The sequence below is a fragment of the Sorangium sp. So ce834 genome, assembly GCF_051521425.1.
GTDB classification, from domain to species: Bacteria; Myxococcota_A; Polyangia; order Polyangiales; family Polyangiaceae; genus Sorangium; species Sorangium cellulosum_D.
In genome coordinates this window covers 11278490-11327500 of sequence record NZ_CP150351.1, presented here as the reverse complement: position 1 = coordinate 11327500, position 49011 = coordinate 11278490, and the positions used below count along the sequence as shown (strand labels likewise).

General features: G+C 73.1%; 34 protein-coding genes, 2 tRNA genes and 2 rRNA genes (2 of these 38 only partly in view). 23 read left to right on the top strand and 15 right to left on the bottom strand.

Annotation, left to right across the window (positions count from 1 at the left end):
• A 23S ribosomal RNA gene (locus WMF20_RS41675) occupies positions 1-84 on the top strand (it extends 2923 nt beyond the left edge of the window).
• A gap of 136 nt (positions 85-220) precedes the next feature.
• A 5S ribosomal RNA gene (gene rrf / locus WMF20_RS41670) occupies positions 221-337 on the top strand.
• 599 nt (positions 338-936) lie between these two features.
• On the opposite strand, the gene WMF20_RS41665 is transcribed toward rrf, so the two are convergent.
• The 7 genes from WMF20_RS41665 to leuS all read right to left on the bottom strand — a co-directional run bounded on the left by WMF20_RS41665 (position 937) and on the right by leuS (position 11182).
• Entirely contained in the window at positions 937-1764 is an 828-nt protein-coding gene (locus tag WMF20_RS41665) for a hypothetical protein (RefSeq protein WP_129579478.1), read from the bottom strand.
• A gap of 63 nt (positions 1765-1827) precedes the next feature.
• The gene (locus WMF20_RS41660; RefSeq protein WP_437607231.1) at positions 1828-4491 is read right to left on the bottom strand and encodes an MGH1-like glycoside hydrolase domain-containing protein; all 2664 of its coding nucleotides are present in this window, start codon (positions 4489-4491) and stop codon (positions 1828-1830) included.
• 61 nt (positions 4492-4552) lie between these two features.
• Positions 4553-5080 (bottom strand): peptidylprolyl isomerase, encoded by a 528-nt coding sequence (locus WMF20_RS41655; protein WP_437607230.1) that lies wholly within the window; start codon positions 5078-5080, stop codon positions 4553-4555.
• Positions 5081-5143: 63 nt separating this feature from the next.
• Positions 5144-6520, bottom strand: a complete 1377-nt coding sequence (locus WMF20_RS41650) for a hypothetical protein (RefSeq protein ID WP_437607229.1) — start codon at positions 6518-6520, stop codon at positions 5144-5146.
• Positions 6520-7134 carry a penicillin-binding protein activator LpoB gene (locus WMF20_RS41645; RefSeq protein ID WP_129579474.1) on the bottom strand — a complete coding sequence of 205 codons (615 nt, stop codon included), beginning with the start codon at positions 7132-7134 and terminating at the stop codon, positions 6520-6522. Before WMF20_RS41645 ends, WMF20_RS41650 begins: the two co-directional genes overlap by 1 nt.
• 62 nt (positions 7135-7196) lie before the next feature.
• On the bottom strand, positions 7197-8288 hold the full coding sequence (locus WMF20_RS41640) for a trypsin-like serine protease (protein ID WP_437607228.1): 1092 nt from the start codon (positions 8286-8288) through the stop codon (positions 7197-7199).
• Between the two features lie 329 nt (positions 8289-8617).
• Positions 8618-11182: a leucine--tRNA ligase gene (gene leuS / locus WMF20_RS41635; protein WP_437607227.1), complete on the bottom strand. Its 2565-nt coding sequence runs from the start codon at positions 11180-11182 to the stop codon at positions 8618-8620.
• 622 nt (positions 11183-11804) lie between these two features.
• Between leuS and WMF20_RS41630 the strand changes: the two genes are divergently transcribed.
• Positions 11805-13037 (top strand): hypothetical protein, encoded by a 1233-nt coding sequence (locus tag WMF20_RS41630; protein WP_437607226.1) that lies wholly within the window; start codon positions 11805-11807, stop codon positions 13035-13037.
• 79 nt (positions 13038-13116) lie between these two features.
• The gene (locus tag WMF20_RS41625; RefSeq protein WP_437607225.1) at positions 13117-14574 is read left to right on the top strand and encodes a UDP-N-acetylmuramoyl-tripeptide--D-alanyl-D-alanine ligase; all 1458 of its coding nucleotides are present in this window, start codon (positions 13117-13119) and stop codon (positions 14572-14574) included.
• A gap of 38 nt (positions 14575-14612) precedes the next feature.
• Here the strand turns inward: WMF20_RS41625 and WMF20_RS41620 are convergent, their stop codons facing one another.
• Positions 14613-15233 carry a peptide deformylase gene (locus tag WMF20_RS41620; RefSeq protein WP_129579469.1) on the bottom strand — a complete coding sequence of 207 codons (621 nt, stop codon included), beginning with the start codon at positions 15231-15233 and terminating at the stop codon, positions 14613-14615.
• A gap of 127 nt (positions 15234-15360) precedes the next feature.
• Between WMF20_RS41620 and WMF20_RS41615 the strand changes: the two genes are divergently transcribed.
• The 11 genes from WMF20_RS41615 (at position 15361) to rpsI (ending at position 28426) form a co-directional block, all read left to right on the top strand.
• Positions 15361-17820, top strand: coding sequence for an MMPL family transporter (locus tag WMF20_RS41615; protein ID WP_437607224.1), 2460 nt, complete (start codon positions 15361-15363; stop codon positions 17818-17820).
• Between the two features lie 10 nt (positions 17821-17830).
• Entirely contained in the window at positions 17831-19237 is a 1407-nt protein-coding gene (locus WMF20_RS41610) for a hypothetical protein (protein ID WP_437607223.1), read from the top strand.
• On the top strand, positions 19234-20595 hold the full coding sequence (locus tag WMF20_RS41605) for a hypothetical protein (protein WP_129579466.1): 1362 nt from the start codon (positions 19234-19236) through the stop codon (positions 20593-20595). Before WMF20_RS41610 ends, WMF20_RS41605 begins: the two co-directional genes overlap by 4 nt.
• A gap of 418 nt (positions 20596-21013) precedes the next feature.
• Positions 21014-21433 (top strand): RNA recognition motif domain-containing protein, encoded by a 420-nt coding sequence (locus tag WMF20_RS41600; RefSeq protein ID WP_129579465.1) that lies wholly within the window; start codon positions 21014-21016, stop codon positions 21431-21433.
• A gap of 100 nt (positions 21434-21533) precedes the next feature.
• Entirely contained in the window at positions 21534-22808 is a 1275-nt protein-coding gene (locus WMF20_RS41595; protein WP_437607222.1) for an MFS transporter, read from the top strand.
• A gap of 58 nt (positions 22809-22866) precedes the next feature.
• Entirely contained in the window at positions 22867-24702 is a 1836-nt protein-coding gene (glmS, locus tag WMF20_RS41590; protein ID WP_437607221.1) for a glutamine--fructose-6-phosphate transaminase (isomerizing), read from the top strand.
• A 105-nt stretch (positions 24703-24807) separates the two neighbouring features.
• Complete coding sequence (locus WMF20_RS41585; RefSeq protein WP_437607220.1) at positions 24808-26589, top strand: ATP-binding protein; 1782 nt, start codon at positions 24808-24810, stop codon at positions 26587-26589.
• Between the two features lie 107 nt (positions 26590-26696).
• A tRNA-Ser gene (locus WMF20_RS41580) sits at positions 26697-26783 on the top strand.
• 105 nt (positions 26784-26888) lie between these two features.
• A tRNA-Ser gene (locus tag WMF20_RS41575) sits at positions 26889-26976 on the top strand.
• A 599-nt stretch (positions 26977-27575) separates the two neighbouring features.
• Positions 27576-28025 (top strand): 50S ribosomal protein L13, encoded by a 450-nt coding sequence (rplM, locus tag WMF20_RS41570; RefSeq protein ID WP_020740461.1) that lies wholly within the window; start codon positions 27576-27578, stop codon positions 28023-28025.
• An 8-nt stretch (positions 28026-28033) separates the two neighbouring features.
• Positions 28034-28426: a 30S ribosomal protein S9 gene (rpsI, locus tag WMF20_RS41565; RefSeq protein WP_020740460.1), complete on the top strand. Its 393-nt coding sequence runs from the start codon at positions 28034-28036 to the stop codon at positions 28424-28426.
• A 312-nt stretch (positions 28427-28738) separates the two neighbouring features.
• Here the strand turns inward: rpsI and WMF20_RS41560 are convergent, their stop codons facing one another.
• Positions 28739-30883, bottom strand: a complete 2145-nt coding sequence (locus tag WMF20_RS41560) for a peptidoglycan DD-metalloendopeptidase family protein (RefSeq protein WP_437607219.1) — start codon at positions 30881-30883, stop codon at positions 28739-28741.
• Positions 30884-31000: 117 nt separating this feature from the next.
• Here WMF20_RS41560 and WMF20_RS41555 point away from each other — a divergent pair, with 117 nt between their 5' ends.
• Both WMF20_RS41555 and WMF20_RS41550 read left to right on the top strand, forming a co-directional pair.
• Positions 31001-31873, top strand: coding sequence for a tetratricopeptide repeat protein (locus tag WMF20_RS41555; RefSeq protein WP_437607218.1), 873 nt, complete (start codon positions 31001-31003; stop codon positions 31871-31873).
• A gap of 3 nt (positions 31874-31876) precedes the next feature.
• Positions 31877-33133, top strand: a complete 1257-nt coding sequence (locus tag WMF20_RS41550; protein WP_437607217.1) for a DUF2062 domain-containing protein — start codon at positions 31877-31879, stop codon at positions 33131-33133.
• Positions 33134-34195: 1062 nt separating this feature from the next.
• Here the strand turns inward: WMF20_RS41550 and WMF20_RS41545 are convergent.
• On the bottom strand, positions 34196-34648 hold the full coding sequence (locus tag WMF20_RS41545; protein ID WP_129579458.1) for a DNA-binding protein: 453 nt from the start codon (positions 34646-34648) through the stop codon (positions 34196-34198).
• Between the two features lie 877 nt (positions 34649-35525).
• On the opposite strand from WMF20_RS41545, the gene WMF20_RS41540 reads away from it, so the two are divergent.
• The 4 genes from WMF20_RS41540 to WMF20_RS41525 all read left to right on the top strand — a co-directional run bounded on the left by WMF20_RS41540 (position 35526) and on the right by WMF20_RS41525 (position 42494).
• The gene (locus tag WMF20_RS41540; RefSeq protein WP_437607216.1) at positions 35526-35777 is read left to right on the top strand and encodes a hypothetical protein; all 252 of its coding nucleotides are present in this window, start codon (positions 35526-35528) and stop codon (positions 35775-35777) included.
• Positions 35778-36863: 1086 nt separating this feature from the next.
• Positions 36864-39098 carry an excinuclease ABC subunit UvrC gene (gene uvrC, locus WMF20_RS41535; RefSeq protein WP_437607215.1) on the top strand — a complete coding sequence of 745 codons (2235 nt, stop codon included), beginning with the start codon at positions 36864-36866 and terminating at the stop codon, positions 39096-39098.
• Positions 39099-39368: 270 nt separating this feature from the next.
• Positions 39369-40685 carry a serine/threonine-protein kinase gene (locus WMF20_RS41530; RefSeq protein ID WP_437607214.1) on the top strand — a complete coding sequence of 439 codons (1317 nt, stop codon included), beginning with the start codon at positions 39369-39371 and terminating at the stop codon, positions 40683-40685.
• Positions 40686-40757: 72 nt separating this feature from the next.
• Positions 40758-42494: a VanW family protein gene (locus WMF20_RS41525; protein WP_437607213.1), complete on the top strand. Its 1737-nt coding sequence runs from the start codon at positions 40758-40760 to the stop codon at positions 42492-42494.
• 66 nt (positions 42495-42560) lie between these two features.
• On the opposite strand, the gene WMF20_RS41520 is transcribed toward WMF20_RS41525, so the two are convergent.
• On the bottom strand, positions 42561-43583 hold the full coding sequence (locus WMF20_RS41520) for a tryptophan--tRNA ligase (RefSeq protein WP_129579454.1): 1023 nt from the start codon (positions 43581-43583) through the stop codon (positions 42561-42563).
• Between the two features lie 144 nt (positions 43584-43727).
• The gene (locus WMF20_RS41515; RefSeq protein WP_437607212.1) at positions 43728-44258 is read right to left on the bottom strand and encodes a putative signal transducing protein; all 531 of its coding nucleotides are present in this window, start codon (positions 44256-44258) and stop codon (positions 43728-43730) included.
• A 179-nt stretch (positions 44259-44437) separates the two neighbouring features.
• Between WMF20_RS41515 and coaBC the strand changes: the two genes are divergently transcribed.
• Entirely contained in the window at positions 44438-45751 is a 1314-nt protein-coding gene (coaBC, locus tag WMF20_RS41510; protein WP_437607211.1) for a bifunctional phosphopantothenoylcysteine decarboxylase/phosphopantothenate--cysteine ligase CoaBC, read from the top strand.
• Positions 45748-46476, top strand: a complete 729-nt coding sequence (locus tag WMF20_RS41505) for a CPBP family intramembrane glutamic endopeptidase (RefSeq protein ID WP_437607210.1) — start codon at positions 45748-45750, stop codon at positions 46474-46476. The genes coaBC and WMF20_RS41505 overlap by 4 nt, the downstream gene beginning before the upstream one ends.
• A gap of 28 nt (positions 46477-46504) precedes the next feature.
• On the opposite strand, the gene WMF20_RS41500 is transcribed toward WMF20_RS41505, so the two are convergent.
• The 3 genes from WMF20_RS41500 to WMF20_RS41490 form a co-directional block, all read right to left on the bottom strand.
• Positions 46505-47254 (bottom strand): YebC/PmpR family DNA-binding transcriptional regulator, encoded by a 750-nt coding sequence (locus WMF20_RS41500; protein ID WP_437607209.1) that lies wholly within the window; start codon positions 47252-47254, stop codon positions 46505-46507.
• Positions 47255-47551: 297 nt separating this feature from the next.
• Entirely contained in the window at positions 47552-48766 is a 1215-nt protein-coding gene (locus WMF20_RS41495; RefSeq protein WP_129579449.1) for an ammonium transporter, read from the bottom strand.
• 145 nt (positions 48767-48911) lie between these two features.
• Positions 48912-49011 carry the final stretch of a universal stress protein gene (locus tag WMF20_RS41490; protein WP_437607208.1) on the bottom strand. The gene runs 350 nt beyond the window's last position, so 100 of the gene's 450 nt are visible here — the last part of the coding sequence; the start codon falls outside the window, past its right edge — the gene reads right to left on this strand; it ends in the stop codon at positions 48912-48914.

Genomic DNA, 49011 nt, shown 5'->3' with positions numbered 1-49011 from the left:
AGACCACGAGGTTGATAGGCCGGGTGTGGAAGCCGAGCAATCGGCGGAGCTAACCGGTACTAATAGGTCGTGCGGCTTGACCATACTTCTAAGGCAAACATCGAAGCATCGCGCCCGGAGTTCGGGTGACGAGCAGCGTGACACAGCTGGCCCTGCGTAAAAGAGTAGAGCGCCGCGAAAGCGGGCTCCGCAGGGTTCCGATTGGACGCACCCACAAGTTTCCGGTGGTGATATCGAGAAGGTCACACCCGATCCCATACCGAACTCGGAAGTTAAGCTTCTTGGAGCCGATGGTACTGCCAGGGCAACCTGGTGGGAGAGTAGGACGCCGCCGGGATTTTCTTCGAACCTGCGCATGGTGCGAGCCATGCGCAGGTTTTTTTTTGTTCTGGGTCCTGCTGGGCCTCGGGAGCTGCCGGCGGACGCGGCAACGGGGCCGATCTCGGCTTCCGGGGAGCGTGTCGGCGGCGGCGGAGCCGGGCGGGGGAAGGGCGTTCTGAGCAGCCCGGCCCCCAGCGGGGGTGCTCGCCGGGCGGCGCTGCGAGAGCCGAACTCGCCTGGGACGTTTCATCCCCGGCGCGCTGCGCACGCCGGAGATGAAACGTCAGTCGGGCTCAGACACCGGCTCTCGCAGCGCCGCCCGGCGAGCACCCCCGCTGGGGGCCTACCGTCCGTCAGAACGGCGATGGTGGTGGGGATCGACGGACCCGCGCTGATGCTGAGCTCGTCCGCTGAGGGCTGAGCTCGGTCGCTGGATAGCCGTTCGTCCAGGAGAGCTGTTTCGGCGGCGCAGCAGGCCCCACAGTTTCGCCGCACGATCGGAGATCGTGCTGGTGGTCGTGGACGTCCGACCGGCATGTCGACAGCGGTGCGCTTCGCGGGCTCGGTCCAGACAGCGACGGGGCAGCGGCGGTACCGCTGCCGTCGCGGGCGTGGTCAGTGGGGGCGCTCGGCTGCGCGCCTCGGGCCGTAGCTGCGCAGAAGAATGAGCCCCGCAAGGACGACCAGGGCGGCGATCTGGAGCTGAAACGGGATCTGCTGGACCCACTCCTCCTCATCGATGCCGATCGTGGCCAGCACCAGGCCGAGCAGGCCGCCCACGGCCTCGCCAGCCCGGCTGACCGTCGTCGCTGGGCCGCTCGCCACCGCCTCGTGCGAGAGGGCATGCAAGAGAAGGCCCGCGACGGCAGAGAGCAGCCAGGGCTCGACCGCCTCAAAGTGCTCCACATCGACGAGCCGCGTCGCGAAGGCGCCAACCACCGTGGCGAGCGCAATGCCCGCGAGCGCCGCGCTCATGGCGCCCTTGCCGCCTGTACCAGCCCTCACCTCGAGGACCTGGATCGCCACCACCATGGCGAGCGGCACCGTGTGCGCCGCCAGCGCGAGCACGACAGGCAGCGTCAACTGACCTACCCGCGAGAGCGACGCCACCGCCGCACCCTCGCCGAACTGATGCGCCAGCACCGCGGCATACCCCATCGCAAGCGCCGTCGTGGGCGTCCGGTGAGCGCCCGCCTCGCCGATCACGAGGCGCTCGAGCATGGCCGGCGCCAGGAAGCCCGCCACCGCCGCGATCGACGCAGGCCAGCCAATCTCGCCGAGCGCCTCCGGCAAGAGATGCAGCAACGCTATCGACGCCGCCCCCACCAGGGCGAACGTCCGGAGCGCAGACATCGCGCCCTCGCTGCGGTGACGGAAGAGCGCCGCAATGCCGCCCAGCATGACGGCCAGCGCGAGGAGCGAGACGCCGAACGCCAGCGACACAGGCGCCCTCCTAGCACGGATCGACCACGAAACGGCGCCGAGCCGTGCATCTTGTGTGGAGCGCTACGAATAGGGGAGGTCGTGGCGGCCCGCGCGGAGGATCAGATCGCCGACGAGGGCGGTCCAGCCGGTCTGGTGCGAGGCGCCGAGCCCGGCGCCGGTGTCGCCGTGGAAGTACTCGAAGAAGAAGAGACGATCCCGGAACTGCGGGTCGTGCTGGAAGAGCGCGTGCTCGCCGTGGACCGGGCGGCGACCCTCGCGATCGCGCTCGAAGATCGCGATCAGACGCCGCTCTAGCTCGTGCGCGCCGTCGCGGAGCGTGCGAGGGCCGTGGCTGCCGATCGAAGGGATCGTGAGCACGTCGCCGAAGCCGTGATCGAGCCGGAGCAGCGAGCGGTAGAGCAGATAGCCGAGCGGGAACCAGATCGGGCCGCGCCAGTTGGAGTTGCCTCCCTTCATGCGCGTGATCGACTCGCCGGGCTCGTAACCGACCGTGTACTGCGCATGGCAGGGCTCCAGCCCGAGCGAGACGGGCGCGGCCGCGTGCTCCTTCGAGAGCGAGCGCGGGCCGAACGGCGAGAGGAACTTGTCCTCGTCGAACAGGTGCGCGAGCACCCGCTCGAGGCGCCCCGGCGTCACCGCAGAGAGCACCTGCCGGCCGTCCGGGCGCACCGTGATCGCCTCGGCCAGCGCGGGGTTCTTGCGGAGGAACCACTCGGTCCGGCGCCGGAAGTTCGCGAGCTTGCCGTAGATCTCCGGCGTGATCACGTGCACGGCGCAGAGCGGGATGAGGCCCACGGCCGACCGGATCTTCACGTGCCGCGGCTTCCCGCCGACGGTCAGGATGTCGAAGTAGAAGCCTTCCTCCTCGGACCAGAGCGGCAGCCTGCCGCCCTGCGCGTGGTGGAGCGCGTGCGCGATCCGCAGGAAATGCTCGAAGAACTTGCTGGCAAGATCCTCGTACGCGGAGTTGTCGAGCGCGAGCTCGAGCGCGATGCGCATGAGGTCGAGGCAGTACATCGCCATCCACGCGGTGGCGTCCGCCTGCTCCAGGCGCATCCCGGGCGCGAGCCGCTCGCTGCGATCGAAGAGGGAGATGTTGTCGAGGCCGAGGAACCCGCCCTCGAACACGTTGTGCCCCTCGGCGTCACGCTTGTTGACCCACCAGGCGAAGTTGATGAGGAGCTTGTGGAACACCCGCTCCAGGAACACACGGTCGCCCTCGCCCCGCTGCTTCCGCTCGATCTTGTAGAGCTGGTAGGTCGCCCAGGCGTGCACCGGCGGGTTCAAGTCCGAGAACTCCCACTCGTACGCGGGCAGCTGGCCGTTCGGGTGCTGGTACCACTCCTTGACCATCAGCTTCAGCTGGGCCTTCGCGAGGTCGATGTCGAGCGAGGCCAGCGCGATCGCGTGGAAGGCGAGATCCCAGGCCGCGAACCAGGGGTACTCCCACTTGTCCGGCATCGAGATGACGTCGGCGACCGAGACGTGACGCCACTGGCCGTTGCGGCCCGAGAGCCGCTCGGGCGGCGGCGCATCGACGTCGCCGCGGAGCCAGGTGTCGACGTCGTAGTGATAGAACTGCATCGTCCAGAAGAGCCCCGCCGCCGCCTGCCGCTGGATGGCGCGGCGATCCTCGGACAGATGAGGGCCCTGGACGGCGAGATAGTACTCGTCCGCCTCCCGGCGGCGCGCCTCCACGAGCTCGTCCACGAACTCGAACGGCCGCTCCACCGGGTCCGGAGCGAGCCGGAGCAGGATCCGCCTGCGCTCGCCGGCCGGCACCTCGAGGCGGTGCCAGCTCGCGGCCTTGGTGCCGCGCAGCTCGGGGTTCACCCGCGACGCGTCGCCGTGGATGACCCGGTGATGGAACGCGTCCTTCACGTAGGGCGTCCGCGAGGGGGCGCCGTAGAGCCGCTCGAGGTTCGTCTCGTTGTTGGTGAAGAGCAGCTCGGGGCTGCCCTCGATGTAGAGGTGATGCGCGCCGTGCTCGGGGTGCGCCGCGCGCAGCATCACGTGGCCAGGGCCGCTCTGCATGGCCCGGATCTCCGGGACCGGACCGGGAGGGTCGCTCCACGACCAGGTGTTGCGGAACCAGAGGTGCGGCAGCACGTGGATCGGCGCGGGCTCCGGGCCGCGGTTCACCACCGTGATGACCATGAAGATGTCGCTCGGGCTCCGCTTCGCGTACTCGACGATGACATCGAAGTAGCGATCGCCGTCGAAGGCGCCGAGATCGGGGAGATCGACCTCGCCCTCCGAGAGGCCCCGCTCGCGCGCGGCAGCGACGAGCGCTCCGTACGGGAACTCGCGCTGCGGGTACCGGTAGAGGTAACGCAGGTAGCTGGAGGTCGGCGTCGCGTCCTCGTAGTAGTAGATCTCCTTGACGTCCTCGCCGTGGTTGCCTTCGGGCCCCGTCAGGCCGAAGGCCCGCTCCTTCAGGATCGGATCCTTCTCGTTCCAGACGGCGACGGCGAGGCACAGGATCTGGTGGCGATCGCAGATGCCGCCGAGGCCGTCCTCGTTCCAGCGATAGGCGCGGCTCCGGGCGTGCTCGTGCGGGAAATGCGCCCAGGCGTCCCCGTTCGCGCTGTAGTCCTCGCGCACCGTCCCCCAGGCGCGCTCCGACAGGTAAGGGCCCCAGTGCTTCCAGCGCAAGACGCGCTCGCGCTCCTCTTCGAGGCGGCGGTGCTCGGCGGTCAGCGCGGCGCGGGCGGTCCTCGTCATGCACGCCACGGTAGGCGACCCGGACGGAGGCGTCGAGCCCACGGCCTCCGCGCGAGCGGCGCTACTCGGTGCGCTTGATGATGTGGAACCCGAACGGGGTCTCGACGACCTCGCTCACCTCGCCGACCTTCAGGGCAAAGGCGACGTCGGCGAAGCCCTTCACCATCACGCCGCGCTCGAACACCCCGAGGTCGCCGCCGCGCTCCTTGGCGCCAGGCTCGTCGCTGTACTCGGCGACCACGTCCTCGAAGGCCGCCCCGCCACGGATCTTGAGGAGCGCCTCCTGGGCGCGCGCGCGCGCCTCGTCGCGCGTGCGGCGTACGCCCTCGGGCCTGCTCTTCGAGCCGTCGTGCATGACGAGGATGTGCCGCGCGCCGATCTGCTTCGGCTGGCTCGCCACGATCGCCCGCTCCCGCTCGAGCGCCGCGTCCTCCTCGGCCGCCCGGATCGGCGCGGAGACCGCGAGGCCGCCGCCGACCCAGGACGGCGAGGTGGCCAGCGTCCCGCAGGCGGTCGCGCCGAGGAGCGCGAGGGGAGAGCACGCCGAGAGCGCGCGGACCAGCACGGCGCGGAGAGCAAGGCTACGCATCGGCGCGGAGACTGCCGCGGGAGGGATGCGCCGGCAACCCTTCCGGGCCGCGCCCGGGGCCGCTCAGCGCAGCACCATCACCGGGACGAAGGCCCACCCGCCCGCGGCAACGCTCACCCGGGCGCGCCGCACCTCGCCCCGGGCGCTCACGACGACCTCGTGCGTGCCCGCGGGGACGCGGGTGCGCGCGATCGCGATGCGCGCGGGGAGCGTGGACCAGCCGCGCGTGTCCGGCGTGTCGAGGGCGGTCAGCGTCGCGCTCGTGAGCAGGCCGACGAGCAGGCCCAGCGGCCCGGAGTCCTCCGCGGCCGCCTCGGTGGCGCCCTGGGCCGCCTCGCCCGCGGCGACGCGGGCGAGCGTCCGCGTGATGGCCGACAGGATGATCGTGCCCTCGCTCGTCTTCCAGGCCGAGCGCACCTGCGCCTCGATGTCGAGGGCTTGCTCCAGCGGCTGGGAGCGCCCATCCAGCTTCAGGGTCGGGATCGCGTAGCCGCCCTTGCCCCGGGCGAGCGTCGGGTAGTTGACCCACGTCACGAGCCCCTTCGCCGCGAGCTCGTTGGCCCGCGCGCGATCGGTCGGGCTGATGTCGTCGGCGACGAGCGTGAGCGCGAGCCCGATCGGCAAGCGCTGCGGCATCTTCTGCGGCACGCGCCCGAAGCCGACGACGACCACGAGCTCCGCCTCGCCGGCCTCGTCGAGCGGCGGCGGCGGCTCCACGCCCTCGATCAGGGCGGCGATGCGGGGCGTCCTCGGCTCGCCGCGCGTGAGCGCGCGCAGCGGGGCGCGGAGCGACGGATACGGCCCGTGGCGGAGCGCGTCGTCGTAGTAGAGGAGCGCCTCGTCGAGCTGACCGCTCTTCTCGAAGGCGAAGCCGGCGAGGTAGCTCCCGAGGCCGATGAGCGCCGTCTCGCCCTCGTGATCGCGCAGGTACTTCTGCATCACGACGAGGCGGCGGGCCTCGACCCTGGCCCCGCTGAGGTCGCGCTGGGCCAGGTAGTTCATCATGTTGATGGTGTTGATGAGCAGCTTCTCGTGCGCAGGCGCCTTGTACGGGCCCGCGTCGTCCGAGAAGAGATACTTGCCGAGCTCGGCGGCGGCCCCGCGCGACATGTCGAGCAGGTCGATCGACTTGTCCGCCGCCCCGAGATCGCGCGCGGACAGCTCGTAGCGGTCCATGCCGAGGAGGATGTTGCCGCGGTCGAGCAGGAGGAGCGCGTTGTCGCCCGTGAGCGCCGGAAGCTCGGCCGCGCTCTCGACCTCCATCTGCTCGTTCAGCGCGGCCACCGCCTCCGCGGGCGCCCCGCGGTCGAGCGCGGCGAGCGCGGTGCGCACGCGATCTTCGTGGCCGGCGCAGGCGGCCTGTCCGACGCCGAGGAGCAGCGCGAGAGGCAGAAGGACCGCGCGCCCGCGCCCCCGGAGGCTCGCGTGCCGCCAGCGCATCACTCCTGGATGAGCGCCTTGGTGAAGGCGGCTTTGTTCTGCCAGGCCACCGCGCTCGTGGCGACCTCGATGAGCTGCATGAACATGAAGTACTGGACGCGGCGCTCGTCCTCGGTGCGCTCGTCGGAGGTGAAGACCTTGCCGGTGATGTAGTACTTCGCGCCGAGCTGGCGGTTGTACTCGGCGATGTGGTCCGGATCGAACCCGCCGCCGTGCTGCTTCTCGATCTCGGCGATCATCTGCTGCTGGCGCTCGACGCTCACCACGGTGACGAGGCCCGTGTTGACCATGTACGTCTCGATGTCCGACAGGAGCGCCTGGAGCTGGCTGTCGATGTGCTCGCTCGTCTGGTTCGACAGCGGGTAGATGGCGAGCGTGGGCCGCGAGCCCTCCTGCGCCCACGCCTTCGCGATGGGAGAGGCCATCAGCGACTTCAGGTTCTCGTGGAGGAGCTGCTCGATGTCGCGCTTGTCGATCCCCGTGCTCATCGCGGCGTCGTCGAGCCCCTCGACCTGGTTGCCGCGCACGTAGGTCGGCCCGCAGCCGAGGGACGTCGAGGCGAGCGCGAGCGCCGCGAGGAGCGCGGCCGGACGGATGATGGGCGAGCTGGGCATGGACACTCCGCAGGGTCTGGACGGGCGCATCCTAGCAGGCGAGGTGTGCGTCGGAGCGTCGATCAGGCGGAAATCGTGCTCCGCCGCGCGGCGCGCGCCGGCGCAGCCGCCGTCCCGGCGCGCTTCAGCGCGAGCAGCGCGACGAGCGCGAAGAGCGCGCGCGCGGAGCCGGCCCCGCCCCCGGCGACGGGGCCGTGGGCGCACGAGAGCCAGCGCTCGTCGAGCGGCCGACGCGACGGCGAACGCTCCGCCGAGCCGTGCGCCGTGGCCCACCAGGGAGCGCTGTAATCGCCGGCGTCGGCGGCGCGCGCCGCCTCGGCGACGAGCCAGTCGCGATGGGCGATCAGCCCTCCGTAGATGGGGTCGGAGCAGCCGGACGGCCCGCGCGAGGTCACGCCGATGATCCGCCCGGCGCCGTCGAGCGCGGGTCCGCCCGAGTCGCCGCTGCAGATGCCGCTCTCGCCGCGCCACTCGCTGCCCGTGACGCGCTCCTGCGTCCCGCACCCGTAGCCGACGCACTCGACGTGGAGCCCGTCGCGGCGCCGGCGCGCGCCGCCGTCGCGCGCCCTGCCCTCCGTGTCGCCGAAGCCGATCGCCGAGTAGACCTCGCTCTCCTCGGGCGGCCGGTCGAGGCGGGGCGCGAGGGGCGTGACGTCGCTGCTCGGGACCGGCGAGGCGAGGACGATGAGCGCGAGATCGCGGCCGCACACGGCGTTGCCGTCGGGCGGGCTGAGCACCGCGCGCGCGGCGAGCCACGGCGCGCCGCCGGCCCACATGGCCCGGCCGAGGGTGGCGTAGACCTGCGAGGCGTCGACCGGCTCACCGAACGCCGCCGTCCTGCAGGAGATGAGCTTCGGCGCCTCGGCGATGCAGTGCTGCGCCGTGAGCACCAGGTCGGGCGCGATCAGGGTGCTCGAGCAGGTCCGCGCGACGCGGCCCTTCCGATCCGTGATGATCAGCCCGGCGACCGCGCGATCTCCCGTGTCGGGATAGCCTCCCTTGATCTCCAGCGCAGCCTCGTCCGCGTCCTCCCCGCGCGCGGGAGGCTCGCCCGCGTCGCCCGCGCAGCCGGCCAGCGCGGCGGCGGCGAGGAGGTATCCAGCTCGGGTACACCACGCGGTGCTGTTCCGGCACACGGCCAGCCGCCGTTGCACGGCACCTGCCAGCCTGGGCTGTGCATGGGCCGCGTTCCTCGAGGCAGGAGAGGATTGCTTCCGAGGAAGCTCACGCGCCCGCCGAGCTGCGCCGCGCTGTGGTGGGCGCTGCGGCCGGCGCGCCGATCGGGCTCACGTGGATCCGAGCGCCCGACCTCGGCGCCGGCAGGGAGCCAGAGGCTCCGCGATCGATCCTCTCGTGAAGGGACGATGGGCGAGCGCGGAGCGTCGGGATCCGCGAAGAGCCGCCTCGCGCCGCCCGCTGGGAGCGTCCGTTCGCGACGTCGCAGCAGCGCCGGCGCTCGTTCTCCCAGGGCGGCGCCGGAGCGTCAGCCGACGACGATGTTCACGATCTTCCCGGCCACGTAGATGAACTTCTTCACCTGCTTGCCGGCGGCGAGGGCGGCCACGCTCTCCAGGCCGAACGCGGCGGAGCGGGCCTCCTCCTCGGAGGCCGCCTTCGCCAGCATCACCCGGCCGCGGACCTTGCCGTTCACCTGCACCGGGATCTCGAGGACGTCATCGATGCAGAGCGCCTCGTCGTACGTCGGCCAGGGCTCGTAGGCGAGCGAGCGCTGATGCCCCGTGAGCCGCCACAGCTCCTCCGCGAGGTGCGGCGCGAACGGCGAGACGAGGAGGATCAGCCGGAGCACCGCCTCGCGCGGCGGCGAGGGCAGCGAGCTCAGGTGGTTCACGAAGACCATCATCGCGGAGATGGCGGTGTTGAACGCCATGGCCTCGACGTCACCGGTCACCTTCTTGATGGTCCTGTGGAGCTGCCGGCTCGTCGCGTCGTCCATCACGTCCGAGAGCGGCCGCGTGCACGTCGCGAAGACGCGATCCCGGAACCGGACCACCCCCTGGATCTGGGCCGATTGCCAGGGCTTCACGGCCTCGAGCGGGCCCATGAACATCTCGTAGAGCCGCAGCACGTCGGCGCCGTAGGCCCGCACGATGTCGTCGGGGTTGATCACGTTGCCCCGCGACTTCGACATCTTCTCGTTGTCCTCGCCGAGGATCATGCCCTGATGGACGAGCTTCATGAACGGCTCGGGGTGCTTCACGTGGCCGAGGTCGAACAGCACCTTGTGCCAGAAGCGCGCGTAGAGGAGGTGCAGCACGCCGTGCTCCGCGCCGCCGACGTAGAGGTCGACCGGCATCCACGCGTCGTACGCCGCCTGCGAGAACGGCTCGGCGTCGTTCTGCGGGTCGAGGAAGCGCAGGTAGTACCAGCACGACCCCGCCCACTGCGGCATCGTGTTCGTCTCGCGCGCGTACCACGCGCCGTCCTTCTGGAAGAACCGCCAGTCCACCGCGCGCGCCAGCGGACCGGCCGGATCGTCGCCAGGCCGGAAGTCGGCGAGCGGCGGCAGCTCGAGCGGCAGGCTGGCCTCGTCCACCGCGATCGGCTGGTCGTAGCGGATCGTGTGCGCGTCGCCCTTCCTGGGATCTCCGCCGGGATCGGCGAGCTCGACGGGGAAGTAGATGGGAATCGGCTCGCCCCAGTAGCGCTGGCGCGAGAAGACCCAGTCGCGCAGCTTGTAGTTCACCTCGCGCTTGCCGCGGCCGAGCGCCTCGAGGCGCTCGATGACCGCGCGCTTGCACTCCTCCGTCGTGAGCCCGTCGAACTCGCCGCTCCGGACCGCGACGCCCGGGTCGACGTAGGCGGCCTCGATCTGATCGTGCAGGGCGCCGTCGGGGCTCACCACCTCGACGATGGGCAGCCCGTACGCGCGGGCGAAGGCGAAGTCGCGCTCGTCGTGCCCGGGCACGGCCATCACGGCGCCGGTGCCGTAGCCGCCGAGCACGTAGTCCGCGACCCAGATCGGCACCTCGGCGCCCGTGATCGGATGCACGGCGAACAGGCCCGTGTCGACGCCGGTCTTCTCCTTCGCGGCCCCGGCGAGGCGCTCGCGATCGCTCTTGCTGGACGCCGCGGCGACGTACGCGCGCACGGCCTCGCGGCGCGGCTCGGACGTGCTGCCCTCGGTCGAGGTGAGCCAGCTGGTGAGCGGGTGCTCGGGCGCGAGCACGACGTAGGTGACGCCCATCAGCGTGTCGGGGCGGGTCGTGAACACGCTCACCGAGCCCTGGCTCCACGCCTTGACCTCGAACGTGATCAGGGCGCCCTCCGAGCGGCCGATCCAGGCGCGCTGCATCGCGACCGTCCCCTCGGGCCAGTCGAGCAGGCGGAGATCCTCCGCCAGGCGGTCGGCGTAGGCGGTGATGCGGAGCATCCATTGGCGGAGCGGCGTCTTGTAGACCGGGTGGTTGCCGCGCTCGCTCTTGCCGTCGATCACCTCCTCGTTCGCGAGGACGGTGCCGAGCGCCGGGCACCAGTTGACGCTCACCTCGTCCTGGTACGCGAGGCCCTTCTTGAAGAGCTGGAGGAAGATCCACTGCGTCCAGCGCACGTAGCGTGGATCGGTCGTGGCGAGCTCTCGCGACCAGTCGTAGCTGAAGCCCAGCATCTTGAGCTGGCGCTTGAACGTCGCGATGTTCCGCGCCGTGGTGTCGGCCGGGTGCGTGCCGGTCTCGATGGCGTGCTGCTCGGCCGGGAGGCCGAAGGCGTCCCAGCCCATCACGTGCAGCACGTCGATCCCGCGCATGCGGTAGTAGCGCGACACGATGTCGGTCGCCGTGTACCCCTCGGGGTGGCCGACGTGCAGCCCCGAGCCCGAGGGGTAGGGGAACATGTCGAGCACGTAGCGCTTCTCGCGCGCGCCGCCCGCGCTGCGGACGGCGCGGAAGGTCTCGCCCTCCTCCCACGCGCGCTGCCAGTGCGGCTCGACCGCGGCGTGATCGTAGCGCGCGGGCTCGCGCGGCTCGTTGGAAGAAGGTCCGGTGGACGTGCGGGGGCCCATCGTCTCGGCGGCCATAGCGCGACGAGCCATAGCACTGTGCTGCCGCGATCGACAGCCGCCCTGCGGCGGCACGAGCCCGCGTCCCCGCGGGCTCGCCGTCACCCGTCCGCGGCGCGCGCCCCGCCATGTCGAGAGTTCCCGGCAAGCGTGGACAGCCCCCTGGGTGCGAGCTCTGCCGTCGGACGCGCCCGCGAGCCTCCGTGCCGGCTGCTGACGGCGCGCGCGTCCCCGCGCTCTGGATGCGGGCGCGCCGCGGGCCGGGGACGTGGTCCGCTCCGCGCAGGGCGGAGGACGAGGTCCATCTTCGACAGGCCGAGCCCCGGGAAGCGCGCCGCGCTGTTCCTTCGTCCGCAACGGGCGGCGTGGTCGCGCCGCGGCGCTGCGCATCCGCGGCGCAGCGCCGCCTCAGGGGCGGGGCGACGCGTCAGAAGGATGGCCGGACGCCGAGACTTGGGGGTAGATTGAGAGCGCTGTTCCGCTTCAGTGTGAGGCGGAGGGGCCGCGTTGGCGGTCTCTCCGGGGCGCGCGGATGACCGACAAACACGTTCCATGGGGAGCCCCCGAGGGTGAGATGGCGGCGCAGTCAGGCCGGCCGCTCGCATCTACGCATGCATCGGGGATCCCTTTCCGGCCGTTGCCCGTGGCGCCGCTGATGGCGCCCGGGGCCCTCCGCCCGCTCTCCACCCAGTACGCGCTCAGCCCTCAGCTTCAGCAGCACAGCCCACCCGGCTTCGCCGGACCGGCGCCCTCGGCGGCCGGGCTCGCCGGGCCCGCCGCCCCCGGGGCGGCGTATCCCGGACCGGCGCCGTCGGCGCCCGCGTTCGCAGCGCCCGCGCCGTCGCCACCCGCGTTCGCAGCGCCCGCGCCGTCGGCGCCTGGCCTCGCTGGGCCGGCGTCGTCGACGCCCGAGTTTTCCGCGCCCGCCTCCCCTCCGGCGGCGGCGAGGTCCGGCTACACCCAGCCGCCCGCGGGGAACGTCTCGGCGCGCGGAGGGACCCTCCCGCCCGGGCTCGTCTCGCAGCAGGACGTGCTGTCGGCCAGCGGCGTCTTTTCTGCGAGCGGCCTCCCGTTCATCTCGGCGCCGCCGCCGTCGGATCCGGCGCCCCCGAGCCAGATGTCGTTCCAGCCGGCGCCAAACACGGAGCGGATGCTGGCCGCGAACGCGGCGCAGCCGCCCCCTCCGGCGGCGCCGCCGGCCTTCGCGGGCCCGGGCTTCGGTTCCGCGGGCCCCGCTGTCCAGGAGGCCGGGCGCATGCCGCTGCCCTCGCTGCACGCGGGCGTTCAGGCGCCAGCTGGGCCGCCCTCGGCCGCTGCGCCCGCGCCGGCTCCGGCCATGGGCGCAGCGCCCGCCGCGGCGGCGCCCGGCGCGCCGCCGGCGGGCGGCGGGTGGGACGGCGCGGCCGCCGCGGGCGCGCCGCAAGCCGCCGGCGGCTGGGACGGCGCGGCGGCGGCCGGCGCGCCCCAGGCGGCTCACGCGGCGATGCCGCCCGCGGAGAGCCCGTGGGCCACCACGTCGGCGCGGCTCGAGCTGCCGGCGCTCCCGTCGAACTTCGTGCAGGAGCGCGCGGAGCCGCAGAAGCCGCCCGCCGTGACGGCGCCGCGCCGCGAGGGCGGCAGGACGCTCATCATCGTGCTCAGCGTGATCCTGGCGATCGCCCTCCTTGCGCTCGTCGGGATCACGCTGTGGCAGAGCATGCGCGGCGGCGGGCCCATCGCGATCGACTACACCGAGCCGCCCCCGACGACCGCCGAGACATCAGCCGAGCCCACCCCGAGCGCGACCGCAGCGCCCACCGCGACCGCGGCCCCCCGGCCAGCCGCGCGCCCGCGGCCGAAGGGCGACGACATCTACGACGAGATCGACAAGGAAAAGACCCGGCGCTGAGGCGGCTCGACGCGCGCGAGGGCCGCGCGCCGGCGATTCGTTGGCCCTGCGCCCCGTTCCATGCTGGTGATCGCCCGCGATGGCGACGCCGATCCCGCAGAATTTTGCCCCCTTCACCCTCGACGAGCTGGCGCGCGCGACCGGCGGGCGCGTGTTGAGGGCCGGGCCGGCGGCGCGGGGCATCTCGACGGACAGCCGCACGATCGCGCCCGGCGCGGCGTTCGTCGCGCTCACCGGCGAGACCTTCGACGGCCATCGGTTCATCGGCGCCGCGGCGCAGCGCGGGGCGGCCGCGTTCGTCGTCTCCCGGGAGGTGGACCTGCCGCCCGGAGGCGGCGCGGTGCTCGTGGAGGACGGGCTCGCGGCGCTCGGGGCGCTGGCCAGCGCGCACCGCGAGCGGTGGCGCGGGGGCGCGCACCCGGACGGGCCGCGGGCGATCGTCGCGATCGGCGGCTCCGCCGGCAAGACGACGACGACGCGGACCATCGCGGCGCTGCTCGCGGGCGCGGGCCGCGGCGACGTGCACGCGACCGCGGGCAACCTGAACAACGCCATCGGGCTGCCGATGACGTTGCTCGGGCTGGAGGACCGCCATCGCTTCGCCGTCGTCGAGATCGGCACGAACCACCGCGGCGAGGTCGCGGCCCTCGCGCGGATCGCGGGGGCGGACCTCGCCGTGCTGACGTCCATCGGCATCGAGCACACCGAGGGGCTCGGCACGCTGGAGGACGTCGCCGCCGAGGAAGGGGACCTGCTCGCCGCCCTGCCGGCCGACGGGGTCGCCCTCGGCAACGGCGACGACGCGAAGGTGGTCGAGCAGCTCGATCGCGCCGGCGCCGCGCGGCGGATCACCTACGGGTTCGGCGAGCGCGCGCAGATCCGGATCGCGGGGCGACGGCCGGTCGGGGTGCGCGGCACCTCGGTGCGGATCGAGCGGGGAGGGGAGGCGCTGGAGATCGTGGTCCCGCTGCTCGGGGAGGCCGGGGCGCTGGCCGCGGCGGCGGCCGTCGTTGCGGTGGAGGAGGCGCTCGGCGAGCGGCTCTCGACGGAGCGGGCGGCCCGCGCCGCCGCGGGGCTCGCGCCGCCGGGGGACGGGCGGCTGTCGGTCCGCGAGCTGCCGGACGGCACCGTGGTCATCGACGACAGCTACAACGCGAACCCCCTGTCGATGCGCTCGTCGCTCAGGACGGCGGTCGAGCTGGCCGAGGCGCTCGGGAAGCGGCTGGTCCTGCTGCTCGGCGAGATGCGCGAGCTCGGCGCGCTCGCGGCGGCGGAGCACGACGCGCTCGGCGAGGCGGTCGGCGCCGCGCGCCCCGCCGCGCTGGTCGCCGTCGGCGGCGAGGCGGCGCGGATCGCGCGCGCCGCCGAGGCGGCCGGCGTGCGAGCGTGGTTCGCCGGCGACGCGAGCGCCGCCGCGAGCCGGGCGCTTCAGATCGTCGAGCGCGGCGATCTGGTCCTCGTGAAGGGCTCGCGCGGGATCAGGATGGAGCGGATCGTAGAAGAGCTCGCCGGGCGCGGCGCCGGCGCCTCGCCCTGAGCGCGCGCCTCGCGGGCGCTCGCCCGACGGGCGCGCGGTCACGCGCCGAGCGCGGCCCGCGCCTCGGCGACCGACTGGCCGAGCAGGACCTTCGCCTCCTCGTTGCTGCAGAAGGATCGCGAGATCATGCGATCGACGTACAGCGTGCCGCGGAGGTGATCGACCTCGTGCTGGAGGATCCGGGCGGGCCACCCAGTCGCCTGCCAGCGGACCTCCTTGCCGTCCGCGTCCACGCCGCTCACCTCGACCGACAGATCCCGCTCGACCAGCGCCATGTAGCCCGGAACGCTCAGGCAGCCCTCGAAGAACGTCGCCCGCCCAGCGCCCGCCGCGTCGGCCGCCCCCGGCAGCGACGGCGCGAGGACCTTCAGCGTCGGGTTGACGATCACCTGCAGCGGGAAGGGCACGCGGCCGCGCTCGGCGCGCTGCTCCGGCGTGAGGCGGGACATCAGCGCCTCGCTATCCTCGAGCACGATCACCTGCTGGCCGACGCCGATCTGCGGCGCCGCGAGCCCGACGCCGGGCGCCTGGCGCATGACCGCGACCATCGTCGAGACGAGCTGCTTGAGCTGCTTCGTCCCGATCTCCTCGGGCGGGACGGGCGCGGCGGGCTTCCGCAGGACGGCTCTGCCTGCGAGGACGATCGGGGGGAGCTCCATGCCGCCGGGATGAACCGGCGCGCCCGCGGGCGCAAGCGCCGCCGGCGGGGGCGCGGCGCGCGCGATGTCCTCGCGGCGGGGCGGGTGTGAGGGTAGAGGAGCGGCCCCGGGCCCGGCCCGGCTCGCCATGGCAGCGCCCCCTCCGCCCTCGCCGGCCCGCGCACGCGCCCCGCGCCGGCCTCTCCGCCTCGCCGTCGCGCTCGCCCTCGCGGCGCTGACGCTCGCCGCCTTCGCCGCCGTGACGCTGCGGCTACAGCTCGAGCCGAACGTCGCCTCGCTCCTGCCCGAGCGCGGCGACGCCGCCGCGTTGCGCCGGTACGTGCGCGGGTTCGGGGGCGGCGATCTCGGCGTCGTGATGGTCAAGGGGGACGACCCCGACGAGAGCGCCGCGGTGGCCGCCGAGATCGCGCGGGCCCTCGCGGCGCGCCCGACCGTGCAGCGCGCCGCCGATCGCATCGACGCCTCGCGCGCGCTCGATCCGTGGCTCGCCTTCCGGCACGCGGACGCGCGCGTGCGGGAGCGGCTCGCCGCCGCGCTCTCGCCCGAGGGGATGCGCGAGCGCCTCGCCGAGACGCGCGCCATGCTGCTCGCGCCGGGCGGCGGCGCCGCGGCCGAGGCGATCGCGGCCGACCCGCTGCGGCTCGCGCAGCTCGTCTTCGAGTCCGCGGACATCGGCTCCGGGGTGCGCACGCAGGCCGACGGCGCGTTCGCCACGGACGACGGCAAGGTGCACCTCGTCCTGGTGCAGCCGGCCGGGCAGGCGCTCCGCGGCGCCGACGCACGGGCCTTCGTCGCCGACGCGAACGCCGTCCTCGACCCGATCCGCGCGGCGCACCCGCGGCTCACGCTCGGGCTCACCGGCGGGCACGCCATCGCCGCGGCCACCGAGGAGATGCTCACGCGCGATCTCGCCGTCTCGAGCACGCTCTCGATGCTGCTCGCCTCCGCGGTCTTCGCGCTGCTCTTCCGCCGCATGCGCGCGCTCGCCGCGGTGATGCCGCCGCTCGTGCTCGGGACCGTCTGGACCGCGGGGCTCGCCACCGCGCTCCCGGGCGGGCTCAGCGCGATCGCGGTCGCCTTCATGTCGGTCGTCGTGGGCGTCGGCGTCGACACCGGCGTCCACGTCTACGCCGCGCTGCTCGAGGCGCGGCGCGAGGGCCTCGATCCGGAGGCGGCCGGTCGCGCCGCGAGGGCGCGGACCTTCCGCGCGGTGCTCGTCGCCGCCGTCACCGCGGCGGCGGCGTTCGGCGCGCTCGCGCTGTCGGACATCAACGCCCTCCGGCAGCTCGGCCTGCTGTGCGCCGCGGGCGAGGTGCTCACGGCGATCGCGATCGTCCTCGTGACGCCGGCCGTCGGCGCCTGGCTCGAGCGGGGGGCCCCGCCGCCCGACGCGCCGGCGCGCTGGCCCGACGGCCTCTACCGGCTCACCCGGACCCGGGGCCGCGCGCTCGCGCTCGCCGCGCTCGCGGCGCTCCCCATCGCGGCGGTCGCCCTCGGCGCCGCGCCGCCGCTCGCCGAGGCCATCGTCGCGATCCGGCCCGCCGAGCTCGAGCCGCTCAAGGTGCAGCAGGCGATCTTCGACGCGTTCGGCGGGCGGCGCGGGCAGTGGGTGGTGCTCCTCGCGGACGGCGAGCAGGAGCGCGCCCGCGCCCGGGCCGATCGCCTCGCGGAGCGCCTCGCCTCGATGAAGGCCGACGTGGAGGCCGTCGACGCGCTCACCGCGCTCGCGCCCGCCCCCTCGACGCAGGCCGCGCGGTTCGCCGCGCGCGACGCGCTCGACCTGCCCGCGAAGGCCGGCGAGCTCGAGCGGGCGCTCCGCGACACGGGCTTCGCGCCCGAGCGCTTCGCGGCGGTGCTGGACGGGATGCGCTCGCCGCCGCGGCAGGAGGTCACGCTCGCCGATCTCGAGCGCGGCCCCGCGTCCATCCTGCTCTCGCGCTACCTCGGCGCGGACGGGGGCGAGGCGCTCGTCGCGCTGTACGTCCGGCCCCGCGACGCCGGCTCGGTCGACCGGATCGAGCGCGCGATCCGCGAGGAGGACCCGAAGGCCATGCTCACCGGCTACACCCGGCTCGAGGCGTCGCTGCGCGAGACGCTCGCCCACGACATGCCGCGGATCGCGATCGTCGCCGGGGCGCTCGTGCTGCTGGCGCTCTCGGCCTCCCTCCGCAGCGTGCGGGACGTCGCGCTGGCCGCGCTCGTCGTCGCCTCCGAGATCTCGCTCGTGCTCCTGCTGATCCGGGCGATCGGCATCCCCCTGCACGCGTACGACGCGCTCGTCATCCCGGTGCTGCTCGGGATCACCGTGGACGAGGGCATGTTCCTGCTCCACCGCGCCCGCGACATCGAGGCGGCGGGCGGCGGCGACGCCGTGATCCGCGAGACGCTGCGCCACGAGGGGCCGGCGATCGCCGCCACCGCGCTGACCACGGCCGCGGGCTTCGCCGCGCTCGCGTTCTGCCGCTTCGACGGCCTCCGCGATCTGGGCCGGGTCGGCGCGCTCGGCAGCGCGGTCGGCCTCGTCGTCGCGCTCGTCGTGGTGCCGGCGGGGCTGCGGCTCTGGCCCCGACCCCACCGGCGCGCGTAACATCGTGGCGTTGTCGCCCCGGAGCCTCCTCCTCGTCGCCCTCCTCGCGCTCGCGCGCCCCGCCGCGGCGCAGCCGTCGCCGCCGCCCGCCGCGCCGCCGCGCCACGCCGCGCCGGCGCCCGCCCCGAAGCCGCCGCGCTCGGCCGTCGCGCGCGTCGTGGACGCGCTCGCGCGCTCGCTCGACCCCGTCCCCGGCCGCGTCCTCGTCACGGCCGGCCCGCTCGTCTCGGACGCGCCGGCGCCGCGCGGCGCCCAGCTCGCGGCCGCGCTCGCCGCCCACCTCGCCGGCAAGCTCGGCGCCGGCGCGCGCGCGCAGAAGGACCCGATCCCGCTGCCGCTCGCGCGCGAGGCCGCGCGCGACGACGCGGCGCTCGTCCACCTCGCCGTCGAGGTCGCGGCGGGTCGGCTGCGCGTCACGGTCGACGTGTACCCGGTGCCGCGCACCGTCTGGGCGCGCATCCGCGATCCGGAGCCGGGGCCGATCGCCCACGCGTACGCCGAGGCGCCCCTCGACGCGGAGGTCCGCAGCTACCTCGCGCCGGTCCCGCTCGTCGCCGCCCGGGTCGATCGCGCGAAGAACTTCGAGGGCGACGTCGTCGCCCTCGCGTGCGGGGATCTCGACGCCGACGGCGCGCTCGAGATCCTGAGCGTGAGCCGGCGGCGCGTGACCACGCTCCGCCTCCGCGGCGGCCGGGTCGTGCCGCTCGCGTCGCGCTCGTGGCCGGACGTGGTCGCCGTGCACCCGTCGCCGCTCCGCGAGCCGCTCGCGTTCGCCACGCTCGTCGAGCGCGAGCGGGACGGCGAGCCCGAGCCGCCGTTCGCCGACGTCGGGCTCACCGATCGCGCTCGCAGCGTCCGCTTCGACGGCAAGCTGAACGCGCTCGCCGAGCTCCCAGGGCTGGCGATCCCGGACGCGGGCGGCTCGGCCTGCACGACGGCGTGGGGGCCGCTCCTCACCGGCCCGCTCGCGCCGTGCGCCCCGGCCGATCCGCCGCCGGCGACGCCGGCGCTCGCCGGCCGGTACGACGCGCTCGCGTCGGCGCAGCTCCTGTCGGCCCGGGGCGAGCCGTTCACGGTCTGGGCGGCGCGCGAGCGCGGCGCGGTCGAGCTCCGGGACAGCGCGGGCCGCCGCAAGCTCGTGGGCAGCGCCGGGGCGCAGCTCGCGATCGGCGATCTCGATCAGGACGGCGAGCCCGAGCTGCTCGCCAGCCTCGACGTGCTCGATCCGCTCGAGGACGCCGTCGTCGTCTTTTCGTGGCGGCGCGATCACGGCGGCCCTTCCCGCGCCGCGCCCCCGGAGATCTTGCGCCTCCCGGCGCCGGCGGGGGTGCGCGCGCTCGCGGTCTGCCCGCCCGACGGGCCCGGGCGCGCCCCGTTCGCCGTCGCGACGGCCGACGAGATCTGGGTGGTGCGGTGAGCCGCTCGCTCCCGCGCCGCGCCTTCCTCGGCGGCGCCGGCGCGCTGCTCGGCGCCGCCGCCCTCCCGGGGCGCGCCCGCGCCATGGGGCGCACCCCGCTCGGCGGCCGCATCACGATGCACCTCCCGTGGCCGACGAGCTCGCTCGACCCGCACGACCTGAGCGATCCTGCCGCGGCCCTGTTCGCGTCGGCGATCGCCGACAGCCTCTACGGCCTGGACGCGTCCGGGAACCCTTACCCGACGCTCACGTCCGCGCTCCCGTCGCGCGAGGGCGACGCCGCGGTCGTGCGCCTCCGCGACGGGCTGCGCACCGCGCGCCTCGTCAAGCTCGACGGCCGCGACGTCGTGAGCTCGGTCGAGCGCGCCCGCGCTCGCGGCGCCGCCGCGGTGCTCGCCGACGTCCCGAGGCCCGAGCGGCACCCGAAGGATCCGCTCGCCGCCGTGTTCCCGCGCGCGGATCCCGCCCGCGTCGCCCGCGCGCTCGCGTCGCCGATGGTCGCGCTCCTGCCGCGCAGCTTCGACCCCGCGTCGCCGGACGGCACCGGCGCCTTCCGGGCCGACCTCGGCCCGCGGCAGATCACGCTGACGCGCAACGACGTCGCCGCGCGCGGCGCTGCCTTCCTCGACGCGATCGACGTGATCCGCTCGGAGGACCTCACGACGTCGCTGCGCGCGTTCGAGACCGAGCGCGACGACCTCGGGTGGCTCGGCGCCGGGCTGCACGCGAACCGCCGCGGCGCTGTCCGCTTCGATCTCGGCGTCGCCGGCTGGATCGTGCTGACCACCGGCCCGGAGGCCGGCCCCTTCGGTCAGCCCGGCGTCGCGCAGCGGCTGGTCGACGCGCTGCCGCCCGAGCGCCTCGCGCACCTCGGCCTCTCGGGTCTCCCCAGGGCGCACGGCGATCCCGCGTGGGGCGGTCCTCCGGCCGAGCTGCTCGTGGACGAATCCGCCGCGCACCTCGTCGAGGTCGCCGAGGCGGTCGCGCCGATCCTCTCGCGGCCCGGGCACGAGGTCACGGCAGAGCCCGTCTCGCGCGCGGAGCTCGGGCGCCGCCGCGCCCGCGGCAAGGCGGCGCTCGCGATCGAGCTCGTGCGCCCGCTCGGCCCCGGGCCTCTCCACGCGCTGCTCGCGCTCGCGACCGCCGACGACCGCGTCCGCGCGCTCGACCTCGCCCGCCACCCGCCCCGGCTCGCGCCCACCGCCGCGCCGCGCTCGCTGACCACGACGCTCCGCCTCGGCGTGATCGCCGAGGTCCGGATCGCGGGCGGCGTGCTGCCGGACGTCGCGCTCGCGCGCGCCGGGGGCGGCGAGGGCTGGGATCTCGGCGCCACGTTCCGTCGATCGGCCGGGCGTTGATGCGCCCGCCGACGGGGGCAGCAGGCGCGACCGACGGACGCAGCAGGTGCAACGGACGCGACCGACGCGACCGGCGCGTCCAATGCCAGCAGACGCTGCCGCATCGCGGCGGTTCGGTCGGGACGTCCGGGCGGGCGGTGCGCGGCTGCGCCGGCGGGAGGGGCTGCTTCCAGCGCTTGCGCCGGGGGGACATTTGGTTACTATCGGCTGGTCACGAACGTCACTGGCACTCGACACGACGCTTCTCTTCTCGGGGATCGCGGATTGATCGCGGACTGGACGACGCAACGTGTGGCGCACCGGGGGCTCCTCCCCAGCGCCGCCCTCCCTCGATCCCCCACGGCTCCATCGGGGCGGCAGGGCACTGTTCGGCACCGAAGCTGACGCATCTCGCAGAGCCGTGAAGTGAATCAGTGTCATGGGTACTCGCCTCTACGTTGGTAATCTCCCCTTCTCCGCCACCAAGGCCTCCGTGCAGGCTGCGTTTGCCCAAAGCGGCGAGGTGACGGATGTGCACATCGTGACCGACCGCGAGAGCGGGCAGTCGCGGGGTTTCGGGTTCGTCACGATGGGCACGCCTGAGCAGGCCCAGCAGGCGATCGAGCAGATGAACGGCGCCCTCATGGATGGCCGTCCGCTTCGCGTGAACGAGGCGGAGGAGCGGGTCCAGCGCGGCGGTGGCGGCGGCGGCGGCGGTTACGGCGGCGGCGGCGGCGGCGGTTACGGCGGCGGCGGCGGCGGCGGTGGCCGCGGCGGTCGTGGCGGTGGCGGCGGCGGTTACGGCGGCGGCGGCGGTGGTCGCGGCGGCCGCGGCGGTCGCGGCGGCGATCGTTACTGATCCGAGCTAGGACGACGTTCATGCGGCGGCGCTTCCCCAGGGAGGCGCCGCCGTTTTCGTTGGTGCGCTGCCCTCACCGCCGATGCCATCTCCCATTTCTTTGCAGCTCAAACCGTCTCCGCGGGCGATCTCGCTCTACTACTTCGGCATCTTCGCCGTCCTCGGCGTGTACCTGCCGCTGTTCCCGAGCTGGCTCGAGGGGCGGGGGGCCCGAGGCCTCGCGATGGGGGCGATCGCGGCGACGCTCCCCGCGATGGGGCTCGTCGCGCCGCCGGTGTTCGGCCTCATCGCCGACGCGCTCGGCGTGCGCGTGTGGCTGATCCGGGCGGCCTGCGCCGGCGCCCTCGCCGTGTTCGCGCTGCTCGCGCTGTCGTCGGCGCTCGGCGTCTCGCTCGGCTTCGGCGGGCTCTTCGCCGCGGCGCTCGCGTTCGCGTTCTTCCGCGCGCCGATGTTCACCATGGCCGACGTGGTCGCGCTCGAGGCGTCGCTGACCTCCGGGATCGCCTACGGCCGGCTCAGGCTCTGGGGCTCGATCAGCTTCGCGCTGATGGCGATCGCCAGCGGGGCGCTCATCGATCCGGCGCGGCCGGCGGCGTTCCCCGTCGCGATCACCGCCGCGCTGCTGGTCGCGTTCGCCCTCTCGTGGGCGCTCCCGGCGGGCGCCGAGGCGCCGCTCCAGCGCCTCGGCCAGCGAGGCGCCGCGCGGGGCGTGGAGGGCGCGGCGCGCGCGCCGGCCGCCGGCGGCTCCGTGCGCGAGCGCGCCCGCGCCCTCCTCCGGAGCCGCGACTTCCGCCTGTTCCTCGCGGCCTCGTTCCTGGCCCAGAGCGCGAACTCCTCCTACGACCTCTGTTACACGCTGCACCTGCGCGACGTCGGCTTCCCCGAGTCGCTGGTGGGGGTCGCGTGGGCCGTCGGCGTCGCGGGCGAGATCGCGCTCATGGCGTTCTCCGGCCCCCTGCTCCAGCGGTTCGCGCCGCCCGTGGCGCTCGCCGTCGCCTTCGCCGGCGCCTCGCTCCGCTGGGCCTTGCTCTCGTACGTGCGCTTCTGGCCCGCCCTGCTCGCGCTCCAGCCGCTCCACGCGGTCTCCTTCGCCATGATGTGGGTCGCCTCGCTCGCCTACACGCGAGATCGCGCTCCGCCGCAGATCCTCGCCACGGCGCAGGGGCTCTTTTCCGCAAGCGCCGGCGCTGGATCCGTCATCGGAATGCTGGCGTGGGGCGAGCTCTACAAGCGCGGCGGCGGCGCCCTCACGTTCGGCGTCGCCTCGATCACGGCCGCGATAGCATTCGTCCTGGCTGTGACCTTCGCGCGATCGACGCGGCGTTCATTGTCAGGGAGCTCAATTTTTTCTGTCGGCTCCCGGTGCCAGGAGTAACGTTACGTTTTCCGCAGCACGCGTAGGCGCGCGCGGGCATTACCTAAACGAGGCGAGCATGTGCGGGATCGTCGGATACGTTGGGTCGAAAAAGGCGGCGCCGATCATCGTCGAAGGGCTGCGCAAGCTGGAGTATCGGGGCTACGACTCGGCCGGCATTGCCATTCATGACGGCAAGGGCATCGAGATCGTCCGGACGCTCGGCAAGCTGATCAAGCTCAGCGAGGCGCTCGAGAAGCGGACCCTCGACGGCACCACGGGCATCGGCCACACCCGCTGGGCGACGCACGGCCGCCCGAGCGAGGTCAACGCCCACCCGCACTCCGCGGGCCCGGTGGCCGTCGTGCACAACGGCATCATCGAGAACCACGTGGCCATCCGGCAGCAGCTGGAGGGCCAGGGCGTCAAGTTCCTCTCCGACACGGATACCGAGATCGTCGCTCACCTCGTCCACCGCGAGCTCCAGAAGGGCGCCAAGTCGCTCTTCGAGGCCGTGCGCGGGGCGCTCCGGCAGGTCCACGGCGCCTACGCGATCGCGGTCGTCTCCCGCGACCAGCCCGACGTCATCGTCGCCGCCCGCTACGGCTCGCCGCTCGTCGTCGGCGTCGGCGAGAACGAGATGCTCTGCGGCAGCGACATCCCCGCGCTCCTCTCGCACACCCGCGACATGATCTTCCTCGAGGATGGAGACATCGTCGAGCTGCGCGCCGGCGGCGTCCGCATCGAGACCGTGGCCGGGAGCGACAAGGTCGAGCGGCGCGTGAAGCGCATCGACTGGAGCCCCGTCCAGGCGGAGCGCGGCGGCTACAAGCACTTCATGCTGAAGGAGATCCACGAGCAGCCCGACGTCGTCGAGGCGACGCTGCGCGGCCGGATCGATCTCGCCGCCGGCGACGTGCACGCGACCGAGATCGGGGTCACGCCCGAGTTCGCGAAGGAGCTGCGCCGGGTCTACATCGTCGCCTGCGGCACGAGCCACCACGCCGGCATCGCCGGGCGCTACTGGCTCGAGCAGCTCGCCCGCGTCCCCACGGTGGTCGAGCTCGCGAGCGAGGTCCGCTACCGCGAGCCGATCTTCTTCCCCGACGACCTCGTCATCGCCATCAGCCAGTCGGGCGAGACCGCCGACACGCTCGCCGCCCTCAAGGCGGCGAAGGCGCAAGGCGCCAAGGTGCTCGCGCTCTGCAACGTGCTCGACAGCGCGATCCCGCGCCTCGCCGACGGCGCGCTCTACACGCACGCGGGCCCCGAGATCGGCGTCGCGTCGACCAAGGCCTTCACCACGCAGCTCGCCGCGCTGCTCCTGCTCTCGGTCTACCTCGGCCGCCGCCGCGACTCGCTCTCCGCGGATCGCGGGCGCGAGATCCTCCAGGCGCTCTGGGAGACCCCGAGCCACATGCGCGAGGTGCTCGGCGACGCCGACTACGTGCACGCCATCGCGAAGCGGCTCGTCCACGCGAAGGACGTCCTCTTCCTCGGGCGCGGGCTCGGCTTCCCGATTGCGCTCGAGGGTGCGCTCAAGCTCAAGGAGATCTCGTACGCCCACGCGGAGGGCTACGCCGCCGGCGAGATGAAGCACGGGCCGATCGCGCTCATCGACGAGAACCTCCCGGTGATCGTCGTCTGCCCGCGCGACGCGCACTACGACAAGACCTTCTCCAACTTGCAGGAGGTCCGGGCGCGCGAGGGGCAGGTCGTCGCCATCGCCACGAAGGGCGATGAGTCGATCCTCGAGATCGCGCAGCACCACGTCTGGATCCCGAAGGTGCCGGACGAGGTGGGGCCGCTCCTCACGGTGCTCCCGCTCCAGCTCATCGCCTATTACGTCGCCAACCTGAAGGGCAACGACGTCGACCAGCCGCGCAACCTCGCGAAGACGGTCACGGTCGAGTAGCGGCGCTCCCCCGCGGCTGGGCCGCTCCGGCGCGCGGGCGGCCCAGCCGGGCGGCACGGGCGGCCCGCGTGCGCGCCGGCGCGGGGCCGCGGCTATGCTGCGCGCATGCGCATCCCCGGCAGAACGGAGCGGCGGGTCGTCGCGGCCATCCTCGTGACCGCGCTCATCCCGCTCGTCGCCAGCATCGTGGTCGCCAGGACGGTGATCGCGCGGGTGTCGGCGACGGCGTTCCAGCCCGAGTTCGGCGTCCACCTGGACAGGGCGCTCGGCGTGTACGCCGAGCTCGCCGCCGCCATCAAGCAGGGCATGCGCTCCGAGGCCGAGGCGATCGCCGCGGCGGATCCGCTGCGCCGGAGCGCCTTCGCCGGGGACGCGGAGCTCCTCGGCGGCGTGCTCGCGCACCTGATCGTGGCGCACCCCGCGCTGGTCTCCCTGCGCGTCGAGCGCTGCGGCGGCGAGCTCGTCGGCGCGCGGGAGCGCGGCCGGCCGGTGGACCCGGCGCGCGAGAAGACGCTCACGGTCCGGAAGGCGATCGAGCGCGCCCCCGGCTCGACCGCGGAGCCCGCGCCCCCCGCGGAGCCCGCGGCCGAAGCCGGCGACTGCGAGGGCGACGCGAGGGCGCTCGTCGCGACGTTCGCCGCGCCGAGCGCCCGCTTCGACGAGCTCGAGTCCGCGCAGGCGTTCGCGCAGGCGTACCGCGCCCTCGAGCGCGAGCATCGCAAGGAGTACGTCGACGAGAGCTACGGCGACGCCTTCGCCGCGCTGCTCGGCGCGACGATCGTCCTCGCCGTGCTCGCCGGCGTGCTCGTCGCGCGCCCCGTGGTCGATCGCGTCGCGCGGCTCGCCGCGGCCATGCGGCCCGTCGCCGAGGGCGATCTCTCGGTGCGCGTCGCGCTCAAGGGCGACGACGAGGTCGCCGACCTCGGCCGCGCCTTCGACCGCATGCTCGAGGAGCTCGAGGGCAGCCGCGCGCGGATCGAGTTCCTGAAGCGCATGGGCGAGTGGCAGAAGATGGCGCGGCACCTCGCGCACGAGATCAAGAACCCGCTGACGCCGATCCAGCTCGCCGTCGAGGAGTGCCACCGCCGCTATGCGGGCAGCGACCCGGCCTACCAGCGCCTGCTGCAGACCACGCTCGAGGTCGTCGAGGAGGAGATCGGCACGCTGCGCCGGCTCGTCGGCGAGTTCTCCAATTTCGCGCGGCTCCCGCAGGCCGAGCTCGAGCCCGCGGATCTCGCGGAGTTCCTGCGGGAGCAGGGCGAGCGCTTCGCCGCGGTGGAGGAGGCGGGGCGCGAGCACGCCTCGGACGAGGCGCTGCTCGGGGGCGTCGATCTCGAGTTCGACGTGCCGGCCGGCCCGATGCCGGCCGCGCTCGATCGCGAGATGCTCCGGCGCGCCCTCGGCAACATCGTGCGCAACGCGGCGCAGGCGCTGCGCGACGCGCAGCGGGCGGCGCCGGGCGGGGGCGCCGCAGCGCGCCCCGGCGCCCTGTGGGGCAGGGTCCGCGTCTCGGCGCGGAGCGAGGGGCAGAGCCACCTCATCGCGATCGACGACGACGGGCCGGGCATCGATCCCGCCGTGCGCGACTCGGTGTTCGATCCCTACGTCACGACGCGGTACGACGGCACGGGGCTCGGCCTGAGCATCGTGAAGAAGATCGTCGTCGACCACGGCGGCACCATCGACGTGCTCGAGTCCCCGCTCGGGGGCGCGCGCTTCGTCGTCCGGCTCCCGCGCGCGGGCACGCCCGCGGCGCGCGCCGCGCAGCGGGCCGAGGGCGAGGGCGGAGCGCGCTCGACCTCGCCGCGCGCGGCGGGCGGACCTGGAGGCCCGGCGGCGCTCGGGCGCGAGGCCTTCTCCGAGGGCGATCGCGAGGACGCTCGTTGATGTTCCGGGGGCCCGGCGGAGGGTCCCGGCCACGAAAGCGCGCCGACGCGTCGGTCCGTGTCAGGAGATGCTTGACCAGCCGGCCCCGCTTTGCCATGTTCGCCCGCGGAGAGGTGACCGAGAGGCCGAAGGTGCCTGATTCGAAATCAGGTGTACCCGCAAGGGTACCGCGGGTTCGAATCCCGCTCTCTCCGCTACGCTTGGCTGCTTGCCCCCGCTGAACCAGGTGGGCTCTGACCGCCCGCTCTCTCGCGGGCGGCGCCGGTCCGGCAGAAGCGGGGCGCGTCGAAGAAGTATCGGGAGAGGTGACCGAGTGGTCGAAGGTGCACGACTGGAAATCGTGTGTACGGCAACGTACCGCGGGTTCGAATCCCGCCCTCTCCGCCAAGCTGAACCGTCTGTCGACTCCTGGTGGTGAGCTCCTCCGAAACGAGCCCGCGGGAAGTTCGCGACGAGAAAAAAGAGGATGAGGCCGAGCGGCAGCTGCGCTCGGAAGTCGTGGCCGGTCGCTGAGCGACGCCCGGCTTCTGGATGCGTCGCCTCGAGCTGATTGCCCGCGGAGCTGCGGCGCCTTCAACCTCGGTCGGGCCGAAGCGGAGATCTATCCCGAGCGACGGGGGCGGTATCTGGAGACCATCCCGCGCAGGACATGGCGAAGCGAGCGCTGTCTGCTGGGCGAGGAGCGTGGGCGCGTGAAGGCCGCGCAGGAGGCGCGAGGGCGCGAGGAACGCGGCGGACGAGCGCGGCAAAGGACGCGCAGCAAACGAAAGAAGCGACCGGCGCGAACGCTTGTGCTATCAGGCGGCCGACCGACGCGCCCTTGACCGGCTCGCGCCGGACGACAAGGCTCCCGCCGGACGACAAACGTGACGATGACGACGATGACGATGCGCCACGAGCGGGCCCGAGACGCTTGACAGGCGGAGGGCCGCCTTGTAGAAGTTGCGCCCCTTTTTGGCAGGCGCCCTTCCGGAGTTTTTCGCCCAATGAATCCTCAGCCCAAGTCCTTTTCCGCCAAGCCTGCGGAGGCCCGCAACGAGCGTACGTGGTGGGTGATCGACGCGGAAGGCAAGCCCCTCGGCCGCCTTGCCAGCCGCATCGCCATGGTGCTTCGCGGCAAGAACAAGCCCACGTTCACGCCGCACGTCGACACCGGCGACTTCGTGATCGTCGTGAACGCCAAGAAGGTCCTTCTGACCGGTCGCAAGCTCCAGCAGAAGAACTACGTGCGGCACAGCGGTGAGCCGGGCGGCTTCCGCTCCGAGGCGTACGGTCATCTGCTCGAGCGCAAGCCGGAGCTCCCGATCCAGAAGGCCGTGAAGGGCATGCTCCCGAAGAACGTGCTCGGGCGCGAGCTCCTTACCAAGCTCAAGGTCTACGCCGGTCCCGATCACCCCCACGCGGCGCAGAAGCCGCAGCCCCTTAGCTACAGCTGAGCAAAGCCATGACGGAAACGAGAACGTACGCCACTGGGAAGCGTAAGACCGCGGTCGCGCGCGTCTTCCTCTCGCCGGGCACCGGCAACATCAAGGTGAACAAGAGGCCCGCCGACGAGTACTTCGTCCGCGAGACCTCGCGCATGGTGATGCGCCAGTCGCTGGAGCTGCTGGAGCTGCTCGAACAGTTCGACGTGAACGCGACCGTCGTCGGCGGTGGGCACAGCGCCCAGGCCGAGGCGATGCGGCACGGCATCGCGCGCGCCCTGTGCGAGCTCGATCCGGAGCGCAGGTCGTCGCTCAAGCGCGCGGGCTTCCTCACGCGCGACGCGCGCAAGAAGGAGCGCAAGAAGTACGGCCAGCCCGGCGCCCGCAAGCGCTTCCAGTACTCGAAGCGCTAGCAGGCCCGGCAGCTGCCCATCGGGGCGGTTGTCATGGCGACGCCATCGAGGACGCGAGGGATCTTCCCTCGGCGTCCTCGACGCTTTTTGTCCTCGGCCGGGGGAGGCGCTGCGCTCTTCGCGCGGACGCCCTCGGCCTGCTCGGCGTCACATCGTCTCCGGCGGCTCTCGAGATCGGGGCCTTCGATGGGCTCGCCGTGCTCGAGCGGACCTCCCGGCCCGCCCGGCGTCACATCGCCTCCGGCGGGCTCTCGAGATCGGAGCCTTCGATGAGCTCGCCGTGCTCGGGCGGACCTCTCGGTCCGCCCGACGTCACATCGTCTCCGGCGGACTCTTGAGATCGGGGCCCTCGATGAGCTCGCCCTCATCGTCCCCGGCGCCTTCGGGCGGCTTCGGCTCGGGCTCGGCCGGCCCGCTCGGCCCGACCGCGGGCGCCGCGGTGACCGTGGCCTCGCTGCCGGCCGCTGCGGGGGGCGGCGGGGTCGGCTCCGCGACCTCCGGCTTCACCGGCTCGGGCGGCGGCTCGGGCAGCGGGATGGCGTCGAGCCGCGCGTCGAGCGCCTCCTTCGCCGCGGCGAACGCCGCGCGATCGACGCCGGGCATCACGCGCTCGCCGTCGAGCTGGAGCGTCTCGGCGTCGAAGTACTTGCCGTCCTTCTTCGCGCTGAAGTGAAGGTGCGGGCCCGTCGAGCGGCCCGTCGACCCCACATACCCGACGAGCTGGTGGGTGCCCACCTTCATGCCGACCTTGATGCCGGCGGCATACCTCGACAGGTGCGCGTAGCCGGTGCTGACGCCGTTCGGATGCAGGACGGTGACGAGGTTGCCGCTCGGACCCGCGGGGCCGATCCACTCGACGACGCCGCGGTACGCCGAGTACACCGGCGTCCCCGTCGGCGCGCCGAAGTCCGTCCCGTTGTGGGGCATCCTCTTCTTCAACACCGGGTGCATCCGCTGCGGGTTGAACCTCGACGTCACGGGCGCGCCCGGGACCGGCGCGCGCCATCCGCCCGCGTACGGCTGCCGGCCGCGCTCGTCGAAGTAGCCGCGGGCCTCTTGCCCCTTGAAATCGTAGATGCGCACCGGCTTCTCGGCGGGATCCGCGGGCCGGTACTCGAGCGCGATGATCTTCTTGTACCGGGAGAACATCCCGAGCGCCGTCTCTTCGACGGCGATCATCCGGACGATGCTCCCTTCCTCGAAGCTCTCCGTCGACATGCGCCCGCTCAGCGCGTCGTCGATCACGTCGAGCACGCCCGCTTCCAGGCCGCCCGATCGGTACGCGCTCGTGAGATCCTTCCCCACGTAGAAGGCGGCGACGACCTCCTCCTCGGCGATCTTCATGTCGAGCGTGGTGCCCGAGAGCAGCCCGGCCGCGTCCTCCCGCGCCTGGTAGATCTCGCTCGCCGAGACCTCGTACTCGAAGGCGCGGACGCGGCGCGTGGAGCGGTCCATCGCGACCGTGAACCGATCCTTGCGGCCGCACTTGTCGAACTTCCGCAGCCCGTCGAAGGCCTTCATGATCCGGTAGATCTGCGCCTTCGGCACGCCCTTCTCGTCGAGGGCCGTGATGAACGACCGGCGGTCCATCGCGTCGCTCGCCAGGATCACGGACGAATCCTTCGCGAGCTCGGAGATCCGCCACGGGCCCGGCAGCGGGGTGCGCTTCTTGGCCTTCACCTCGGGCGCGGCGGCGGGCTTTCCGGCCTCTTCCGTGCCTGTGGTCGAGCCCGCCGGGCCCCCCGCGACCAGCGCGCGCTCGTCGCGCACCGGGACGCCCTGGATCAGGAGCGCGATGAGCGAGGTGAGCGTCGCGAGGCCGAAGATGCCGCCGAAGACCGCGGTCATGCGCGGCGAGAGGTGCGGCCCCGGAGGCGGCCGGCTGAGGCCGGCGGGCAGACGCGGGCCGTCCGCCGCGCCGGAGCCCGCGTAGGGGCCGCCGTCCGCGAGCGACGGGCGGGAGGGCCGCGGATCGCTGCCGCGCGACCAGGGCGCGGCGCCGCGCCCGCGAGAAGAAGGAGGAGGGAGCTGCGTCCACGACGGCGACGAGCGCGCGCGCAGATCGCCGCCGCGCGACCAGGGCGCGGCCGGAGCGCTCTCCGCCCGGCGGTGGCCCACGAGCGGCGCGGCCAGCGGCGGCGTGGCAGGCCGGCTGGAGGCGTCGAGCGCGTCGTCCGTCACGTCGTCGGCGCCGCTGCGCTCGATGTCCGCGCGCGGCGCGGGATGCGGGACGATGCCGGGCTCGGCGCGCGGCGCGTCCCGCGGGGTGGCGTCGGCCTCCGCGCGCGGCGCGCCCTGCGGGACCGCGGCGCCGGCCTCCGCGCGCGGCGCTCCCAGCAGGGCGGCGGCGCCGGGCCCCGACGCCCGGCCGGCGTCGTCGTTCCGCTCCTCGGAGCGGTCCGCGGCGTCCGGACTTCCGGGAGCCTCGAGCGGGTTCTGGGGTACTGCACTCGGCACGCCGACGTGCGTACCAAGGCATCGTCGGGGTTGCAACCGCGCGGCCACCCGATCCGCGCAAGGGTTGCGCGGAAGACCGACCGCATCGTACGCCGGTCGCGTAAGCTGGCGGGCCTCATGGACGACAGGCTGAAGCAGCTTCTGGTTCTCGGCAGGGAGCACTACGAGCGACGCGAGTACGATCTGGCCGAGCACGCCCTGCGGCAGATCCTCGAGAAGACCGATCGGTTCGCGGACGTCTTCAACATGCTCGGCGTCATCCTCCACGAGCGCGGCGATTTCCTCGCGGCCGAGGCCCACTTCGAGCGCGCGGTGCAGCTCAACGAGCACTACACGGAAGCGCTGCTGAACCTCGCCGTCACGTACAACGACCTCGGCAAATACGAGGCGGCGCGACAGGTCTACTCCCGCATCCGTCGCGGAGAGGGGGACGGCGGCGTCCTCGACCCGTTCGCGCGCGGCAAGATCGCCAACATGCATGCCGATCTCGCGCAGGCCTATGCCGACGCGGGCTGCGCGCAGGAAGCGATCGCCGAGCTGAAGCGCGCCGTGGCGCTGTGCCCGACGTTCGTCGATCTCCAGCTGCGCCTCGGCACGATGTACCGCGACGCCGGCAATCTGGCGCTCGCCCGCGAGCACTACGCCGCCGCGCGCGACGCCAACCCGAAGTACGCGCCTGCGCGCGTGTTGCTCGGGGTCGCGCTGCACTCCCTCGGTGCGCACGATCTCGCGATCGCCGAGTGGCGCGAGGCGCTCGCGATCGAGCCCGACAACAAGACGGCGAAGATGTACCTTCGCATGGTGGAGGCGCAGCGGAGCGGGAACACCGCGGGCGCGGCGCCGCGCGACGCGACGCCGACCAACTCGCGGGGCGCCTCCTGGGACGCGCTCGACGAGTCGACCCCCACGGAGGTGAGCGACCTCCTGTCCTCGCTGTCGGCCGACGCGGCCGATGACGCGGATCGCCCCACACCGGAAGGCAACCCCTGAACGTTGGCGAAATACTCTCTGCTCCGCGAGGAGGCGCGCCGCGCATGGCGCGAGCTCCGTGGCAGCGAGCTGTCGGCCGGCCGGACGGCCGTGGCGGTGGCGATCGGCCTGTTCATCGGATCGCAGCCGATCTTCGGCTGCCACACGCCGCTCGTCCTCCTGCTCTGCCTGTGGTTCCGTCTGGACGCGGCGATTGCCTGGGTCGCGGCGAACATTTCCAACCCCTTGTTCGCACCAGCGCTGCTCACGGCCGAGTTCCAGGTCGGGGCGTACCTCCGCACCGGGCGCTGGCTGCGCCTTCATGAGAAGATGAGCTGGGCGCAAGCACTGTCCGAGTTCCCCGAGTACATGCTCCTCGGCGCGCCCGTGGTCGGGCTCGCGCTCGCCGCGCTCGGCGGCGGGCTGGTCTTCGCGCTCGTCGCGCTGAAGCGGCGGCGCGCGCCCTCGCTGCGGCGCGGCGGGATGGAGCCGTATCGGCTCCCGGAGGACGCGCCGCCGTGGGTCCACGCGATCGAGCGCGTCGCGGCGAGGTACAGCCCGCAAGAAGGCGCCACGCCGGCGCAGCGCACCCGGTTTCACTATGTCCGCTTCAAGCTGCTCGGCGATCCCGTCGCGCGGCTGATTGCCGACATCGCCGGCGACCGCCCCGGCGCGCTGGGGGAGGTGCTCGATATCGGGACCGGGGCTGGCCAGCTGCCGATTCTCCTGCTCGAGCTCGGCCGGGCCGCGCGCGCGCGCGGGTTCGACTGGGACCGCGCCAAGATAGAGGACGCGCGCCGCGCGAGCGGCGGCAATCCGGGCGCGCCTCTGCCGCCCTCGGCCGAGCCGCCCGGCTCGTCCGGCGAGCAGCCCGCCCTCCAGGCGGCCCCTCCGCTGGCCGCCGAGTTCTGGTGCGCGGACGCGCGCGAGGCCGAGCTGGGAGACGCAGACACCGTGCTGCTCATCGACCTGCTCCACTACTTCCGCGTGGAGGAGCAGGACGCGATCGTGCGGCGCGCGGCGGCCGCGGTCCGACCGGGAGGGCGCCTGCTCGTCCGCGAGGCGGACACCGAGCGCGGCCTGAGGAGCTCGATCACGCTCCTCGAGGAGCGCATCTTCACCGCGCTTCGATTCAACCGGGGCGAGCGGGTGCGTTTCCGCCCTGCCCGGGAGATCGTCGCGCTCCTCGAGCAGCTCGGCTTCTCGTGCGAGACGAGGCCCGCCTGGGGGAAAACGCCGTTCTCGAATGTCCTCATCGTCGGGACCCGGGCGGATCGCTGAGCCCGAGTCGCGCTTCCCGCCGAGATCTCTTCACGCACCGCCGTCGCGACGCCCCTCGGCGGTGTCACCGGGGCGCCCGGTCCAGCGTGCAAGCTCGGCCCGGTGGACCGACTGTCGATCGAGCGCCGCGGGGATCCGATGAGCATCGCAGATGGTCAGAACCTGTCCAGCGCGGTGGCAGTTGGGTCTCGTCGGTTCACGCCGCTCACGAGGCGCGGTATCCGCTGAGCAACTCCAATGTGGCACAGACCATGCCTTGGCGTTGACCAAGGCATGGCGGCGCTCCTTGCTGTCCGTGTCCGTGCCTGATCCACAGAGGCCGAGAGCGCCCGAGGGCCCTCTTCGGCTGGAGGCCGGGCTCGCCCACGTTGCAAATTCGCAATATCCGCCTGGGGCGTCCTGCCCAGATGTCTGTGAAGGTGCGTTGGCCACCAGCCCGCTTGGGGCGAGGCGATGTCTCGCAGGCGCAACCATCAGTACCCGGCGGGACACCCGAGGGAGGAGGCGCGGGCCAGGCGCTCACAGCCGCCACGCTCGCGCCGCGCCGATCGTGCTCTGCCAGCTTGGCAATCCCGACCACTTGCGGTCCACACAGCTAGATGTGGTGGTCCTTCGATGTCACCCCACGACATGTTGGGGTCTTCGGGTGAGGTGACGCTGCCCGACTCCCGCGCGAACGACAGGAGCGCGGGCATGGCCGCTCGGTAACCCAGCGTCCTGGGCGCCGGAGCGCGTCTGGCCGCACAGCGGCTGTCGGGCGCAGCTCCCGCATTGCGTCGCTGGGCGGATCCGCTCAGCAGCGGTCGGGCGGGAGCTTTCGGGCCGCGCGCGCGGGGCTCTCCACGGCGCTACGCGGAGAGGGCATTGCTGGGGGAGTTTTCCTGAGGGGGTTCCGGAAGCGTGTACGGCTGCGGAGCTTGCTCCGCCCCGATGTGCGACGCCTCCGCGCCTGCCTGGGGAGCTCCTGGCTGGCCACGAGTTCCCCTGCTGGGCTTGGAGGAAGGCTGGACGTCGACCTCGGGCGGCTCGGTCGGACCCGCCCGGCGGGTGTCGAGGCCGGCTTCAGCGGGAAAAGTACTTGGTCGCCCGCTTCTCTCCTTTCGACGTGATCTTCTTCTCGACGAGCAGCTTCCGAATCGGGAGGGTGAGCTCCTTCGTGGTGGTGCCCAGATCCTTGGCGATCTGCTCCACGCCCTGGCCGCTGTTGGCCCGGATGTGCTCCAGGACCTTCTGCGTCATGGCGGCGAGCTCTTCCTTCGAGCGCTTCTCGCCCTTCTTGCGGGTGGGCTTCGCGGCGCGCGCGGGGCGCCCCGCCGCCTTCTTGACCTCCGCAACCGGCTGGGGAGCGGCCTTGGCCCGACCCGCCTTGCGCGGCGCGGCGGCGGCAGCGGCCGGCTGGCCCTCCCCCCGCAAGGCGTCGGCGACGGCCTCGAGAGCCGCTTTGCGGACAAGTCCGCTCAGCTGAGAGACGAATGCATCAACGTGGCTTTTGATCTCGGTTTCGACGTTGCTCATTGGATCTCGCGTCCCATGAATAGCTAGAGTTGTCAACTGCTGAACAGCACCTTGGTTGAAAATAATTCGAGAGGTGTCCCCCTCATCCCCTCAACTCGCGTCGGGAACCCGCGCTCGCGAGCTCCCGTCCCGCCGTCCCCTCATGGCGTGCTGGGGCGACCGGTCGAGCCGGACTCCAGCCAGCGCGTCTCCCCAGCGGCGTCGCGCCGCGAAGCCAAGCCAGCTGGCTTCGCTCCGAGGGGCGAGGCCCGGTGGTCGATCCGCGAAGCCAGGCTCTGCCCAAACCCAGGAGGGGTGCGATGGACAGCGCCGCGGTCCTCTCTCCGCCGCGCTGCGGCCTCTCCTGCTGCCGCGCGGCGCGCGCCGCGGGCAGACCCGTAACCGCGGGGAGCCAGCGACATTCCCACGAAGGTTGGCTTTCCTGTGCTCCGGACACAAGCGACCCACCTCGCAGCAGCCGAAGCGGGCGCCTGACCGAGGGAGCGCGGAGGAGGCCGACCCCCCCGGGTGAGCCGCCCTCATCGAGGAAAGCTGTCATGGACGAGGCCGCCGTTCCAGCCCACCCCGGTGCGCTGGACCGGAGGTCTTTCATTTCTGCATTCCGCTCTGCACCGGCGGCGTGTCTGTATGCCCGAGCTTTCGTCTCCGGACCGAGCCGCTCTCCGGGATCGACCGCAACGTGTCCGCCGCCGATCCGCCCTCCGGCGCTGTCGACGTCATGAGGGCTACCCCACCCACCTGCCGGGGCGTCCCCCCGGCGGAGCGGCGCGAAGGCCCGAGGCGGTTGCGCCCACCCATGTTGCAGCGCCGAGGCCACCTCGCCTCGGGCGTGGCTGCGTCTTTTTGCGGCTGTGCTGGAGCTGCCCAGCCTACGGCCGTGTCCCCCAAACCGCTCGCCGCGCCCGCGACCCGGCCGCCGCCCCGGCAAGCCGGAAGTCTGCCCGCGGGAGGTCTCGAGGCCGCCGCTCCTGCTCAGCTGCTCATCCTGACTCAGGCGGTGACACTCGCGCTGGGCACCAGGGTGACGCTCGTCCGCGGCTCGCCCCAGCTCGCGGGCGCAGAGCGCGCCGCCGCCGCCGAGGGCGACATCGAGCCCCTGAGCGGGGCGGCGGTGATGGACGCTGGTTGACAGTTCGTCGCTCCTCGGCTGTTCGACGCGCACTCCCACCTCGGGCTCCACCCGACACCAGGTGCAGCGGCGCACCTGGACGGCAACGAACGGGAACCAGATACGGGACCGGTGGCGCCGCAGGCTCAGTCCGCCGATGCCTTCTGGCCACAGGACCCGGGTATCGAACGGGCAGTCGCTGGTGGTGTTACGACCATACAAGTCCTTTCGGGTTCAGGCAACCTGATTAGAGGGTGCGCGGTAAAGATGGAGCGCCGGCCGGGCATCGGGGCCTCCCAGATGCTTCCCAGATGCTCCCCAGATGGTCCCCAGACGCGCGTCACCGCGGCGCCCGGCGGGCTGAAAGTGGCTTGCGGGGAGAACCCGAAGCGCAGCTACGGCGAGGACAAGCGGGCAGCGGTGGCCGGCCTGGGCAACCTCGCTCTCCAGCGGGCGGCCTCTCTCAAGGCCAAGAAGCTCCAGACGGACTGGGCGCGATGAGGCGACGAGGAGTCGCGCAAGATTGCGACCGAGGCGAAGACGCCGCCGCCCGCGAGGCCACGAAGGAGGAACGCGCGACACCCGAGACCTGCTCCTGGGAGGTCTTGCGAAGATCTTGCCGCTCGGCCGCCTCTCGGATCGAGGGCGCGTCTCGAGGCGAGCCGCGCGCGGTGAGCCACCACCGCTGTCGTCTCCGCCGCCGGCCACACGGGCGATGGCGACACACGCGAGGGCGCCGGCGCCGTGATCACGAGGGCGCCGCCGCCGGCGCGCGCGAGCGCGCCGCGCCGCCGAGCTCCGCGAGCGTGCCCCAGACGAAGCCGCGCAGTCGCGGCGCCGCCCCGCTCGTCGCGCTCACGCGAGTCGCGCGCGACGAGCGGGGCGGCGCGACTGTCGCGCAGGCCACCGCGCCTCCGCGGCTCGCGCCGTTCGGGCGGCCGGCGTGAGATCTCGACCAGGGCGTTCCGCCGCGAGCTGCGCCGCGCCGCGCGCCGGCGTTTCCGAGGTGTCACGGAGGACCGCGCGGCAGCGCCGTTCCGCTGTGCCGGAGGGGCCGTGATCGGGGCGCTTGCTGCCGGCGCGCGCGACTTCTAGATCGTTCCGGCCGTGGTCAACCCGAGCGCCAAGCAGGATCCCGAAGCCCTCCTCGCAGCCAAGCTCGCCTCGCTCCCGACGAAGCCTGGCTGCTATCTGTTCATCGACAAGACGGGCGCCGTCGTCTACGTCGGCAAGGCGAAGAGCCTGCGCTCGCGCGTCCGCAGCTACTTTCAGGAGAGCGGGAGCGACGCCCGGTACTTCATCCCGATACTCCGGAAGATCGTGGCCGATCTGGAGACGGTGGTGACCGCCACCGAGAAGGAAGCGGCCGTACTCGAGAACGAGCTCGTCAAGCAGCACAAGCCGCGGTTCAACGTCAAGCTGCGTGACGACAAGGACTTCCTCTGCCTCAAGCTCGACACGCAGAAGGAGTGGCCGATGCTCGAGACGGTCCGCCGCCCCGCGCCGGACAAGGCCCGCTATTTCGGCCCGTACCACTCGGCGACGAGCGCGCGGCGGACGCTCCACCTGGTCAACAAACACTTCCAGCTCCGCACCTGCTCCGATGCCGAGATGGCGTCGCGGCGGCGGCCGTGCCTGCAGTACCAGATCAAGCGTTGCCTCGCGCCGTGCGTGATGGATGTGGATCGCGCGCTCTATACGGAGATGGTCCGCTCGGTCGCGCTCTTCCTCGAGGGGCGCCACGACGAGCTCACGGGCGAGCTCACCGCGCGAATGCGGGACGCGTCGCGGGAGCTCGAGTTCGAGCGCGCCGCCATCTACCGCGATCAGCTCCGGGCGGTCGAGGCGGTGCGGGAAGCGCAGCGCGTCGTCTACGTGAAGGACGTCGATCAAGACGTGGTGGGCCTCTACCGCGAGGGGACGCTCGTGGAGGTCGAAGTGATCCTGGTGCGCCAGGGGCGCGTGACAGACACGCTGTCCTTCTCGCTCCGCAACATGGAGCTGCCCGACGACGAGGTGCTCGGCGGCTTCCTCAACGAGTACTATGGCGTCGCGTCCACCACGATCCCCGATGAGGTCCTCGTGCCGGTGTTGCCCGACGGCGCCGAGGGCGTCGCGGAGTGGCTCAGCGATCGGCGCGGGCGCAAGGTGACGCTCTTCGTGCCTCAGCGCGGGCCCCGCGTCGACCTGCTCAAGATGGCGAACGAGAACGCAGCTCACGCGTTCCGGGAGAAGCAGAGGAGCTCCGACGATCTCGAGGCCCGCCTCGAGGAGCTCAGGGAGCGCCTCCGACTCCCGACGCTCCCGCGTCGCATCGAGTGCTGCGACATCTCGCATCTCGGCGGCGGCGACACCGTGGGATCGATCGTGGCGCTGCTCGACGGCCAGCCCGACAAGAAGCGCTACCGCAGCTTCAACGTGAAGAGCGTGGCCGACGGCGACGACTACGCCGCGATGTACGAGGTGCTCGCGCGGCGCTTCCGCCGCGGCAAGGCCGCTCGCCCGGCGAGCCCGCCGGCGGTCGCGGACGGCGCGGAGAGCGGCGCCGCGCCCGGCGCCTCCGAGGCGGACGCGAGCGATCTGCCCGAGGGCGACGCGGCCGAGGGCGCGCCCGACGACGCGATCGAGAACGAGGCGCCGGACGGCGAGGCGATCGAGGCGGACGCGGCCGAAGAGGCGGTCGACCCGGTGAGCGCGGGCGACGCTCCGCCGGAGACGGAAGCGGCGCAGGCGACCGCGACCGCGGAGCGGCAGGCCGCCGGCTCGGCCAGCGAGGCGCCGAAGAGCGCGCAGTCCGGCGGAGCCGAGTGGGATCTGCCGGACCTGCTCGTGGTCGACGGCGGGCGCGGCCAGCTCCAAGTCGCGCTGTCGGCGGCGCGCGATCTCGGCCTGCACGACCTTCCGATCGTCGGTCTCGCGAAGGAGCGCGAGACGCAGTCCGGCGAGAAGCTCGTCGACCGCGTCTACCTGCCTGGCCAGAAGAACGGTATCCCGCTCCGCTCCACGAGCTCGGCCCTCTTCTTCCTGGCGCGGGCGCGCGACGAGGCGCACCGGTTCGCCAATCACGCGCGCAAGCGGCTGGGCAAGGCGCGGCGCCTCCGCTCCGAGATCGAGGACATCCCGGGGCTCGGCAGCGCGGTGAGGACGGCGCTCCTCCGGGAGCTCGGCTCGCTGGAGGGCGTGCGCCGCGCGACCGACGCGCAGATCCTGGCGGTCGCCGGTGTGACCAAGCGCCACCTGTCCGCGCTGCGCAAGGTCATCCCGTCTCCCGAGCCCGCGCCGTCCGCCGCGCCGGAGGAGGGCGGCGGTGATGCCGAGAAGGCTCCGGGGCTCACCCGGTGAGCGCGCGCGGGCCCGCGGCGCGATCGACCGGTGTAAAGATCACGCCGCGACCGAACAGCGTTCCGGGTTGAGCGCCAAGGCGTTCTCTGCGACGATCCGGACATCAGGCGCCCGGCTTCGCTCCGGGCGCGCGCTGTCGATCCTCGATCAAGATCACCACCTGGCACACCGAGCGCTCCTCGCGAACCCGACCTCATGGAGGCCGCGCTCGGCGGGCTCCATTCCCGGCGGGGACAGCCCCGCTCCGGGGTTACGCGGCACGTGAGCACCATGGGAGAAGTACGCGCTGGCCACACGCTCGGTCGCTATGAGCTCCTCGTCCCCATCGCGCTCGGGGGCATGGCCTCGGTGTGGGCCGCTCGAACGAGCGGTCAGCTCCCGAGGATCGTCGCCGTCAAGCTGCTGCGCGCCGAGCTGAGCGACGACCCCGACTTCGAGGCGATGTTCCTGGACGAGGCCACGCTCGTCTCGCAGATCCACCACCCGAACGTCGCGGAGACCATCGATGCGGGCGAGGAGGACGGCGTCCTCTATCAGGTGATGGAGCTCATCGACGGCGAGCCGCTCAACCTGGTTCTCCGAGAGAGCAAGGCGCGCGGCGGCGTCCCGCTCCCGGTCGCGCTCCGCATCGTCGCCGAGGCGGCGCTCGGCCTGCACGCGGCGCACGAGCTGCGCGGCCGCGACGGCAAGCTCGTCGGCCTCGTCCACCGCGACGTCTCGCCGCAAAACATCCTGGTCGGCTACGACGGATCGGTGAAGATCCTCGACTTCGGCGTCGCCAAGGCCGCCTCGAACCTGCAGCGCACCAAGGTCGGTCAGGTGAAGGGCAAGTACGCGTACATGTCGCCGGAGCAGGCGGGCAGCGAGCCCATCGATCGGCGCACCGACGTGTTCACGCTCGGGATCGTCTTCTATCAGCTGGTGACGGGCAAGCACCCCTTCCTCGCCGAGAACGAGCCTGCGACGGTGCGCCGCATCTGCGACAAGGCCGCGGCCGAGCCGCCGCGCACGCTCGTCCCTTCGCTCCCGGACGACGTCGGGCGCATCGTCATGAGGGCGCTCGCGAAGCCGCGGGACGAGCGCTTCGCGTCGATGGCCGAGCTGCGCCGCGCGATCGAGCAGGCGTCGCTGACGACGCCGCTCGCCACCGCCGATGAGCTCGCCGCGCTGATGCAGCGGCTGCTCGGCCCGCGCGGCGAGCGCCGGCGCGCCGCGATCCAGGAGGCGATGCAGATCGCGCGCGAGCGCTCGAACGACCCGGACTATCCGCCTCCCCAGCAGAGCTCGCCACAGGCGGCCGAGCCCCCCGGGCGCGCGGTCGTCGAGCGCGGCGCGAGCGCTCCGCCGCCCGAACGACGCGCGCGGCGCTGGCTCGTCCCCGTGGCGTCCGTCGTCCTCGCGGTCCTCGTGGCGCTCGCGGGCGCGTACCTCCTGCGGTCCGCGCCCGCAAACCGCGCGCCGCACGGGCGGGGCGGCTTCATCGTGCCCAGGGCGGGCTCCATCGGGGCGCCGCTCCTCCGGGCCGCGCACGCCGCGTCGAAGGCGCCGCGCGGCCCCGCGGCCCCCGGGGCGGGCGCCGACCCGTGACCGGCTAGGCCGCGCCGGCGGCGGCGTTTCCTTGACGGTTCGGGGAAGGCTTTTCAAGATGGCCGCCCTCGCATGGATCTTCGCCGCTCGCCGGAGCTCTGGCGGTTCGCCGCGCTGGTGGCGATCTTCGTCACGAGCGGCCTGGTCATTACGTACCTCGTGCTGCCGCCGCCGCCGGACGACGGCCTGAAGCCTCCGCCGGTCCTCCGCGTCGCAGCGGTGCCGGTGCCGACGGGCGGCGACGTCGTGGCCAACGCGCTCGATCTCGTGCGCCGCTACGCGACCGGCGAGATCCGGATCGTGCTCCCCGACGGCTCCGCGCGCGCGCTGCGCCGCAACGACCTCGGCGTCGAGATCAACCGCGTCCGCCTCGCCGAGTTCGTCCGCGAGGCGCTCCGCCCGGAGAGCGCGCTCCGCCGCGCGCACGAGCGCGAGGACGAGGACGCCCCGCTCGACATCCCGATCCCGCTCCTCCTCGACTCCGAGCGGGCGATCAGCAAGCTGCTCGATCTCAAGGTCGAGCTCGACGCGCCGGCGGTCGACGCCTATGTCGATCTGGAGGCGAAGCAGCTCAGGCCCGAGAAGATCGGGTATCGGCTGGACGTCTACGGCACCCTCGCGCGGATCGACGCCGCCCTCCGGGCGGGCGAGGACACGGCGCAGGCCAGCGTCGAGACGATCGCGCCGAAGCTCGTCGCGGAGCAGCTCGGCAACGTCAAGTTCGACCAGGTGCTCGGCTACTTCGAGACGCGCTACGCGACCGGGGCGAAGTCCAAGGAGAGGACGTATAACCTCAGGCTCGCCGCCTCGAAGCTCGACGGGGTGGTGGTCCTGCCGGGGGAGATCTTCGACTTCAACGAGACGGTCGGCCCGCGCGACGAGGCGCACGGCTACCGGGTCGCTCCGGTCATCGCCCAGGGGGAGCTCGTCGACGGGCTCGGCGGCGGGACTTGCCAGATCTCGGGCACGCTCCACGGCGCCGCGTTCTTCGCGGGGCTCGAGATCGTCGAGCGCTACCCGCACTCCCGTCCGAGCTACTACATCAAGCTCGGCCTCGACGCGACCGTCGTCTATCCGACGATCAACTACCGCTTCAGGAACCCGTTCGACTTCCCGATCGTGCTCCACGAGACAGTGGCCGGCGGCGTCGTGCGCGCCGAGATCCTCGGCCCCTCGCGCAAGCTCACGGTCACGTACTTTCGCCGCATCGACGAGGTCATCCCGTTCGAGGAGCTGGAGCGCCCGACGCCGAAGCTGCCTGAGGGGACACGGACGCTCGCTCAGCGCGGCATCCCCGGCTTCCGGACGACGAGCTCGCGGGTCGTGCGCGACGGCGCCTATGGCGTGCGGGAGAAGTGGAGCGACAGCTACCCGCCGACCACGCAGATCATCCATGTCGGGAGCGGCCCGCGCGATCCGGGGGTCAAGGTGGCCGACGACAATCACCCCGAGTACGTGGCCGACGAGTACCTCGTGGTCACGCAGGGCCCGGACGTCCGCACGCCCGGCGTGACCGGCCCCGAGCCGGGCGGCGGCACCGTCGAGAGCCGCGAGCCGGGGCTCACGGGCGAGCGCGGCTGGACCGAGCGCGCGGGGATCGGCACCTTCCGAGCGAAGGGGGATGCGCGCGAGGGCGCGCGCGGCGAGGACGCCCCGCCTGCGGAGGGCGCCAGCACCGTGCAAGCCTCGAACGAGCAGCCCGAGGGCAAGGGCGCGAGAGAGGCCCGCGGCCAGAAGGACCCTGCGGGCGACGAGGCGAAGGACGGCAAGAGCAAGAAGCGGCGCCAGAAGAAGGGCGACGGCGGCTGATCGGCCGCCGCCCGCCGGCGCCGGCGGCCGGCGTCAGCGCACGTCCGCCTGCGCCGGCGGCGGCCTTCAGCGGATGCCGACCGCCTTGCGTGTCTCCTGGATCGTCGCGCTCGCGATCTGCCGCGCGCGCGCCGCGCCCTGCGCGAGCAGCGCGTCGACGCGCGCCGTGTCGGCCATGAGCTCGGCGTAGCGCCGGCGCGGCTCCTCCAGCGCGCGGTTCAGCACCTCGAACACGGCCTCTTTCGCCTCGCCCCAGCCGATGCCGCTCCGGTAGCGGCCGCGGAGCGCCTCCGTCTCCTCGGGCGTCGCGAACTCCCGGTAGAGGTGGAACAGCGGCGAGGTGTCCGGATCCTTCGGCTCGCTCGGGGGCGACGAGTCCGTCTTGTACTTGAAGATCGTCTTGCGCAGCTTCTCCGGCGGCAAGAAGAGCGGGATGGTGTTGTCGTAGCTCTTGCTCATCTTGCGGCCGTCGAGGCCCGGGATCACGGCGGTGTGGGCGTCGATGCGCGCCTCGGGCAGGACCAGGACCGGGCCGTAGATCGCGTTGAACCGCTGCGCGATGTCGCGGGCGATCTCGATGTGCTGGACCTGGTCCTTGCCCACGGGCACGACATTCGTCTTGAACAGGAGGATGTCGGCCGCCATCAGCACCGGATAGTTGTAGAGGCCCATGTTGATCCCGGCGTCGAGGTCGTCCATGTCCTCCGCGGTCGCGGCGCTCGACGCCCGGGACTCCATGTTCTTGGCGACAGCGGCCTTGTAGGCGTGCGCGCGGTTCATGAGCCCCTTCGCGGTGAAGCACGACAGGATCCAGGTGAGCTCGAGGATCTCCGGGACCTCGGATTGCCGGTAAAAGATGACCTTCTCGGGGTCGAGGCCGAGCGCGAGCCAGGTCGCGGCGACCTCGTGGACCAGGCCGCGGAGCTTCTGCGCGTCGTGGATGCTGTTGAGCGCGTGGTAGTCCGCGACGAAGTAGAGCGCGGTCGACGCGGTCCCCGCGAGCGCGAGCGCCGGCTTGATCGCCCCCACGAAGTTGCCGAGGTGCGGCGTTCCGGTGGGCTTGATGCCGGTGAGGACGGTGCTTGCCATCGTTGTCGTGTTCCTCTGAGGGAGCATGACGAGCTCCCGGTGGGGGATGCTACTGCCGCGCGCCAGAAATCCCGCCTGGGATTTCTCCCCGCCACGTCACGGCGGCTCCGGCGCGGCGCCGGGCGCGCCGCGGCCGCCGGTGGCTCACTGGCCCTTCGGACGCAGCGCCGCTCCGCGCGGCGCGCGGTAGGGATTCCCGCGCCTCGGCGCGTTCGCTCCCGGGGGCCAGTAGGCATCGCACTTGCGGCAGTGCCACCGCTTCTTCAGGACGAGGAGCGGCAACCCGAGCAGCAAGAGGATGGCGAGGATCTGACCCGGGGCCCACTCGCGGTAAGCGTAGCGCGCGCCGCACGCCGGGCACTTCGGGCCATCGAGCTCGGCCGCTTCGTCGTCCTCGTCGAGCTCGCGATCGTCGTCGACGGGCGGCGGCTTCAGGATCTCGGTCGCCCGCTCCAGATCCGCGCGCGGCACCTGGAGCCGGATCCCGAGGGACCTGCCGATATAATGAGGTGTCAGCGTCGCCACGTGCTCATCGGCGATGAAGGCGCGGATGCCGTGAGCGGACAGGGCCGAGCGCCCCATCTGCGCCTCGACGGACTCGCTGTACGTCGCCACCGTGACGAGCTGCTCGGAGCCCGCCCGGGCGCGGCCCCGCGACCGATCGAAGGAGCGCACCCGGCGAGGGTAGCATCCGCCCGCGGCGCAGCGTGTACGGCTGCCGGTTTTCGTGCCACGGTGGGCGGAGGTGGACCGCGAGGCGGCCGCCGATCGATGTTCACAAGGGACCGCGCAGCGGCTCCCGACCGATGTTGGCCGGGGACCGCGAAGCGGCTCCCCCACGCTGCACCTGCGTCATGTCCGGCCGAACGCCGTCCTCTCCTGCGCCTCCCCCCGACGCCCCCGCTCCGCCGGCCGCCGGCCACACCGCCGCCGGCGGGCGACCGACCGTCGCGCTCGCGGTCTCCGGCAGCATCGCCGCGTACAAGGCCGCCGAGGTCGCGCGGCTCCTGATTCAGGGCGGCGCGCGCGTGCTCCCGATCATGACCCGCGCGGCGCAGCAGTTCCTCGGCCCGATGACGCTGAGCGGGCTCTGCGGCGCGCCGGTGCGCGACACGATGTGGGACCCGGGGTTCGCGGGCGAGCTGCACGTCGCGCTCGCCGCCGAGGCGGACCTCGTGCTCCTCGTGCCCGCGACCGCCGACGTGCTCGCCCGCCTCGCAGCCGGCCGCGCCGACGACCTCGTGACGGCGCTCGCCCTGTGCGCGAAGGGCCCGGTGCTCGCCGCGCCGGCGATGCACCCCCGCATGTGGGCGCACCCCGCGACCGCGCGGAACGTCGCCACGCTCGAGGCCGACGGGCGCGTGGAGCTCGTCGGCCCGGTGTTCGGCGAGGTCGCCTCGGGCGAACGCGGCCTCGGTCGCATGGCCGAGCCCGCGGCGATCGCGGCCGCGGCGCTCTCGCGGCTCGGCCCGCGCGATCTCGCGGGGCTCCGCCTCGTCGTCACCGCGGGGCCCACGCTCGAGGACCTCGATCCCGTGCGCTTCCTCGGCAACCGGTCGACCGGCAAGATGGGCTTCGCCGTGGCCGAGCGGGCGGCGCTCCGCGGCGCGCAGGTCACGCTCATCGCCGGTCCCGTGTCGCTCGCCACGCCGCCCGGAGCGCGGCGCGTCGACGTGCGCGGCGCGCTCGAGATGCGCGCCGCGCTCTGGCAGGCGCTCGGCGAGGACCTCCGCGGCGCCGACGCGCTGATCATGACGGCCGCGGTGTCCGACTACCGCCCGGCCGAGCAGCACGCGACAAAGCTGAAGCGGACGCCGGATCTCGCCTCGCTCCCGCTCGTCCCGAACCCCGACCTGCTCGCCGAGATCGGCCTCGCGCGCGCCGGCCTCGACGCCTCCGCGCGCGAGGGCGGCGCGCGACCGCCGGCGCTCGTCGGGTTCGCCGTCGAGACCGCCTCGGACGACGGCGTGGTCGCCTATGCCCGGCGCAAGCTCGCGAGCAAGCGCGTCGACATGATCGTCGCCAACCACGCCGCGGACTCGTTCGGCCGGGACGACAACCGCGCCACGCTCGTGACCCGCGACGCCGCCGACGCGCTCGGCGTGTTGCCCAAGCCCGTGCTCGCCGACCGCATCCTCGACCGGGTCGTGCAGCTGTGCGCGCGATGACCCCGATCGACCCGCCGGCCACCGACCCGCGCCAGCCGCCGCGGGCCTCGCGCCGCGAGGCCGCGCTCATCGCCGCGTCCGTCACCGCCGGCGTCGCGCTCGCGGTCGCGTACGCGTTCCACCCCGATCGCGCGGGCGCGCCCGGCATGCTCGCGCCGCTCGGCGCGCTCTACGCCGTCCTCGCGGCGGTCACCGTGCTGTGGCTCCGCCGGCGCGGCGAGCTGCGCGCCGCGCTCCGCCCGCTGTCGGGCGATCTCGCGCGCGGCGCGCTCGTCGCGGCGGTGCTCTACGGCATGGCCATGGCGGTGCAGCTGGCGCTCGCCCCGCGGGGCTCGCCGCGCGAGGCGTGGCTGCTCCGCCTGTACCTCCACCTCGGCGACCCCCTGGCCGACGCGCGCGTGTTCACCGGCGCGATCGTCTTCGTCGTGGCCGCGCTCGAGGAGCTCGTCTGGCGTGGGCTCGTCATGCGGGCGCTCGAGGGGCCGTTCGGCCAGGTGACCGCCTGGCTGCTGTCGAGCGCGCTCTTCGCCGCCGCGCACCTCCCCACGCTCTTCTTGCTCGGCGATCCGCTCGCCGGGCCGAACCCGCTGCTCGTCGCGGCGGGCTTCGGCTGCTCGATCGTGTGGGGCCGCGTGGTGCACCGCACCGGCCGCCTGCCGCCGGCGCTCTTCGCCCACGCGTTCTTCTCGTGGGCGATCGTGAGCTTCCCGATCTGGCGCCCGTGACGTGCGGGCGCCCTCGTCGGGCGGGGCGTCACCCCTCGAGCTTCGCGAGCTCCTCTTCGGGGACGTCGAAGTCGGCGTAGACGTTCTGCACGTCGTCGTGGTCGTCGAGCGAGTCGACGAGGTTGAGACAGACCTCGGCGTCGCGGCCGGCGACCTCTTTCTTGGTCTTGGGGACGTAGCCCGCGGTGCTCGACTTCACCGCGATCTTCGCGTCCTCGAGGGCCTTCACGACGGCGTCCATCGCCTCGACGCTGGAGAGCACCTGCCACTCCTCGCCCTGGTCGCTGTAGTCGTCGGCGCCCGCGCCCACGGCGGTGTCCATGAGCTGGTCTTCCGTCGCCGCGTCCTTCGCGATGAGGATGATCCCCTTGCGATCGAAGGCCCACTGCGCGGAGCCGCCGGCGCCGAGCTGCCCGTTGTTCTTCTCGAAGATCTTCCGGATCTCGGCGACGGTGCGGTTCCGGTTGTCGGTCATCGCCTCGCAGAGGAACAGGGTCCCGCCGGGGCCGGTGCCTTCGTAGAGGATCTCCTCGTAGTTCGCGCCCTCGATCTCGCCGGTGCCGCGCTGGATGGCGCGCTTGATCGTGTCGGCGGGCATCGCCTGGCCCTTGGCGTCGTTGATCGCCTTCCGGAGGCGCGGGTTGCCGTTCGGGTCTCCGCCGCCCATGCGCGAGGCGACGGTGATCTCCTTGATGAGCTTGGTGAAGAGCTTGCCGCGCTTCGCGTCGAGGGCGCCCTTCTTCCGCTTGATGGTGGCCCACTTGGAATGGCCGCTCATGCCTGTCTGCTCCGTGATGACGGGGCGCTCGCTCGGCGTGCGCCCAGGGGAAAGGTTCGGCGCAAGCTGGAGCACCGATCGGTCCGGGGGGAGAAGCCGTCGGGGCGCTGGAGGCGCCGAGAGAGCGTCGACCTCTCATGGCATCCCTGGCGCCCCGGCGGTTCGAACCGTCTGTCGCTCTAGCGGTGCGCCCGGGTGGAGGCAACTACGACGGCGCCCCACCCCCTCCTTACCAGGAGAGCGAGCCCGGCCGAGGCCCGAGACGACGCTGGGGGCTGGGGGGGATAGCCTGTGTCGCTACAGCGCGTAGCCGGTCTCGCCGTGCTCGGTGGCGTCGAGGCCCTCGCGCTCGTCGCTCTCGGCCACGCGCAGGCCGATCAGCTTGTCGACGAGCTTGAGGAGCAGGAAGGTCACGAGCGCCGCGTACAGCCCGACGGCCACGATGCCGGCGAGCTGCGGGACCAGCTGACCGGGGTTGCCGGCGATCACGCCGTCGCGGCCGCCCTCGTTCAGGGCCTTCTCCGCGAACACGCCGGTCAGGATGGCGCCGAGGAGGCCGCCCACGCCGTGGACGCCGAACGCGTCGAGCGAGTCGTCGTAGCGGAGGCGCTCCTTCGAGACGACCGCCACGTAGCAGACCGCGCCCGCGAGCAGGCCGATCACGGCCGCGGCCCAGGGCGCGACGAACCCGGCCGCCGGCGTGATGCCGACGAGCCCGGCCACGATGCCGGACGCGACGCCGAGCGCGGTCGGCTTGCCCCGCTGCGCCCACTCGACGAAGAGCCACGCCGCGCCGCCCGCCGCCGCCGCGACGTGCGTGTCGAGCAGCGCCAGCGCCGCGAGCCCGCCCGAGGTGAGCGCGCTGCCGGCGTTGAAGCCGAACCAGCCGAACCAGAGGATGCCCGTGCCCGTCAGGGTCATCGTCAGGTTGTGCGGCACGTGCCGCTCATGCGGGTACCCCGAGCGCCTGCCCAGCACGATCGCGCAGATCAGCGCCGAGATGCCCGCGGCGAGGTGGACGACGGTGCCGCCCGCGAAGTCGAGCGCCCCCATCTCGTAGAGCCACCCCTTCTCCGCCCACACCCAGTGGGCGACGGGATCATAGACGAGCGTGGACCAGAGCAGGATGAAGACCAGATACGCCGGGAACCGCATGCGCTCGGCGAACGCCCCCGCGATGAGCGCGGGCGTGATCACCGCGAACATCATCTGGAACGCCGCGAAGGCGAGGTGCGGCACGGTGCCCCGCTCCACGCCCGCGAGCCCCCGCATGCCGACATAATCGAGCCCGCCGATGAGCCCGCCCTGCGACGTGCCGAACGCGAGCGAGTACCCGATCGCCACCCACTGCACGGAGATCACCGCGAGCGCCGCGAACGAGTGCATGAGCGTCGCGAGCACGTTCTTGCGGCGCACCATGCCGCCGTAGAACAGGGCGAGGCCCGGCGTCATGAAAAGGACGAGGGCTGTCGATGCGAGGAGCCAGGCCGTATCCCCAGTGTCGATCTTCATGACTGGGGCGTAACGTGCCCGATGTTTCAACGAGGTTTCGGAGCCGCGGCCGGATGCATTTGGCAGGACGTCGGGAAATTTCTAATACCCGATCTGGAAGCTCCCCGACCCGCCGGCGGGGTGCTGGCGGGGGGACCGGGCCGCTTCAGGCAGCGGGTTGCGGGCCGCGGATCGTCAGCACAGGGACCTTCGCCGTGCGCACCACCCGCTGGGCCACGCTGCCGAGCAGCGCCCGCGCGACCGCT

Bases quoted from the DNA above. Each gene is read 5' to 3' on its own strand.
- WMF20_RS41660 (WP_437607231.1), bottom strand. From the start codon at position 4,491: ATGACGAGGACCGCCCGCGCCGCGCTGACCGCCGAGCACCGCCGCCTC.
- WMF20_RS41655 (WP_437607230.1), bottom strand. From the start codon at position 5,080: ATGCGTAGCCTTGCTCTCCGCGCCGTGCTGGTCCGCGCGCTCTCGGCG.
- WMF20_RS41650 (WP_437607229.1), bottom strand. From the start codon at position 6,520: ATGCGCTGGCGGCACGCGAGCCTCCGGGGGCGCGGGCGCGCGGTCCTT.
- WMF20_RS41645 (WP_129579474.1), bottom strand. From the start codon at position 7,134: ATGCCCAGCTCGCCCATCATCCGTCCGGCCGCGCTCCTCGCGGCGCTC.
- leuS (WP_437607227.1), bottom strand. From the start codon at position 11,182: ATGGCTCGTCGCGCTATGGCCGCCGAGACGATGGGCCCCCGCACGTCC.
- WMF20_RS41630 (WP_437607226.1), top strand. From the start codon at position 11,805: ATGGCGCCCGGGGCCCTCCGCCCGCTCTCCACCCAGTACGCGCTCAGC.
- WMF20_RS41625 (WP_437607225.1), top strand. From the start codon at position 13,117: ATGGCGACGCCGATCCCGCAGAATTTTGCCCCCTTCACCCTCGACGAG.
- WMF20_RS41620 (WP_129579469.1), bottom strand. From the start codon at position 15,233: ATGGAGCTCCCCCCGATCGTCCTCGCAGGCAGAGCCGTCCTGCGGAAG.
- WMF20_RS41615 (WP_437607224.1), top strand. From the start codon at position 15,361: ATGGCAGCGCCCCCTCCGCCCTCGCCGGCCCGCGCACGCGCCCCGCGC.
- WMF20_RS41600 (WP_129579465.1), top strand. From the start codon at position 21,014: ATGGGTACTCGCCTCTACGTTGGTAATCTCCCCTTCTCCGCCACCAAG.
- glmS (WP_437607221.1), top strand. From the start codon at position 22,867: ATGTGCGGGATCGTCGGATACGTTGGGTCGAAAAAGGCGGCGCCGATC.
- WMF20_RS41585 (WP_437607220.1), top strand. From the start codon at position 24,808: ATGCGCATCCCCGGCAGAACGGAGCGGCGGGTCGTCGCGGCCATCCTC.
- rplM (WP_020740461.1), top strand. From the start codon at position 27,576: ATGAATCCTCAGCCCAAGTCCTTTTCCGCCAAGCCTGCGGAGGCCCGC.
- rpsI (WP_020740460.1), top strand. From the start codon at position 28,034: ATGACGGAAACGAGAACGTACGCCACTGGGAAGCGTAAGACCGCGGTC.
- WMF20_RS41555 (WP_437607218.1), top strand. From the start codon at position 31,001: ATGGACGACAGGCTGAAGCAGCTTCTGGTTCTCGGCAGGGAGCACTAC.
- WMF20_RS41545 (WP_129579458.1), bottom strand. From the start codon at position 34,648: ATGAGCAACGTCGAAACCGAGATCAAAAGCCACGTTGATGCATTCGTC.
- WMF20_RS41530 (WP_437607214.1), top strand. From the start codon at position 39,369: ATGGGAGAAGTACGCGCTGGCCACACGCTCGGTCGCTATGAGCTCCTC.
- WMF20_RS41525 (WP_437607213.1), top strand. From the start codon at position 40,758: ATGGATCTTCGCCGCTCGCCGGAGCTCTGGCGGTTCGCCGCGCTGGTG.
- WMF20_RS41520 (WP_129579454.1), bottom strand. From the start codon at position 43,583: ATGGCAAGCACCGTCCTCACCGGCATCAAGCCCACCGGAACGCCGCAC.
- coaBC (WP_437607211.1), top strand. From the start codon at position 44,438: ATGTCCGGCCGAACGCCGTCCTCTCCTGCGCCTCCCCCCGACGCCCCC.
- WMF20_RS41505 (WP_437607210.1), top strand. From the start codon at position 45,748: ATGACCCCGATCGACCCGCCGGCCACCGACCCGCGCCAGCCGCCGCGG.
- WMF20_RS41500 (WP_437607209.1), bottom strand. From the start codon at position 47,254: ATGAGCGGCCATTCCAAGTGGGCCACCATCAAGCGGAAGAAGGGCGCC.
- WMF20_RS41495 (WP_129579449.1), bottom strand. From the start codon at position 48,766: ATGAAGATCGACACTGGGGATACGGCCTGGCTCCTCGCATCGACAGCC.